The organism is Pseudomonas sp. RIT778 (assembly GCF_019718735.1).
GTDB lineage: Bacteria > Pseudomonadota > Gammaproteobacteria > Pseudomonadales > Pseudomonadaceae > Aquipseudomonas > Aquipseudomonas aphyarum.
In genome coordinates, this window is record NZ_JAIHBA010000014.1 from 96,276 (window position 1) to 153,431 (window position 57,156).

Genomic DNA, 57,156 nt, shown 5'->3' on the forward strand with positions numbered 1-57,156 from the left:
ACTTTCTGGTCAGCGCCCGTTGCGGCTGCTTCATGCAGGCCGCCCGCAGCCTCAACGTGCGCTCGACCCTGCTGCGCAAACAACTGGCGCAACTCGAACAACAACTGCAATGCGCGCTGTTCAGCTTTCAGGGCAGCGCCCTCAGCCTGACCCGCGAAGGCCAGCAATTGCAGGCGCAACTGATCGCCCTGGCTCACGAACGCAAACTTCCGGTGATCGAGCAACCGCTGATAAGGCTGGCCGTCGCCGAATCGATCCTGCACGACATCCTCGGCCGCGACCTCATCGCACTGCTGCGCCGCAACGCCAGCGTGCGGCTGGAGATCATCGCCCTCGACAGCGAACTGGCCCTGCGCGCCGTCAGCGCCGACATCGTACTGTGGCTCGCCCACGGCGACACCCCGCATCCGGGCCCGACCTTCGCCACCAGCGAACCGCAACGCCTCGCGCAACTGGAATACCAGCCGCACATTGCCAAACGCTACTCCCGCGTCACTGCACGCCCGGAAAGCCCGGACGACCTCGCCGATTTCATGTTGGTGCAATGGCAGCATGATCGGCAGATCGACAGCTTCCGGCCGTGGAATGAACTGGTCGAACAGCGGTTGGCCGGGGTGGTGCAGATGCAGTCCTATGAGCTGATGCTGGAGATGATTCGTTGCAGCGCGTGCATTGGCTTGCTGCCGATGTACATGAGCCGGTTTGATCGCGGATTGGTGGCGTTGCCGGGGTTGTTTGACGAGGCGATGCGGTTGCAGGCGTGGTTGGCGGTGAACAGTGAATCGCAGGCGGTCGGGGAGGTGCAGACCTTGGTGGAGTTGATTCAGCGTACGTTCAATGAGCGACAGGAGTGGTTTGAGTAACCACGTAGGTTTTTAGATCGTTCCCACGTCGAGGCGTCGAACCGTCCGCGTGGGAATGCCTCGAGGGACGCTCCGCGTTCCAGCTCCGAAAGGGACGCGGAGCGTCCCGGGCTGCATTCCCACGCAGAGCGTGGGAACAATCAGCCAATCAGGCTAAGGGGATGTATAGGCTTTAAACAGTCATGGCGAATCCGTGAAGAAGCGGTTTACAGTGACCGGCCACGCACTGATCCAGGAGGGATCTTTCATGCCTGAGCACAACCCCGCCATTCACCTCGAGCGCTACAACGAATCCCACGTCGAAGGCATCACCGCGCTCTATAACGACCCGGCCGTGACCCGGCAGGTGTTGCAAATGCCGTTTCAGACCACCGAGGTCTGGCGCAAACGCCTGGCGGCGGACAACGAGCGGGTGGTGCAACTGGTGGCGCTGCATCAGGGGGTGGTGATTGGCAATCTGGGGCTGGAGCAGTTCTCGCGGATTCGCCGCAGTCACGCCGGCAGTGTCGGCATGGCCGTAGCGGTGGCGTGGCAGGGCAAGGGTGTCGGTTCGAAGCTGTTGGCAGCGGCGCTGGACATCGCCGACAACTGGATGAACCTGCACCGGGTCGAGCTTTCGGTGTACGCCGACAACGAGGCGGCCATCGGGCTCTACCGCAAGTTCGGCTTCGAAACCGAGGGCCTGTTCCGCGACTACGCGGTGCGTGACGGGCAATGGGTCGACACCCTGAGCATGGCGCGCCTGCGCAAACGCTGACCTTTTGTCCGTCAATGGCCGACGAGGCGACCGTGCAGGCAAATGACTTGCACGGTCGTCATCGGCATCTGCCATGCTCGACGTCCGCAGCACCGCTCCTTGAAGGAACACCGCAATGGACGACGTACAGCAACTGGGCGAAATGCTTCGCCACTATGCCGACAGCGAAGCGCACAAGAAACAACTGTTCGAGACGCAATCGGCGACCTGGGCCACCCGGATCACCGAGTTGTTCGGGCGGATCCAGCAATGGCTGGAACCGGTGCAGGCGCCGGGGTTGCTGGAGGTCAGTCGCGAGGCTTATGTGGCGTTCGGGCCGAGCACACCGGTTGAGACCTCAACCTTCAAGACTGAAAAACTGAGCATCGTGATTGCCGGCAAACCGGTCGAGTTTGTGCCGGACGTGATGGGCAGCGGCGGGCAGATTTCGCTGGCGGTGATGGGGTTGACGGCGGCGCGGTATGGGAGTGTTTCGTTGGTGGGACTGCCGGGCGGGGAGTGGCAGTGGCGCAAGACCAATGGGTTGAAGGATCCGGATACCTTTGCCTTCGACGCGAATTTCCTCGCGCAGCAATTGCAGAGCCTGATTCCCCGAGACCGCACCTAAGATCAAAAGCCACTCCCTACCTGATCGTTCCCACGCTCTGCGTGGGAATGCCTCAAGGGACGCTCCGCGTTCCAGCTCTGGAAGGGACGCGGAGCGTCCCGGGCTGCATTCCCACGCGGACGGTTCGACGCCTTGACGTGGGAACGATCAACATCAACGGAAGTAGCTCACATTTCGAGGTTGACCCACCCCGGCTTCGCCACCTCCGGCGCCACCGCTTTCACGGTCTTACCGGTGGCCATCTCAACCCGCCGCGCCACCTCCGGATCATCCGCAAACGGCGTCAGACTCGCCTCATCCAGGCTCTCCGCCGTCTCATGCCGCAAGCAGTACTCCACCGCCAGCCACAAAAACAACACGCCCAACACATTCAGAAAAATATCGAACATGACCAGCTCCCTTGATCAGGCGATCTGCGCTTCACGATGGGCAATTGCAACATCCGCCACCCGTACCGTGCGCCACACGTTATAGGCCATCAGCAACATGCCGCTGAGGAAGAACACCCCGCCGGCAAACCGCACGACAAACCCCGGATGACTGGCCTGCAACGCCTCGACAAACGAATAGGTCAGCGTGCCGTCCTCGTTGATCGCCCGCCACATCAGGCCCTGGGTAATCCCGTTGACCCACATCGAAGCGATGTACAACACCGTGCCGATGGTCGCCAGCCAGAAGTGCAGGTTGATCAGCGGCGTGCTGTGCATGCGCTCGCGGCCAAAGACCTTGGGCACCATGTGATAGGTCGCGCCGAAGGTAATCATCGCCACCCAGCCCAGCGCCCCGGCGTGTACGTGACCGATGGTCCAGTCGGTGTAGTGGGAGAGGGCGTTGACGGTCTTGATCGCCATCATCGGGCCTTCGAAGGTCGACATGCCGTAGAACGCCAGCGACAAGACCAGGAAGCGCAGAATCGGGTCGGTGCGCAATTGATGCCAGGCGCCCGACAGGGTCATCATCCCGTTGATCATCCCGCCCCAGCTCGGTGCCAGCAGGATCAGCGACATCGCCATGCCCAGCGACTGCGCCCAGTCCGGCAGCGCGGTGTAGTGCAAATGGTGCGGGCCGGCCCAGATGTACAGGGTGATCAGCGCCCAGAAATGCACGATCGACAACCGGTACGAATACACCGGCCGATTCACCTGCTTGGGCACGAAGTAATACATCATCCCGAGGAACCCGGTGGTCAAAAAGAACCCCACCGCGTTGTGCCCGTACCACCACTGCACCATGGCGTCGGTGGCGCCGGAGTACACCGGATAAGACTTGAACCAGTCCACCGGAATCGACAGGTGATTGACCACGTGCAGCATGGCGATCACCAGGATGAACGCGCCGAAGAACCAGTTGCCGACGTAGATGTGCTTGGTCTTGCGCTGCACCACGGTGGTGAAAAACACCACGGCGTACGCGACCCAGACCACCGCCATCCACACGGCGCCGGAGAATTCGATCTCGGCGTATTCCTTGGTGGTGGTGTAGCCCATCGGCAGGGTGACCAGCATGATCACGATCACCGATTGCCAGCCCCAGAAGGTGAACGCGGCAAGCTTGTCCGAGTACAGCCGCACCTGGCAGGTACGCTGCACGGCGTAGTAACTGGCGGCGAATTGCGCGCTGCCGGCGAAACCGAAAATCACCAGGCTGGTGTGCAACGGTCGCAAGCGGCCGAAGGTGGTCCACGGCAAGTCCAGATTCATGTCCGGCCACACCAGTTGCGAGGCGATCCATACCCCCATCGCCATGCCCACGACACCCCAGAAAACAGTCGCGATGACGAATTGGCGGACGACCTTGTAGTTATAAGCCTGTCCGATTGTTGCTGTGCTCATGGTCAGTTCATCCACGGTTGCAAAGTCTTGCCAGGCCACCCGGTCTGGCACGAGCTGCACTGTAGAAACCCCACCGGAAACAAAACAGGCTCAGGAATTGTTCATTTATGCGGATCAGATCAAAGCGCTGCCTGCGGCCATCTGCCGCGCCCTGATACGGTTTTTATGCGTTCAGGTGAATCTGTTGTGCACTGCGCCGTTCGTCCATAGTCAGGGAAAATACTGTGGGAACGGGCGAACCCGAGATAGCGCCAGACGCGAACTGGCGCTATCTCGGGTTCGCCCGTTCCCACAGGAATCTGTGCATTCCTGATGAGGTAGCCGATGTATCAATACGATGATTACGACCGGGCGCTGGTGTTCGAGCGCGTTGCGCAGTTTCGCGATCAGGTCGAGCGCTTCATGGCCGGGGAGTTGAGCGAAGAAGAGTTCCTGCCGCTGCGCCTGCAAAACGGCCTGTACATGCAAAAGCACGCCTACATGCTGCGGGTGGCCATTCCTTACGGCACGCTGAGTGCCGAACAGATGCGCACCCTGGCGAGCATCGCCCGGGATTACGACCGTGGCTACGGCCACTTCACCACCCGGCAGAACATGCAGTTCAACTGGATCGAGCTGCACGAGGTGCCGGACATTCTCGAACGTCTGGCGCAGGTCAACATGCATGCGATCCAGACCTCGGGCAACTGCGTGCGCAACATCACCACCGAAGCCTTCGCCGGGGTCGCGGCGGACGAGCTGATCGACCCGCGCCCGCTGGCCGAGATCCTGCGGCAATGGTCGACGATCAACCCGGAATTCCTGTTCCTTCCGCGCAAGTTCAAGATCGCCATCTGCTCGGCGAAGCAGGATCGCGCGGCAATCATGATGCACGACATCGGCCTCTACCTTTACCCCGGCCGTGACGGCCAGATGCTGCTGCGAGTGATCGTCGGCGGCGGTCTGGGACGCACGCCGATTCTCGGTCTGCAGATTCGCGACGATCTACCGTGGCAGCACTTGCTGTCCTACGTCGAGGCGGTGTTGCGGGTCTACAACCGTCACGGCCGGCGCGACAACAAGTACAAGGCGCGGATCAAGATTCTGGTCAAGGCGCTGGGCATCGAGGCGTTCGCCAAAGAGGTCGAGGAGGAATGGCAACACCTCAAGGACGGCCCCGCGCAGTTGACCGAAGATGAATACCAGCGGGTGGCCAGTGCCTTTGTGCCGCCGAGCTACCGCACGCTGGCGGGCACCGATCTGGATTTCGGCACGCACCTGGCCGACAACCCGGCGTTCGCCCGTTGGGTCGCGCGCAACGTGCAACCGCACAAAGAGCCGGGCTATACCAGCGTGGTGCTTTCGACCAAACCGGGTCTGGCCTCGCCGCCGGGGGACGTCACCGATGCGCAGATGCAGGCCGTGGCTGACTGGTCCGAGCGCTTCGGTTTCGGCGAAATCCGCATCGCCCACGAGCAGAACATCGTCCTGCCGGACGTGCCCAAGTCCGAGCTGTTCGCGCTGTGGCAACTGGCGAAAGAGCAGGGGCTGGGCGCCGCCAACGTGGGGCTGCTGACCGACATCATTGCCTGCCCCGGCGGCGACTTCTGTGCGCTGGCCAATGCCAAGTCGATCCCGATTGCCCAGGCGATTCAGGCGCGTTTCGACAACCTCGATTACCTGCACGATCTGGGCGACATCAGCCTGAACATCTCCGGCTGCATGAACGCCTGCGGCCATCACCACATCGGCAACATCGGGATTCTCGGCGTCGATAAGAACGGCAGCGAGTGGTACCAGATCACCCTCGGTGGCGCGCAGGGCAAGAACAGCGCACTGGGCAAAGTCATCGGCCCGTCGTTCAGCGCCGCCGAAGTGCCGCAGGTGATCGAGCGGATCATCGGCACCTTCGTCCGTTATCGCGAAGCTGAAGAATTGTTCGTCGATACCGTGGCGCGCATCGGCCTGGAGCCGTTCAAGGAGCGGGTCTACCCGAAAGCGCTGGAGGTGCCGGCATGAACAATTTGCTGAGAATGGAGGAGAGCGGGGCGCAGATCGTGCTGGATGATCCGTGGACGTTGATTCGCTCGCCAGAAACGGCTGACAGCACTGAAATGCTGATTCTGCCGCTGGCCCACTGGCTCGAATCACCCTCGACCCATGCGGTCTGGCTCGGCCCGGACGACGGCGTCGAAAGCCTGTTGCCATGGCTGACCTCACTGCCACTGATCGCCCTTGACTTCCCGAGCTTTCGCGACGGCCGCGCCTACAGCCAGGCCTATCTGCTGCGCAGCCGTTTCGGCTGGAAAGGCGAGTTGCGCGCCATCGGCGATGTATTGCGCGATCAACTGAGCCACATGCGTCAGTGCGGTTTCGACAGCTTCGCGGTGCGTGAGGACAAATCCGCCGAGGATGCGCTCAAGGGGCTGGCCGGGATGAGCGTGTTGTACGGGCGCTCGGTGATCGAGCCGCGACCGTTGTTCCGGCGCAGGTGATGCAGGGGAAACCCTTAGAACCCTGATGAATCGGGGATTTTTCCTTGGGTCGATGGTGGCCTTTTGGTAGAGTCCCCGTCGCCAGCGGGTTTTCGGCTGGACGACGGAACGAAGAAGGGAGTCTGATCAGTGAGTCCGGGCAAAAAAATTCTGGGCATCACCGCGTTGCTGTTGATGGTGACGCTGTGGGCCGGTTACATCTATGTGTTCAACGAAAACCGTGGCGGCCAGCTCGGCGGCGTCGGCGAAAGCACCGCGTGGTGCGGCACGCCGCCGAACACCGAAGCGGCGCTGCTGGGCAAGGATCAGTTGACCCTGCGCATCACCAACAACCTGCGCGGCGAGTTCATGCTCAGCGGCGCGGTGGTGGTCTCCGAGCGCACCTTCAACCGCTATGACCTGGGCCGCAACGAACTGCGTCTGCGCCTGGAGCCGTTGCAGTGGTCGTTTGGCGTGACGCCGATCTTCCTCGAACAGGTGAAAGTCCTGCCCCTGAGCCGCAACCTCGCCTCGACCGACAAGAGCGCCTTCGCCGAACTCGAATCGCGGCCGATCAGCGTGCAGGGCCGGGTCACCGAATTTCCTTTCGACACCTATCGCTACGGCTACAAACCGGTGCTGTATTACCTCAAGGGCAGCGAGCGCATCGACCTGCGCTTCAAGAACATCACCACGCTGATGGAGATGTCCAACACCTTCACGCCGATCCAGAAGTACAACCGCGCCGACTACATCAACGAGAAAAACTCGATGATCCGCGACGAGGACTACAAGGCCTACGGCCCCCACGAATGCGCGTTCAGCGTCGAGCGCAAAGGCTCGTTCAAGGTTGTGGTGCTGTTGATGCTGCTGGTGCTGTGCCTGCCGTTGCTGCTGGTGTTCTACCGCGATGAGCCGGGGATCGACTTTCTTGCCACGCTGGTGGGGATTGGCGTGGTGCGCACGGTGCTGGTGGGGCCGGTGCAGGATTTCCAGCTGTACAACATTGATTTTCTGTTCGGTGCGGCGATTTTGCTGGTGGGGACCGTGTCGCTGATCAAGGCGATGCGGGCCAACAGCCGGCGGGAGATGGCGTTGAGGAGTGGGGAGACTTCGAGCTGGTAGAAGAAAGCCTTGAGCACCTGTGATGGTCCGGACCTTTCAAAGGTCCGGACCCGACGTTGTGCAATGTTGGGGTTTCTGATCGCAAACGGCGCGAATTTAGCTATACCTGTAACTCCCCCGACGCAATAAATTCGGCCTTCCGACAGGAGTTACAGCATGAAGCTAGCCGTAATGATGAGCACCCTGTGCATTGCCACGCTGGGCGTGGTGGGTTGCTCCAGCAAAACCGTCGCACCCGACGAGTACTCAGGCTTCCTCAAGGACTACAGCCAGCTGAGGGAGGCCAAATCCCCGTCGGGGGCCGAAGTGATGCGCTGGATCGACCCGAAAGTCGACATCGGCAAATTCACCAGCTTCTACGTCGAACCGACCCAGCTCTATCCCAAACCGCAACCCACCGTGAAGATTCCGCAGCAGACCCTCAACGGCATCACCAGCTACTACGATCAGGCGCTCAAGCGTGAACTGGGCAAATCCCTGCCGCTGGCCTCGGGTCCCGGGCCGGGTGTGATCGTGGTGCGCGCGGCCATCACTGCCGTCAGCAGCAAGACCGAAGGCCTGCATGCCTATGAGGTGATTCCGGTGGCGTTGGTAGCGGCAGCGGTCAGCACCGCCAGCGGCATTCGCGATCAGGAAACCACGCTGGCGACCGAAGCGGTGTTCCTCGATGGCGGCACAAACAAAGTGGCGGCGCAGGTGGTGCGCAAGGGCACCGGCAAACCGCTGGAAAACGATTCGCAGGTGATGAAGGCCGATGACGTGAAAAGCGTGATCGATGGCTGGGCCTCGGATCTGCATCAGTCCTACCTCAAGCTCAAGGCCAAGTAAGACCGGCACGCCGGGTCGCCCCTGAGGGCGATCCGGCGTGTGCACTGCGTCAGAAACTGGCGCGCGCCAGTCGGTTGTAATGGCTGAGCAAGCCGTCGTAACTGCGGGTCACGGCGTAGTAGTCCTCGCTCAAACGCTGAGGCTCTGAGTGGTTCTGCCAGTCGGTGTGCAGCGTGTTCAACGCTTCGAGATAGCTTTGCCCCGGCTCGCCGATGCGCAGCCACAGATCCCGTGCGGCATCGGTCTTGTTCTGGAATCCTCCCGTGCGCGGTGCGAGCCAGGGTTCGCGACGGTTCCACGCCTGTTGCAACTTCGCGGTGGTGTCGGCCAGCAATTTTGGGGTCAGAGTGCGGTTTTTCATCGCTTCGTCGAGCACGTCGACAGTCTCCCGCGCCTGAATCATGTACGCCAGCAAGTCCCAATGAATGTCCCTGCCCAGACGCGCCTCGATCAGCTTGAGCTGTTCGGGACGCTGCGCGGCGTCGAGCGGCAGCAGGCTTTGCCGCAGAGCCGTCGAGGCGCCGATGTACTCCTGTGAAACGCGCTCGATCGCCGCCAGTTCTCCAGGGGAGGGCTGTTGCGACCCCGAAGTGAAGCTCGCTTCTCGGTAAAACCGCGTGGGTGCAATGGTGGTCGTGACGTGATTCAGCGCCCGGACGTACTCGTTCGCCTGTCGCGCCAGTTCAGGCTGCCACGCCAGAAGATCGAGTTTTTCCGTGAGGCCCTGACCGCAGACATCGCGCTGAATGTCTCGCACATTGAACGCGTCACTGTCGTCGAAATCATTGAGGCTCTTCAACCAGCGCTGGTCGCGGGGCAAGGGCGGTTGAGGGTTCTTGTAACGGTCGTAGGCCACTCGCCATTGCACGTCGATCCGGTTGACGCAGGCGATCACCGGGCTCAGGGCATTGGCCTGGGCGGTGACCGGCGCATCGCGTCCGTCCAGCCAGAGATCGAGTTGCAGGAAAGGGCGGGTCGCACTGGTCAGCGCCATCACCACCAGCGCGAAGAAAATACCGACGCAAAACATCACTCTCGTGCTCATGGGCGCGCCTCCTTGCCGTACCACTGTTCAACGGTGGCCGGTGCGCTGCATTCGGCGGTAGTCGCCGGCAAGCGGCTGCACAGGCGTTCGGTCCAGGGTTGCAGCCCCTGATTGCGATTGAGCGTGCCTTGGCTGGCGACCACTTTGAATACGCCGAGCACGAGGGCCAGCACCACAATGCCGAGGATCGTCACGCCGACTTTCACGGCTGTTCGGCTCTCTTCCCAGGATACCCGTGGCCTGGACTGCCAGCGGCGAACCAGTCCGAAGGTCGTCAGGGTCGCGGCGTACACCCCGCCGGCAATCGGGCCGAAAAACCAGCCGAGCCCGGCCACCATCAACGCGCCGGGCACCAGGTCACGCAGCACGCCGAACGGCGGCGAGTCTTTGAAAACTCCGGGGCAAAGAGCAGCGCTGAGCCGGTCATCCAGCCGCCATACGCGATGGGCGAGGTTGTGCACCAGCCAATTGAGCCCGGCCACGATCACGCCGAACACCACAGTCGAAATCATGACGATGTTGATCAACCCGCTGAGCCGCACGCCCAGCGGAATGTAATGGGTGAACGCGCCGATCAGGCAGGCCAATACCACGCCCACGTAGGTCGGCCAGTCATTGAAGCTCAGCTCCCAGTCACGCCAGAAAAACGCCGTGCCGCCGGGCATCTGTACGCAGACCTTGGGGTGATTGGCGTACAGCTCGGAACTCAACTTGCGACACTGCGCCCAGTCGTCTTCGCTCAGGCGTCGGGCCAGTGCGCGGCGGGCGCTGAACGAGCCGGTGCCCAGCAGCAGGCGGGCGGCGCGGTGTTCGGGGGTGACCGGCGGTTCCAGGGCGAGCTGTTGCTGGTGAGCCAGGAAAAGCGGCGCATTCTGGCGAGCCAGCAGGCGTTGCCATTCGCCGTCAGGGCAGGGATTTCCGGTGCAGCCGTGCCAGCCCTGACCGGTGCGCACCCGTTCGAAAATCTCGGGAAACCAGACCGGGGCATCCAGCAGCAAATGGCTCAGGGCACGGTTGAACCATTCCTGATGTTGCTGAATCGCCAACCAGTTGAAATCCGCGCAGCGGGCATAGGCCTGGAGAAATCCGTCGACGTCTTCCCGTTCGAGGGCATCACGCATCGGTTGCGCAATGCGCGCGCGTTGTTGATCCAGCAACAGGTCGATCGATATTTCGTCCAGCTCGAGGCGTTGCCAGGCGCTGAACCAGAAGAAGGTCGGGATGGCCCAGTCCACCAGCGTCTGCGAAGTCTCAGGGTGTTCAATGCAATGATGCAGCACCGTGTCTTCGAAGAGATGTGCGCAACCCTGTTCGAGGGTGACGGCATGGCGATGATTCAGCTCTTCAACACTGAGCCCGTCCAGCGAACGGGTCGCCAGTTGCAGGGCATCGACCTCGACCACGGTGAGGCCGGTCAGGTCCCAGGATTCTTCAATACCCTGTTCCTGCTCTTCATCCTGATTCTGCTCGTGATACTGCTGCCATTCCTTGTACGCAAGGGCCTGCTCATAGGCATCGCGCAGCCGCTGGAAACCCTCGGGGTCGTCGTCGGGGCGGGTCTGTTTGAGCAGGACGGCATATTGGCGTTTGATCGTGCGCACATCGGCGTCGGCCGACAGGCCAAGGACGGTCCAGCAACTCATTGCGATGACAACTCCATAACAACCGCGACGCGATCCAGTGGTGGCATTGTGATGTTGCGCACCCTACCTGTTTCGCGTCGAAAAGTCCTCGTGTCTCGCTCAGTCGTCATCGGTCATGCAGAAAATGCTCACGCTCCCGATTCGGGGCCTCAGTGTTTTTTGGCTTGCTCGCGTATGCGTTCTTCTTGCTCACGCAGCTCCGGGGTGAACTCGGCGCCGAAGTCTTCCGGGCTGAACACCTGGCGAATCTCGATTTCCGATTCAGTGCCCGGCATGGGATTCGGGCAACGCTTGACCCATTCGATGGCTTCTTCTTTCGACTTGACGTCCCAGATCCAGTAACCGGCGATCAGCTCCTTGGTCTCGGCGAACGGGCCGTCAATCACGCTGCGGTTTTCGCCGCTGAAGCGCACACGGGCGCCTTTGCTGCTCGGGTGCAGGCCGTCGGCAGAAACCAGGATGCCGGCCTTGGCCAACTGTTCGTTGTAGTTGCCCATGTCGGTCAGCAATTGCTCGCTGGGCATCACGCCGGCTTCGGAGTCGTGGCTGGCTTTGACAATGATCATGAAGCGCATGGTGTTTCTCCGCAGATAGGTGAGGGATTCATGGCTTAGTCGAACGGCCGGGGTCTGAATCGACAGGTCGTTAAAGAAAAGATGCAGACTCGCGTTTTAACAAGCATCACCCTCTTTGAGAGCAGGAATGTGGGGAGACTGGTGAATGTGTATCCAGTTTCAGGCGCCAGCACATGACAATTTCGGTTCAGGCATAGGTCGTCGGACAATTTCGTGGTTAACTTCTGCCTCTTGCATGCTTTCCCAACAACGTTAAGAAGGACTCCGTTCATGGCTCAAGTCACGCTCAAAGGCAACCCGGTTCAAGTCAACGGCCAACTGCCACAAGCCGGTTCCAAGGCGCCAGCCTTTTCCCTGGTAGCCGGCAATCTGTCCGACGTCACCCTGAAAGACTTCGCCGGCAAGCGCAAAGTGCTGAACATCTTCCCAAGCGTCGACACCCCGACCTGCGCCACCTCCGTGCGCAAGTTCAACGCCCAGGCCAACGACATCAGCAACACTGTTGTGCTGTGCATCTCGGCTGACCTGCCGTTCGCCCAGGCTCGCTTCTGCGGCGCCGAAGGTCTGGAAAACGTACAAAACCTGTCGACCCTGCGCGGCACCGAGTTCCTCGAGAACTACGGCGTGGCCATCGCTGACGGCCCGCTGAAAGGCCTGACCGCCCGTGCGGTGGTTGTACTGGACGAAAACGACAACGTCCTGCACAGCGAACTGGTCAAGGAAATTGCCGAAGAGCCTAACTACGAAGCGGCGCTGTCCGTTCTCAAGTAAGCGCTTTTACAATTGTTAACGGCCTGGCCCTGTCCAGGCCGTTTTCATTTGTGTATCAGTGTTTTGCCTCACACCTTGAAACGTAAGTGGAAGGTAAATTGCCGGTAAAGCTGCTTTGCTAAATCCCGGCCAGTGCTTATCGTTCAGCCTCCCGTAAAAGAAGCCCACGCGCCCAATGGTTAATCACTCCATGCAATCGTCTTCCCGAAATTCCCGTCGCTGGCTGTTGAGCCTGCTTGTCCTGCTGGTCATTGCCGGTCTGTGCTGGAAATTCTGGCCCGCCGGTTCGACCCACAAGGAGGGCGGCGAGAAGGCGCAGGCCGGCCACACCGGCCGTTCGGGGATGATGCGTCCGGGCTTCGGCGGGGCGGGCGGGCCGATTCCGGTGCGCGTGGCGCCGGCAGTCACCGGGGACTTCCCGCTGTACTACAAGGCGCTGGGCACGGTGACGGCGCTCAACACCATCAATGTGCGCAGCCGGGTTGGCGGCGAGTTGGTAAAGATCTATTTCGAGGAAGGGCAGATGGTCAAGGCCGGAGACCTGCTGGCGGAGATCGACCCGCGCCCGTACCAGAACGCCTTGCTCCAGGCTGAAGGCACCTTGCTGCAGAATCAGGCGCAGTTGAAGAATGCCCAGGTCGATGTGGAGCGTTATCGCGGTCTTTACAAGGAAGACAGCATCGCCAAGCAGACGCTGGACACCGCTGAAGCGCTGGTCGGCCAATACCTCGGCACCGTGAAAACCAATCAGGCGGCGGTCAACGACGCCAAGCTCAATCTCGAATTCACCAAGATCCGCGCACCGATTGCCGGTCGCGTCGGCCTGCGTCAGCTCGACGTTGGCAACCTCGTAGCGGCCAACGACACCACGTTCCTCGCAGTCATCACCCAGACCCAGCCGATCAGCGTCGCCTTCACCTTGCCGGAAAACAGCCTGGAAACCGTACTCGCCCGCTACCGCAGCGGCGCCAAACTGCCGGCCGAGGCTTGGGATCGTGGCGACACCAAACTGCAAGCCACCGGTGTACTGCAAAGCCTCGACAACCAGATCGACGTGACCACCGGCACCCTGAAATTCAAGGCGCGCTACGAGAACCGCGATCAGTCGCTGTTCCCCAACCAGTTCGTCAACGTTCATTTGCTGGCTGACACCCTGAAAGGTGTGGTGCTGGCTCCGTCGGCCGCCATTCAGTTCGGCACCAACGGCACCTTTGTCTACGCGCTGGACGGCGACAAGAAAGTCACCATCCGCCAATTGAAAATCGGCGCCAGCGATGGCGAAAACACCGTGATCACCGAAGGTCTGGCCGCCGGCGATCGGGTGGTGCTGGAAGGCACCGACCGCCTGAAGGAAGGCAGCGAAGTGGAAGTGGTCAACGACAGCAAGGATGTGCCGACCACCCCGACCGAACACCTGCAAGGCAAGTCCGCCGCCACCGCGCCTGACGCCACCGTCACTGAAAAGGCCAAGAAGGGCGCATGAACATTTCGCGCCTGTTCATCCTCCGCCCGGTCGCCACCACGCTGAGCATGCTGGCCATCGTGCTGGCCGGTCTGATCGCTTATCGCCTGCTGCCGGTCTCGGCCTTGCCGCAGGTCGATTACCCGACCATCCGGGTCATGACCCTGTATCCGGGCGCCAGTCCGGACGTGATGACCAGCGCCGTCACCGCGCCGCTGGAACGTCAGTTCGGGCAGATGCCGGGCCTCACGCAAATGGCCTCGACCAGTTCCGGCGGCGCGTCGGTGCTGACCCTGCGTTTCAGCCTCGACATCAACATGGACGTCGCCGAACAGCAAGTGCAGGCCGCGATCAACGCCGCGACCAACCTGTTGCCGACCGACTTGCCGGCGCCGCCGGTGTACAACAAGGTCAACCCGGCGGACACCCCGGTGCTGACCCTGGCCATCACCTCGAAAACCATGCTGCTGCCCAAACTCAATGACCTGGTCGATACGCGCATGGCGCAGAAGATCGCCCAGATCAGCGGCGTCGGCATGGTCAGCATTGCCGGCGGTCAGCGTCAGGCGGTGCGGATCAAGGTCAACCCCGAGGCGCTCGCGGCCAACGGCCTGAACCTGTCGGACGTGCGCACGCTGATCAGTGCGTCCAACGTCAACCAGCCCAAGGGTAACTTTGACGGCCCGACCCGGGTGTCGATGCTCGACGCCAACGACCAGCTGACCTCGCCCAAGGATTACGCCAACCTGATCCTGGCCTACGCCAACGGCGCGCCGCTGCGGCTCAAGGATGTCGCACAGATCGTCGACGGCGCCGAGAACGAGCGTCTGGCGGCGTGGGCCAACCAGAATCAGGCCGTGCTGCTGAACATCCAGCGTCAGCCGGGCGCCAACGTGATCGAGGTGGTCGACCGGATCAAGGCACTGCTGCCGAGCATCACCGACAACCTGCCGGCCGGTCTCGATGTGGTCGTGCTGACCGACCGCACCCAGACCATCCGTGCCTCGGTCACCGACGTGCAACATGAACTGCTGATCGCCATCGCTCTGGTGGTGATGGTGACGTTCCTGTTCCTGCGGCGTGCCAGTGCGACGATCATTCCGTCGGTGGCTGTGCCGCTGTCGCTGATCGGTACGTTTGGCGTGATGTACCTCGCTGGCTTCTCGGTCAACAACCTGACCTTGATGGCGCTGACCATCGCCACCGGTTTCGTGGTCGACGATGCGATCGTGATGCTGGAAAACATCGCGCGTTTCATCGAGGAGGGCGACAGCCCGATGCAGGCGGCGCTCAAGGGCGCGAAACAGATCGGTTTCACCCTGATTTCGCTGACCCTTTCGCTGATCGCGGTACTGATTCCGCTGCTGTTCATGGCCGACGTGGTGGGGCGGTTGTTCCGCGAATTCGCCATCACCCTGGCAGTGGCGATCCTTATTTCCCTGGTGGTCTCGCTGACCCTGACACCGATGATGTGCGCGCGTCTGCTCAAGCGTGAGCCGGAAGCACATGAGCAGGGCCGTTTCTACCGTGCCAGCGGTGCGTTCATCGACTGGATGATCGCCGCTTACGGCCGCAAGTTGCAGTGGGTGCTCAAGCACCAGCCGCTGACCCTGCTGGTGGCCATCGGCACCTTGGCCCTGACCGTGTTCCTTTATATGGTGGTGCCCAAGGGCTTCTTCCCGGTGCAGGATACCGGGGTGATCCAAGGCATTTCCGAAGCGCCGCAGTCGATTTCCTTCGCCGCCATGGGCGAGCGTCAGCAGGCGCTGGCCAAGGTGATTCTCGAAGATCCGGCGGTGGAAAGCCTGTCGTCCTATATCGGTGTCGACGGTGACAACGCCACGCTCAACAGCGGCCGGCTGCTGATCAACCTCAAGCCCCATGGCCAGCGTGATCTGACGGCGACCGAAGTGATTGCCCGCCTGCAACCGCAACTGGACAAGCTTGTCGGCATCCGCCTGTTCATGCAGCCGGTGCAAGATTTGACCATCGAAGACCGCGTCAGCCGTACGCAGTACCAGTTCAGCATGTCGTCGCCGGATTCCGAATTGCTCAGCCTGTGGAGCGGCCGTCTGGTCGAGGCCCTGGCTCGGCGTCCGGAGCTGACCGACGTTGCCAGCGACTTGCAGGACAAGGGATTGCAGGTGTTCCTGGTGATCGACCGCGACGCCGCTTCACGGCTGGGTGTGTCGGTCTCGAACATCACCGATGCGCTGTACGACGCGTTCGGCCAACGGCAGATCTCGACCATCTACACCCAGGCCAGCCAGTACCGCGTGGTGCTGCAGGCTCAGGCCGGGGAGAAGATCGGTCCGCAGGCGCTGGATCAGATTCACGTCAAGACCACCGATGGCGGGCAGGTGCGGTTGTCGAGTCTGGCCCACGTCGAGGAACGTCAGGCGCAACTGGCGATCACCCACATCGGCCAGTTCCCGGCGGTGATGATGTCGTTCAACCTCGCACCCGGCGTGGCGCTGGGGCATGCGGTGGACATCATCGAGCAGGTGCAGAAGGACATCGGCATGCCGATCGGCGTGCAGACCCAGTTCCAGGGCGCGGCCGAAGCGTTCCAGGCGTCGCTGTCGAGTACCTTGCTGCTGATTCTGGCGGCGGTGGTGACCATGTACATCGTGCTCGGCGTGCTCTACGAGAGCTACATTCACCCGATCACCATCCTCTCGACCTTGCCGTCGGCCGCAGTCGGGGCCTTGCTGGCGTTGCTGCTCAGCGGCAATGACCTGGGGATGATCGCGATCATCGGCATCATTCTGCTGATCGGTATTGTTAAGAAAAACGCGATCATGATGATCGACTTCGCCCTCGACGCCGAACGCACTCAGGGTATGGCGCCGGAGCAGGCGATTTATCAGGCGGCGCTGTTGCGCTTCCGGCCGATTCTGATGACCACGCTGGCTGCGCTGTTCGGTGCGGTGCCGTTGATGCTCGCTACTGGTTCCGGTGCTGAATTGCGTCAACCACTGGGTCTGGTGATGGTCGGCGGGTTGCTGGTGAGTCAGGTGCTGACGCTGTTCACCACGCCGGTGATCTACCTGTACTTCGATCGTCTCGGCCGGCGCTGGGGCCGTGCTCCTTCGGCCGTGGAGCCGGTGGAACAGCCATGAACCTGTCCGGTCCTTTCATCAAGCGCCCGGTGGCGACCATGCTCCTGAGCCTGGCGATCATGCTGCTGGGCGGTGTGAGCTTCGGTCTGCTGCCGGTGTCGCCGCTGCCGCAAATGGACTTCCCGGTGATCGTGGTGCAGGCGAGCCTGCCCGGCGCCAGTCCGGAAGTCATGGCGTCCACCGTGGCCACGCCGCTGGAGCGCTCGTTCGGCGCCATCGCCGGCGTCAACACCATGAGCAGCCGTTCCAGCCAGGGCTCGACCCGGGTGATTCTGCAGTTCGACCTCGACCGCGACATCAACGGCGCGGCGCGGGAAGTGCAGGCGGCGATCAACGCCTCGCGCAACCTGCTGCCGAGCGGGATGCGCAGCATGCCGACCTACAAGAAGGTCAACCCGTCGCAGGCACCGATCATGGTGTTGTCGCTGACTTCGGACGTACTGGAAAAGGGTCAGCTCTATGACCTGGCGTCGACCATTCTGTCCCAGAGCCTGTCCCAGGTGCAGGGCGTCGGCGAAGTGCAGATCGGCGGCAGCTCGTTGCCAGCGGTGCGCATTGAACTCGAACCCCAGGCACTGAACCAGTACGGCGTGGCACTGGACGATGTGCGCAAGACCATTGCCGAAGCCAACGTGCGCCGGCCCAAGGGTTCGGTCGAGGACGACCAGCGTCTGTGGCAGATTCAGGCCAACGACCAGTTGGAGAAAGCCAAGGATTACGAATCGCTGATCATCCACTACAACGGCGGCGCGGCCCTGCGTCTGAAAGACGTGGCCAAGGTCAGCGATGGCGTGGAAGACCGCTACAACAGCGGTTTCTTCAACGATGACGCGGCGGTGCTGCTGGTGATCAACCGCCAGGCCGGCGCCAACATCATCGAGACGGTCAACGAGATCAAGGCGCAGTTGCCGGCGTTGCAGGCGGTGCTGCCGGCCAGCGTCAAACTGAACCTGGCGATGGACCGCTCACCGGTGATCAAGGCCACCCTGCACGAAGCGGAAATGACCCTGCTGATCGCCGTGGCGCTGGTGATCCTAGTGGTGTTCCTGTTCCTCGGCAATTTCCGCGCGTCCCTGATTCCGACGTTGGCGGTGCCGGTGTCGCTGGTCGGCACCTTTGCGGTGATGTACCTCTACGGATTCTCGCTGAACAACCTGTCGCTGATGGCGCTGATTCTCGCCACCGGGCTGGTGGTGGACGACGCCATCGTGGTGCTGGAGAACATTTCCCGGCACATCGACGAAGGCGTCAAACCGATGAAAGCCGCGTACCTCGGGGCCAAGGAAGTCGGGTTTACTTTGCTGTCGATGAACGTCTCGCTGGTGGCGGTGTTCCTGTCGATCCTGTTCATGGGCGGGATCATCGAAAGTCTGTTCCGCGAGTTTTCCATCACCCTGGCCGCGGCCATCGTGGTGTCGCTGGTGGTTTCCCTGACGCTGACCCCGATGCTCTGCGCCCGCTGGCTCAAACCCCATACGCCGGGCGAGGAAAACCGTCTGCAACGCTGGAGCCGCCGGACCAACGACTGGATGGTCGGCAAGTACGCCACCAGCCTCGACTGGGTGTTGCGTCACCGCCGCCTGACTCTGCTGAGCCTGATCATCACCGTCGGGGTCAACGTCGCTCTCTATGTGGTGGTGCCGAAAACCTTCATGCCGCAGCAGGACACCGGCCAGTTGATCGGCTTCGTGCGCGGTGACGACGGTCTGTCGTTCAGCGTGATGCAGCCGAAAATGGAAGTCTTCCGCCGTGCCGTGCTCAAGGACGAAGCGGTCGAGAGTGTGGCCGGGTTCATCGGTGGCACCAACGGCACCAACAACGCCTTCATGCTGGTACGCCTGAAACCGATCAAGGAACGCAACCTGTCGGCGCAGAAAGTCATCGAGCGCCTGCGCAAGGAAATGCCCAAGGTGGCCGGTGCGCAGTTGATGCTGATGGCCGACCAGGATCTGCAATTCGGTGGTGGTCGCGAGCAGACCACTTCGCAATACAGCTACATCCTGCAAAGTGGTGATCTGGGCGCTTTGCGCGAGTGGTACCCGAAAGTGGTCACCGCGCTGCGGGCCTTGCCCGAGCTGACCGCCATCGACGCCCGCGAAGGCGCGGGTGCGCAGCAGGTGACGTTGATCGTCGACCGCGATCAGGCCAAGCGCCTGGGCGTGGATATGGAAATGGTCACGGCGGTGCTCAACAACGCCTACAGCCAGCGGCAGATCTCCACGATCTACGACAGCCTCAACCAGTATCAGGTGGTGATGGAGGTCAATCCGAAATACGCTCAGGATCCGGTGACGCTCAAGCAGGTTCAGGTGATTACCGCCGACGGCGCGCGGATTCCGTTGTCGACCTTCGCTCATTATGAAAACAGCCTGGAAGATGACCGGGTCAGCCACGAAGGCCAGTTCGCCTCCGAGAGCATTTCCTTCGACATGGCCGAAGGTGTGACGGTGGAGCAGGGCAGCGCCGCCATCGAGCGGGCGATTGCCAGGCTCGGCCTGCCGGAAGACGTGATCGTGAAAATGGCCGGCACCGCCGATGCGTTCGCCGCCACCCAGAAGAGCCAGCCGTTCATGATTCTTGGTGCGCTGCTGGCGGTGTATCTGGTGCTGGGCGTGCTGTATGAAAGCTACATTCACCCGCTGACGATCCTGTCGACGCTGCCGTCGGCCGGGGTCGGCGCGTTGCTGTCGATCTACGTGCTGGGCGGCGAGTTCAGCCTGATCTCGCTGCTCGGGCTGTTCCTGCTGATTGGCGTGGTGAAGAAGAACGCGATCCTGATGATCGACCTGGCGCTGCAACTTGAACGTCATCAAGGCATGGCGCCGCTGGAATCGATCCGCAGCGCCTGTCTGCAACGCTTGCGGCCGATCCTGATGACCACGCTGGCGGCGATCCTTGGCGCCTTGCCGTTACTGCTGAGCCGGGCCGAAGGCGCGGAAATGCGCCAGCCGCTGGGCCTGACCATCATCGGCGGGCTGGTCTTCAGCCAGGTGCTGACCCTTTACACCACGCCTGTGGTTTACCTCTATCTCGACAAGCTGCGCCATCGTTTCAACAAATGGCGTGGCGTGCGCACCGATGCCGCTCTGGAAACTCCGCTATGACTGACCGTTCGCTTATCAATCTGGCTAGCGTTCGCGGCTCGCGTCTGCTGAGCCTGTCGCTGTGCGTGGCGATGCTCAGTGCCTGCGCCGTCGGCCCGGACTACCAGCGCCCGCAGACCGCCGAAATCGCCCAGTACAAGGAAGCCGAAGGCTGGCGTCAGGCCAACCCGAGCGATTCCCTGGCACGCGGCGCCTGGTGGGAACTGTATGGCGACCGTCAGCTCAACGAGCTGATTGAGAAACTCAACAGCTCCAACCAGACCGTCGCCCAGTCCGAAGCCCAGTACCGTCAGGCCCAGGCCTTGGTGCGCAGCGCGCGCGGGGCGTTTTATCCGAGCGTTGATCTAAGCGCTGGCAAGACCCGCTCCAGTCAGGGCACCGGCAGCAGCAGTTCAAGCCTGAGCAGTTCCTCCAGCGGTATTCGTGACACCTACAACGCGCAACTGGGCGTGAGTTGGGAAGCGGATGTCTGGGGCAAATTGCGCCGTGGCCTGGAAGCCAATGAAGCCAGCGCCCAGGCGAGCTACGCCGATCTGGCGGCGATGCGTCTGAGCCAGCAGTCCGAGCTGGTGCAGAACTACCTGCAATTGCGGGTCATCGATCAGCAGAAACGTTTGCTCGAATCGACAGTGGCGGCTTACGAGCGCTCGCTGAAAATGACCATGAACCAGTACAACGCCGGGGTTTCCGGGCGGGACGCGGTGGCGCAGGCGCAGACCCAGCTGAAAACCACTCAGGGCGATCTGGTGGACCTGATCTGGCAACGGGCGCAGTTTGAAAACGCCATCGCGGTACTGACCGGCCAGCCGCCCGCCGAATTCAACATTGCCGAAACCCAGGACATTCCCAAGCTGCCGCAGATCCCCCTGAGCCTGCCGTCGCAGTTGCTCGAGCGCCGCCCGGACATCGCCTCGGCCGAGCGTTCGGTGATCGCTGCCAACGCCAACATCGGCGTGGCCAAGGCCGCGTATTACCCGGACTTTAGCCTGAGCATGAGCGGCGGCTACAGCAGCAGTACCTCGCAGAACCTGATCAGCCTGCCGAACCGCTTCTGGTCGGTGGGGCCGAAAATGACCCTGCCGCTATTCGACGGCGGCATCCGCTCCGCTGAGGTCGATCGCACCGAAGCGGTGTACGACCAGACCGTGGCCAAATACCGCCAGACCGTGCTCGATGGCTTCCGCGAAGTGGAAAACTATCTGGTGCAGTTGAAGGTGTACGAAGACGAAGCGGCCGTGCGCCAGGAAGCCCTTGATGCAGCACGGGATTCGTTGCGCCTGACCGAAAACCAGTACAAGGCCGGAGTGATTGCTTATCTCGATGTGGTGGTGGTTCAGGCGACGGCGCTGAGCAATGAACGCACTGTCCTGAATATCCTGCAGAGCCGTTTGATCGCCAGTGTGCAGTTGATCGCGGCGTTGGGCGGTGGTTGGGACGGGCAGCTGGAAACCCCGGCGAATAGCGTGCAGTGATCTGACCTCCCTCAGGGCTGTTATCAGGATGTAGCAGGCACCCTGCCTTTTGCGGTAGACCATTGAAGATTGGTCTACCGCTGCTTGGGTTACTCCTCTGACCTTGAGGTTTACTCTGGCAAAGGTGCTTGAATAATCGACATGTCCTGATCTTGCTCCTCGATTCCCATCGCACCCATCGATCCCGTATCCGGTATCGCAGGCACTTTATAAAAACCCAGCCCATAGTCTTTGCTTGAGTTAATGTCCGCGGTATAAAAAGTTTTCGACGTGTCATTGTAAACTTCGCCCGCAGCGGCGCCTGTCCAGGCTTCGGGATGCTGAGGTTGATCCCATTTGATCCATGGGTATGAATAGCACCGTTGCAATACTGCACGTAAGTTGGCGGTCAGCCCAAAATGTCCATTCTGATTGATCCAAGCCGAATATTTCGGGTAAGTCCACGGGTATCCGCCATGGAAGACACGGAGTGCATGGATATTCTCAGCATGCGCGGAGTATCTGACTTCACTGCCAACCTTGTCACGTATGACGATCTCGCCTGTACCATTCCACACGGCAGTCACCTTGCCATCAGCCGCTGCTTGAAACGCATTGGAGGTTGATTCGAACGTGTACGGTTCAACACCACCAACCGGGAGTCGTGTTGCGGTGGTATCAATTGCGTCAACACCATTCGGTGTCCCTAGGTAAGAGCCTACGACCTTTAACCCCTTCAGCCGAAGTAGTGAAGTGTCAACGGACAGCGGTACAAAGGCTTCGACAATTGCCGATGCGATTCTGGAAGTCCCCTGCGAAACGTTATTTCTGAACAACTCGTAGGTCATCAGTGCAGTACTTTTGGGGATGACTTTCTCGTTTGGAATCTTGAGTACGCAGGCTTTTTTCTGCCCCAGTTCATCCTCTTCCACAACGCCAGTTGCATCGGTTATTTCATCCGGCACGCCATCTAATCGGGTGATGTATTTCGCTTTGATTGTGTCACCCGCCTCAAAACGTTGGTGTTGCGTCAAAATGATCAGAGATAGCGGGTTGGCTCCCAGTTTCTTCAAACTGATGGTGGTTTTGTCATCGCTCGTATCACTGGGGATTTCTCGAGGGATAGGCGCTGCCAGCAGTGTGCCCGCCTGATCTACAACTACTTTCTCGACGGCTGACCATGGTGCATCAGAATCCGGACCATTTTTGAGTTGATCATTTACCGTAAAGGAAAACATGAACTCAGGATCGTCTTTCAAATCGGCGCTGGTGACTTTGAAGCAGATCCGGGTGGGAGTGGCTGAACCATGAGCGGGTGGAGGCGGGGCCTGATTTTCAGTGACCGTGTGAAATACATCATGGCCATTACAATTGAGCCGAATACGGTCATGCGCACGGCACCATGCATATTCCACACACACGATGGCTCCGGTGAATCCCGGACCGACACCGTCCGTGATTTCTTTCGGCAGCAGCAGCTTCAAAGAAGAATTTGCACCGTCGCCGGGTGTGACGTCCTGTTTACCGGGTCCCTCCTTGTTATAAATGATTTCTACAGGTGGCTCAGAGGTTCCCTGGTTTGAACTGCCGCGCATCACGGTGTAGGTCAATCGATTGACGATGCCTGGAATTAGCAGGCCATGGAGAATGTAAAGCTTGACCGAATCACTGGTTCCCTGAGTCGTGGCACGGGCGATATTGGTCTGGCCGTTCAGGTTTAAACGAACTTCGTCACCTTGCTGTTGCCCCCAAAACGCGTCAACCACTACCTCACAGCCCTTGGGCATCAAATCGTAGATAGCCCGGAGTACACCGTAGTGAGCCCCGATTATGGGAGCGGTCGCAAGTGAAATACGTGCCGGATACAGTACCAACGTGGATTGCGAAGGGGGCGTTGAGCTAGGCATGGACTGATCCCTCTGTGGGCGAGTAATGGGCCGATGAGTTATCAGATATCCAGTGACGACCGCGCACAACTGTCAGAACTTACAGGTAGCAGGGCCATTCCGATAAACGGTCTTAACTTCGGAGGGCTTCCATCAGAATAAAAACGCACACGGCACGTACTTCCGAGCCTGCTCGGTGCTTTCCTTAAATGCTCGAGTTCTGCTGCTCACACCGGAAAGATGTTCAATCCCGATTGCCGTGCCAGAGCCTTGTAAGACGATCAAACAAGCGTTTCATCGGGTTGATGGCCATTTGATTACTTTGTCAGTGCGTTCTTCTGTGCAATCAGTACAATCGGCGCATTTGGCCCCGCTGAGAACGGACGCAGTACGGCGGGGTGGTCACGAGAATTCTCATGCTCATCGGTAGCTATTCCTTCACGCTGGTTTTCATTTCGCTGTGTGTGGCGATCCTCGCTTCCTACACCGCGCTCGATCTCACCGGGCGCATTGCCACTGCCAAGGGCCGCGCCGTGCATTTATGGACGGCCGGCGGGGCGTTTGCCATGGGCATCGGCGTCTGGTCGATGCACTTCATTGGCATGCTGGCGTTCAAGCTGCCGATCAGCCTCGGTTACGACATTTCAATCACGGCGCTTTCATTGCTGATCGCCGTGCTGTCCTGCGGTTTTGCCCTGTGGCTGGTCAGCCAGCCGAAACTGCCAGCCTGGCAGCTGGCCTTTGGCGCGTTGATCATGGGCGCCGGCATCAGCGCGATGCATTACACCGGCATGGCCGCGATGCGCATGCAGCCGGGCATCTACTACGATCCGACACTGTTCGGCGCCTCGCTGCTGATCGCCGTTGGCGCGTCGGCGGCAGCGTTGTGGATCGCCTTTCGTCTGCGTCAGCAGTCGCCTTACGTGCGGTTGTTCCGTGCCGGGGCGGCGATTGTCATGGGCGTGGCGATTGTCGGCATGCACTACACCGGCATGGCAGCGGCGCGGTTTCCTGATGGCAGTTTTTGCGGCGCGGCACTCAGCGGCCTGAACGGCAACGGCCTCGACAATCTGGTGCTGATCACCACGCTGGCGGTGCTGGCCATCGCGCTGCTGACCTCGATTCTCGACGCGCGCCTCGAAGCCCGCACGGCTGATCTGGCCCATTCGTTGACCGTGGCCAACCGCGAACTCACCCAACTGGCCCTGCACGACACCCTGACCGGCCTGCCGAACCGCATGCTGCTGGACGACCGGATCAATCAGGCGATGAAGAAGGTCAACGAGCAGGGCGGCTGTTTTGCGCTGATGTTCATCGATCTGGACGGCTTCAAACCGGTCAACGACGCTTTCGGTCACCACATGGGCGACCAGTTACTGCGCGAAGTGGGAATACGTCTGCGTGAAGATTTGCGCAGTCTCGACACGCTGGCGCGGATCGGCGGCGATGAGTTTGTCCTGCTGGTGCGCCTGACCGAGCCCAACGATGCATTGAGCCTGGCCGCGCGTCAGGTCGGCCTGATCGCGCAGTCGTTCCGGGTCGCCGAACATGAGCTGCAGATTTCCGCCAGCGTCGGCATCGCCCTGTACCCGGGCAACGGCCAGAGCGCCCAGGAACTGCTGATGAACGCCGACGCCGCGATGTATCACGCCAAGGGCGGCGGCAAGAACGGCTACAGCTTCTTCGACGCTTCGATGAACAGCAACGCGCGCAAGCAACTGCAATTACTGCAGGACTTGCGCGCAGCGCTGGAACACAGTGAGTTCAGCCTGCATTACCAACCCAAATTCCATGCGGCTGACGGTCGTCCGGTCGGTGCCGAGGCGCTGTTGCGCTGGGAACATCCGACCCACGGCATGCTGATGCCGGACAAGTTCATCGATCTGGCGGAGAAGACCGGGCTGATCATTCCGATTGGCGAGTGGGTGCTCAACGAAGCCTGCCGGCAGATGCGCGAGTGGTATGTGCTGGGCTACACCGACTGGCGGATCGCGGTGAACCTGTCGGCGTTGCAGTTCTGCCATACAGGGCTGGTGCGCAGCGTCGCCAAAGCCCTGGCGACTCACCATCTGCCGGCCAACAGCCTGACCCTGGAAATCACCGAAACTACCGCCATGAGCGACGCCGACGCGAGCATGACGGTGTTGCAGGAGCTGTCCGACATGGGCGTCGACCTGTCCATCGACGACTTCGGCACCGGTTATTCGAGCCTGATGTACCTCAAGCGTCTGCCGGCCAACGAGCTGAAGATCGATCGCGGTTTTGTCCGCGATCTGGAGCACGACAGCGATGACGCGGCCATCGTCTCGGCGATCGTCGCCCTCGGTCAGGCGCTGGGCCTGCGCATCGTGGCTGAAGGTGTGGAGACCGACTCGCAGCAGGATTTCCTCACGCAACTGGGCTGCGATTCGCTGCAAGGTTATCTGCTCGGTCACCCGATGCCGGCGGATCGCTTCCTGCAGAACATCGTGCGCGGCAAACCATTGGCGGTGAACTGAGTCACTAATCGCAGGTCATGCAAAACCCTGCAATGACGGTTATTCTTGCCCCGACTGTTACGTGTGCATCGGGGGAAAGGCCAGCATGGATAAAGTCATTGTGATCACCGGCGGCGGTCGTGGAATCGGCGCCGCCACTGCGTTGTTGGCTGCCGAGCAAGGCTACCGGATCTGCATCAATTACCAGACGGACGAACAGGCCGCTCACCACGTGCTCGATCAGGTGCGTGAACGCGGCGCCACGGCCATTGCGGTCCGTGCCGATGTCAGTATCGAAGACGAAGTGATCGCGCTGTTCAATCGGGTCGACAGCGAACTGGGCCGGGTCACCGCCCTGGTCAACAACGCCGGCACCGTGGGGCAAAAATCCCGGGTCGACGAAATGTCCGAATTCCGCATCCTCAAAATCATGAAAACCAACGTCCTGGCACCGATCCTCTGCGCCAAGCACGCGATCCTGCGCATGTCGCCAAAACATGGCGGGCAGGGCGGCAGCATCGTCAACGTCTCCTCGGTTGCTGCGCGGCTGGGCTCACCCAATGAGTACGTCGATTACGCAGCGTCCAAAGGCGCGCTGGATACGTTCACCATCGGTCTGTCCAAGGAAGTGGCGGGCGAGGGGATTCGGGTGAATGCGGTGCGTCCGGGTTACATCTATACCGATTTCCACGCGTTGAGCGGCGACCCGGATCGGGTCAGCAAGCTGGAGTCGGCGATTCCGATGGCCCGGGGCGGGCGGCCGGATGAAGTGGCGGAGGCGATTGTGTGGTTGCTGTCGGACAAGGCTTCGTATGCGACGGGGACTTTTGTCGATCTCGGCGGTGGGCGCTAAACCTCTATGATCGTTCCCACGCTCCGCGTGGGAATGCAGCCCGGGACGCTCCGCGTCCCTTCCAAAGCTGGAACGCGGAGCGTCCCTTGAGGCATTCCCACGCGGACGGTTCGACGCCTCGACGTGGGAACGATCAACACGGAAAGTGATTGTCAGAACGACCGCACAATCCGCCCCAACGTCTCCATTGCCTTCTCCGCATCCTCGGTCCACGGGCTGCCGTAGTTCAAACGAATGCAATTCCTGAATCTTTGGGTCGGCGAAAAAATCGGCCCCGGCGCAATGCTGATCCCCTGTGCCAACGCCATCTGAAACAACTTCAACGAATCCATCTGCGGTGGCAGTTCCAGCCACAGGAAGTAACCGCCGGCCGGTTGGCTCACACGCGTCTGTGCAGGGAAGTAGCGGGCGATGGCGGCGAGCATGGCGCTTTGCTGTTCTTCGAGGGCGTAGCGCAGTTTGCGCAGATGGCGGTCGTAGCCGCCGTGTTGCAGGTAGTCGGCGATGGCTGCTTGGGCCGGCATCGAAGCGCACAGCGAGGTCATCAGTTTCAACCGTTCGATTTTCTGCGCGTAGCGCCCGGCGGCGACCCAGCCGATACGGTAGCCGGGGGCCAGGCTTTTGGCGAACGAGCCGCAATGCATCACCAGACCTTCGGTGTCGAAGGCCTTGGCCGGTTTCGGTGCCTGCTGGCCGTAATAGAGTTCGGCGTAGACGTCGTCTTCGATCAGCGGCACCTGATGCTGTTTCAGCAGTTCCACCAGTTCCTGTTTCTTGGCCTCGGGCATGGTCGCGCCCATCGGGTTCTGGAAACTGGTCATGCACCAGCAGGCCTTGATCGGGTGCCGCTCGAGTGTCTGGGCGAGCACGCCGAGGTCGATGCCGTCGCGCGGGTGCACGGGGATTTCCACGGCTTTGAGCTTCAGGCGTTCGAGCACTTGCAGGCTGGCGTAAAACGCCGGGGCTTCGATGGCCACCAGATCGCCGGGTTCGGTGACCGCTTGCAGGCACAGGTTCAGGGCCTCGAGGGCGCCGTTGGTGATCAGCAGTTCTTCCATCGGCAGCATCAGGCCGCCGACCATGTAGCGCAGGGCGATCTGCCGCCGCAGTTGCGGGTTGCCCGGCGACATGTCGGTGACCACCATGCGCGGGTCCATTTCCCGGGCGGCGCTGGCCAGTGAGCGGGACAGGCGTTGCAGCGGGAACAGGGTCGGGCTGGGGAACGCTGAGCCGAACGGCACGGTGCTCGGGTCCTTGATCGACTCGAGCACAGAGAACACCAGTTCGCTGACGTCGACCTTGGTGGACTCGTTGACCTGGCTGCTGATGACTGGCTCCGAGAATGGGCTCGGGGCGTGGGTGTTGACGAAGTAGCCAGAGCGGGGCCGGGCGCGGATCAGGCCGCGACGTTCCAGCAGGTAGTAGGCCTGGAATACCGTGGACGGGCTGACGCCGTAAGTCTGGCTTGCGTAGCGCACCGACGGCACCCGCTGACCGGGGCCGAGGACGCCGGAGCGGATCAGTTCAGCGATGTCGTCGGCGAATTTTTCGTAGCGTTTCATCTTGGGTCCGGATTGATTTCATTCTGAAAGACCGTTTCGCCTTCATTCGCGAGCAAGCTCGCTCCCACAGTTGACCGCATACCCCTGTGGGAGTGAGCTTGCTCGCGAATGGCTGCGCCGCAGTCTAAGGGATCAGCGATTCATCGGAGCAACAAACCGGCTCTTCGCCACGCTATAAATCTCTGGCTCATCACTGTCGGCAATCTTGAAGCTCAAGGTCTGCGAACTGCTGGCCGCACGTTCGGTGGTCATCGCCACCGACACCGGCACATCGACAATTTCGCCCGGCGCCAGGCTCAGTTCGGTCTTGCCTTGCAGCTGGAAGCCTTCCCCGTCCACCAGCGTCAGGATGTAATCCTGGCGGTGCTGGGTCTTGTTGATGACCTTGAGGGTGTAGATGTTTTCGATCTGACCCTGACCATTCTCGCGGAACAGGCCACGGTCCTTGGTCACGTCCAGCGACACCATCGGCCGTTCGACCAACGCCAAAGCGAGGGCGCCAATCATCACCACCAGCACCGCGACGTAGCCGATCAGTCGCGGACGCAGCAAGTGCGTCTTGCCACCCTGCAACTCACGCTCGGAGGTATAGCGAATCAGGCCTCGGGCGTAATTCATCTTGTCCATGATCGAGTCGCAGGCGTCGATGCACGCTGCGCAGCCGATGCATTCCATTTGCAGGCCGTCGCGGATGTCGATGCCGGTCGGGCAGACCTGCACGCACAACTGGCAGTCGATGCAATCGCCGAGGCCAGCTTCGGCCGGTTTCACCTCGCGTTTGCGCGGGCCACGGTTTTCGCCACGGGCCACGTCGTAGGAAATCGCCAGCGTGTCCTTGTCGAACATCACGCTCTGGAACCGCGCATATGGACACATGTGCATGCACACCGCCTCACGCAGCCAGCCGGCATTGATGTAAGTGGCGGCGGTAAAGAACAGCACCCAGAACAGGCTGACACCGCCGATCTGCAAGGTCAGCAACTCTTCGGCCAGCGGCCGGATCGGGGTGAAGTAGCCAACGAAAGTCAGACCGGTCAGCACGCTGATCGCCAGCCACAGCGTGTGCTTGGCCGCGCGCCGGGCGAGTTTGTTCAGGCTCCAGGGCGCCGCTTGCAGCTTGATCCGCTGGTTGCGTTCGCCTTCGGTGATCTTCTCGCACCACATGAAGATCCACGTCCACGAACTCTGCGGGCAGGTGTAGCCACACCACACCCGGCCGGCGAACACGGTAATCGCGAACAGGCCGAACGCGGCGATGATCAGCAGCGCCGACAGCAGAATGAAATCCTGTGGCCAGAAGGTCGCGCCAAAGATGTGGAACTTGCTTTCGGAAAGGTCCCAGAGCACCGCCTGACGACCGCCCCAGTTCAGCCACACCGTGCCGAAAAACAACAGGAACAGGAAACCCGCGCCACTCATGCGCAAGGTGCGGAACAGGCCGGTGAAGCTGCGGGTGAAAATCTGGTTATCGCTGGTGGCGTGTTTCGCCTTCATTGGGCGCGCCGGTACTTTTTTTATCTGGGGAGATGCTTCTACGGTTCGGACGGGGATTCGTTCGCTCATGGTCGTTCGCTCATCAGCCTCCATCAGGCCAGGGAACTATGAGCGCCGATCTGTTTGCATAACAGACTCAGGTATTTCAATAAAAAGCGTATCAGATGGGTTTTGTGACAAAGCCTGCGACAACTTGAAGCAGCCCGCAGGCCAAGGCGCAGATGCCTATCCCAGGCGCCTGCGCCGGTTGTTGATCGAGGTCAGTCAAATCACCGAATCACTGTCGTCGGCCTTCAGGTGTTTGCGTCCATCCCGGGCGCCTGCGACGGTCAACGCATCAGCTTCCGCTTCGGTGACGTAGATGCGCCGTCCTTCCACTTCGACGAACGACATGGCTTTTTCGCTATCTGTCCTGACTTCCAGCGTGTCGCAGATCCGGATTTCCTCACCATTCTCAACGGTGAAAAAACAGACTTTGGAATCCGGATTGCTTTCATCGATACGAAGGGGCATTGGGCTGTCCTTTTTCACAGGGGATCTCAACAGTTAGGGTGCGCGATTTAGCAGATCGTTCTAGGCAACCGATTAATGGTCGCCGCTGTCCACCTTCTATAACCCCTTCACAAGGACTGCACGATGAACGCCTGGTGGCATGAAGTGTGGGAAACCCTGCAAGCCGAATTCGCCGACATCGGGGATGCATCGCAGCTGACGCGGATCACCGTGCGCCTGCTGATGGCGGCGATATTGGGCGGGATTCTCGGGTTCGAGCGTGAACACAAGGGCAAGGCCGCCGGGGTGCGAACGCACATGCTGGTGGCCCTCGGTGCGGCGCTGTTTGTGTTGGTGCCGCAATTGTCCGGTTCGCAGGCCGACGCGATGAGCCGGGTGGTGCAGGGGGTGATTGCCGGGATCGGCTTTCTCGGGGCCGGCACCATCCTGAAAAATCATGAAGGCGACGAAGGTCACGTCAAGGGCCTGACCACCGCCGCCGGTTTGTGGATGACTGCCGCCATCGGCGTCGCGGCCGGTCTGGGCCGCGAGGCGACGGCGGTGCTCAGTACGTTGCTGGCGTTGGGGATTTTCAGCGTGATGCCGAGGATCGTCAGAGTCTTCGAGAACGATCATCTGGATAAGGATCGCATCGAGAAGGACCACAACGACCCTCGCTGATCAGACAATCACCGGCGGCATGGTCGTCGGTGGTTCTTCCTTCGGTGGCGGCGTGGTGCCAGGCGGTTCCTGTTCGGGGATCGGCTGCGGTTCGGTCTCGGGCAGGACCGGTTTATCGATGTTCGGATCAGGTGTTTCGGCCGGAATCGGAATAGTCATCGGTTGAACCTCCGTGTGGCACTTGGCGTGGGAAGTGCTTAAGTGGGTTGACCACTTCACTGCGAAATCGATCCGATTTTGTGGCGGGGCAAATCCCTGTGAACTTTTCCCGGCAACGGTCGCTCGGAACCTGAGAGAGTTCATCGCCGGGCGCAGGCCCGGTCGTGACCGCCAAACAGGCAAACGAGCGTCCTTGGGGCGTTAAGGAGAGATGCTCAATGACTGCTGAAAAACCCTCCGAACTGAGCTACAACCCGCACATGCCGCTGTCGCAGGCCTTGCTGCTGCCGCGCATCGTCATCGAAAACACCGCACCGACCCTCGACGGCGGACAGTTTGCCGTCAAGGCAATTGCCGGCCGGGAAATCGTGGTCACCAGCAAGGTGTTCGCCGACGGTCACGACAAGCTGGCGGTGCGCATTCGCTGGCGCGAAGAGGGCGATGAGACCTGGCAGACCGAGGTCATGAGCGATCAGGGCAACAACGGCTGGCGCGGTGTGTTTCAACCGCAGCGCATGGGCCGCTATCTGTTCCTGATCGAAGCGTGGATCGACCAGTTCGCCAGTTTTCAGTACGAACTGGAGAAGAAGCACACCGCCGCCGTCCCGGTCAGCCTCGAGCTGCAAGAGGGGCGCACCATGGTGCAACAGGCCGCCGAGCGCAGCGAAGGTCAGCTCAGCGAACAACTGGCCGGCTTGCACCACGAATTGTCCGGCCTGCTCGAAACCGAGCAGGTCGCGTTGTTTCTGCACTCGCGCAGTGCGCAACTGATGGCCGAGGCCGATCACCGCGCCTACTTGAGCCTCAGCCCGGAATTCCCGGTGGACGTCGAGCGCGAACTGGCGGAATTCGCCAGTTGGTACGAACTGTTTCCCCGCTCGATCACCGACGATCCCGCCCGCCACGGCACTTTCAATGACGTGCACTCGCGCCTGCCGATGATTCAGGACATGGGCTTCGACGTGTTGTACTTCACGCCGATTCACCCGATTGGCCGCAGCCATCGCAAGGGTCGCAACAATTCCCTGACCGCCGGCCCGGACGACCCCGGCAGCCCATATGCGATCGGCAGCGAGGAGGGCGGCCACGAAGCGATTCACTCGCAACTCGGCACCCGCGATGACTTCCGCCGGCTGGTGGCTGCTGCCGCTGACCATGGTCTGGAAATCGCCCTAGACTTCGCGATCCAGTGTTCCCAGGATCACCCGTGGCTCAAGCAGCATCCGGGCTGGTTCAACTGGCGGCCGGACGGCACGATCAAATACGCCGAGAACCCGCCGAAGAAATACCAGGACATCGTCAACGTCGACTTCTATGCGCCGGAAGCGATTCCGAGCCTGTGGGTCGAGCTGCGCGACATCGTGGTCGGCTGGGTGCAGGAGGGCGTGAAGATCTTTCGCGTCGACAACCCGCACACCAAGCCGCTGCCGTTCTGGCAATGGCTGATCGCCGATGTGCGCACGCTGTACCCGGAAGTGATCTTCCTAGCCGAGGCCTTCACCACCCCGGCGATGATGGCGCGGCTGGGCAAGGTCGGTTACACCCAGAGCTACACCTATTTCACCTGGCGCAACACCAAGGCCGAACTGGCGACCTATTTCAGCGAACTCAATGAATCGCCGTGGCGCGAGTGCTACCGGCCGAATTTTTTCGTCAACACGCCGGACATCAACCCGACGTTCCTGCATGAATCGGGACGTTCCGGATTTCTGATTCGCGCGGCGCTGGCGACCATGGGCTCGGGCCTGTGGGGCATGTATTCGGGGTTTGAGCTGTGCGAATCGGCGCCGGTGCCGGGCAAGGAGGAATACCTCGATTCCGAGAAGTACGAGATCCGCGTCCGCGACTTCAACCAGCCCGGCAACATCATTGCCGAGATCGCCCAGCTCAACCGCATCCGCCGCCAGAACCCGGCGCTGCACAGCCACCTGGGCCTGAAGATCTACAACGCCTGGAACGACAACATTCTGTATTTCGGCAAGCGCAGCGCGGACGGCAGCAACTTCATTCTGGTGGCCGTCAGCCTCGATCCGCATAACGTGCAGGAGGCGAATTTCGAGCTGCCGCTGTGGGAAATGGGTCTGCCGGACGACGCCACCACCCACGGCGAAGACCTGATGAATGGCCATCGCTGGGACTGGCACGGCAAGTACCAGTTCATGCGGATCGACCCGGCTTATCAGCCGTTTGGAATCTGGCGCATTACTTCCCCTTGATCGTTCCCACGCTCTGCGTGGGAATGCCGCCATGGACGCTCTGCGTCCGCCTTTGGGACGCAGAGCGTCCCGGTATGCATTCCCACGCAGAGCGTGGGAACGATCAGTAGCAGGTTCGGCTTCAATGAATTGAACAGGAGTTTCACATGGCGAAGAAACCCAAGGCAGCCACCTTCATCAAGGATCCGCTCTGGTACAAGGACGCGGTTATCTATCAAGTTCACGTCAAATCCTTTTTCGACTCCAACAACGACGGGATCGGCGACTTTCCCGGCCTGATCGCCAAACTCGATTACATCGCCGAGCTCGGCGTCAACACCATCTGGCTGTTGCCGTTCTATCCCTCGCCACGCCGCGACGACGGTTACGACATCGCCGAATACCGTGGCGTGCACAGCGATTACGGGACGATGGCCGATGCCAAGCGGTTCATTGCCGAGGCGCATAAACGCGGGTTGCGGGTGATCACCGAGCTGGTCATCAACCATACTTCCGATCAGCACCCATGGTTCCAGCGTGCGCGCAAGGCCAAGCCCGGTTCGGCGGCGCGGGACTTCTACGTGTGGTCGGATGACGACCAGAAATACGACGGCACCCGGATCATTTTCCTCGACACCGAAAAGTCCAATTGGACCTGGGATCCGGTGGCCGGCCAATACTTCTGGCACCGCTTCTATTCGCACCAGCCGGACCTCAATTTCGACAACCCGCAGGTCATGAAAGCCGTGCTGTCGGTGATGCGTTACTGGCTGGACATGGGCATCGACGGCCTGCGGCTGGACGCGATTCCGTATCTGATCGAGCGCGACGGCACCAACAACGAAAACCTTCCGGAAACCCACGACGTCCTCAAGCAGATCCGCGCCGAAATCGATGCCAACTACCCGGATCGCATGTTGCTGGCCGAAGCCAACCAATGGCCGGAAGACACCCAGCTGTACTTCGGCGACACCGACTCCGAGGGCGTGAATGGCGATGAATGCCACATGGCGTTTCACTTCCCGCTGATGCCGCGCATGTACATGGCGCTGGCCCAGGAAGATCGCTTCCCGATCACCGACATCCTGCGCCAGACTCCGGAGATCCCGGCCAACTGCCAATGGGCGATCTTCCTGCGCAACCACGATGAACTGACGCTGGAGATGGTCACCGACAAGGAACGCGACTACCTGTGGAACTACTACGCCGCCGACCGTCGCGCGCGGATCAACCTGGGTATTCGCCGGCGTCTGGCACCGCTGATGGAGCGCGACCGCCGCCGCATCGAACTGCTCAACAGCCTGCTGCTGTCGATGCCCGGCACGCCGACCCTGTATTACGGCGATGAGATCGGCATGGGCGACAATATCTACCTCGGCGACCGCGACGGCGTGCGTACACCGATGCAATGGTCGATCGACCGCAACGGCGGATTTTCCCGCGCCGATCCGGCCAGTCTGGTGCTGCCGCCGATCATGGACCCGCAATACGGTTACCAGTCGGTCAACGTCGAAACCCAGGCCGGCGACCCGCATTCGTTGCTGAACTGGACCCGACGCCTGCTGACCGTGCGCAAGCAATCCAAGGCGTTCGGTCGCGGCACGCTGAAAATGCTTTCGCCGGCCAACCGTCGCGTGCTGGCCTACACCCGTGAATACACCGGGCCGGACGGCAAGCACGAAACCATTCTGTGCGTGGCCAACGTGTCGCGCAGCGCTCAGGCCGTGGAGCTCGACCTGTCGGCCTACGTCGGCATGGTGCCGGTGGAGATGCTCGGCGGTAACGCGTTCCCGCCCATCGGCCAGTTGAGTTTCCTGCTGACCCTGCCGCCCTACGGTTTCTATTGGTTCGGCCTCGCGGCGGAAAACCAGATGCCGAGCTGGCACGTCGAGCCGGCGCAAAGCCTGCCGGACTTCACCACGCTGGTGCTGAAAAAACGCATGGAAGAACTGCTCGAAGCACCGTCCCGCGCCACCCTCGAGCAGGCGATCCTGCCGAGCTGGCTGCAGAACCGCCGCTGGTTCGCCGGCAAGGACGCCGCCATCGACCAGGTCAAACTTGCCTACGGCGTGCGCTTCGGCGATGCCCAGCATCCGGTGCTGTTCAGCGAAATCGAAGTGCAGAGCGGTGGGCAGACCAGCCGTTATCAATTGCCGTTCGGCTTCATTGCCGAAGATCAGGTCGGGCCGGCGTTGCCGCAACAACTGGCCCTGGCGCGGGTACGTCGGGTTCGTCAGGTCGGGTTGATTACCGATGCCTTCAGTCTTGAAGCGTTTATTCGCGCGGTGTTGCAAGGCATGCAGAGCGGTACGGTGCTGGAATCCAGTGAGGGCGAGATCCGTTTCGAGGCAACGCCGCAACTGGAAAAACTCGGCCTTGGCGCGGAATCCGAAGTGCGCTATCTGTCCGCCGAGCAATCCAACAGTTCGGTGGTGATCGGCAACAGTCTGGTGCTCAAGCTGATCCGCAAAGTCGCTTCTGGCGTACACCCGGAACTGGAGATGAGCGCTTACCTGACCGCTGCCGGATTTGCCAATATCTCTCCACTGCTCGGTTCGGTGATTCGCCGCGACGGGAAGGGCGAAGACAACCTGCTGATGATTGCGCAGGGTTATCTGAGCAATCAGGGCGATGCCTGGGAATGGACGCAGAACAACCTCGAACGGGCGCTGCGCGATGAACTGGCCGATGCCGTGTCCGAACAGGCGCAGCACTACAACGCCTTGGGTGAACTGAAGGATTTCGCCGGGATGCTCGGCCAGCGTCTGGGGGAAATGCATCAGGTGCTGGCAGCGCCGAGCGACAACAAGGACTTCGCGCCGCAGGTCAGTTCGGCCAAGGATGCGCAGGCCAGCGGCAAGGATGTCGCGGCGCAGGTCGAGCATGCGCTGAAGCTGCTCAAACAGCATCAGGGCGAACTCGACGCGGCGGATCAGAAGCTTGTTGCTCGGTTGCTCGACAACAAGAAAACCATCCTCGCCCACGTTCAGGAACTGGCCAGGCAATCCGCTGGCGGCTTGCGGATCCGCGTCCACGGCGATCTGCATTTGGGACAAGTGCTGGTAATCAAGGGCGACGCCTACCTGATCGACTTCGAAGGCGAACCGGCGCGGCCACTGGCCGAACGCCGAGGCAAGCACAGTCCGTACAAGGACGTCAGCGGGGTGCTGCGTTCCTTCGACTATGCCGCCGCCATGGCCCTGAATGTGCACAACGTCGACAACAGCCCCGAGGCCGAAGCCGCGCGTCGGCGGGTCACGGAGCGTTACCTGCGTGAAGCCCGGGCAGCATTTCTCCAGGCATATCGCCAAGCGGCAGCTAGTCTTGATCATGCCTGGCAAGATCCTGAAGGTGCCGACGCCGCACTGGCGTTGTTCGGTCTGGAGAAAGCGGCCTACGAAGTGGCCTATGAAGCCGAAAATCGCCCCACCTGGCTGCCCGTGCCGCTGCACGGTCTGTATGGGTTATTGACGGGGCTCAAACCCTTTTCCGATCTTGGTGGAGAGTAGTCATGAGTTTCTCGAACAGGGAACAGGGTCACGCTAAAGAAAGATTGCTGCCCACTGCAAAAGACATTGATGCCTTGGTGCGCGCAGAACATCACGACCCGTTTTCCATTCTTGGCCCCCACGGCGATGGCGCCGGCGGGCAGTTTATCCGGGCGTATCTGCCCGGTGCGTTGAGTGTTGCTGTCGTCGATAAAAACAGTGGCGAAGAACTCGGTCCGCTGGAGGCTACCGAAACGCCGGGGCTGTTTGTCGGGCATTTCGAGGGCGCGCGGCCGTACCTGTTGCGCACCCGCTGGGCCGGTGGTGAACAGGTCGCGGAAGATCCCTACAGCTTTGGCCAGTTGCTCGGTGAAATGGACTTGTATCTGTTCGCCGAAGGCAATCACCGCGACCTCAGCAGTTGCCTCGGCGCGCAGCTGAAAACCGTCGATGGCGTCGACGGTGTGCGCTTTGCCGTGTGGGCGCCGAATGCCCGGCGGGTGTCGGTGGTCGGCGATTTCAACGTCTGGGACGGCCGGCGGCATCCGATGCGCCTGCGGCATCCATCTGGCGTGTGGGAATTGTTCATTCCGCGCCTTCAGGCGGGGGATCTGTACAAGTACGAAATCCTCGGCGCCCACGGCATCCTGCCGCTGAAGGCCGACCCGATGGCGCTGGCCACCAGCCTGCCGCCGGACACCGCGTCGAAAGTCGCCTCGCCGTTGCAGATCGACTGGCAGGATCAGGACTGGATGAGCAGCCGTCGCGAGCGCCAGCAACACAATGCGCCGCTGTCGATCTATGAATTGCACGCCGGGTCCTGGCAATGCGAACTCGACGATCTCGGCGAAGTGGCGCGTCAGTACACCTGGCCGGAGCTGGCCGAGCGCTTGATTCCGTATGTGAAGGAGCTGGGTTTCACCCACATCGAACTGATGCCGATCATGGAGCACCCGTTTGGCGGTTCCTGGGGTTATCAGTTGCTGTCGCAGTTCGCCCCGAGCGCCCGTTACGGCACGCCGGACGAGTTCGCGGCGTTCATCAACGCCTGCCATCAGGCCGATATCGGGGTGATTCTTGACTGGGTGCCGGCGCATTTCCCGACTGATACCCACGGTCTGGCGCAGTTCGACGGTACGGCGTTGTATGAGTACGGCAATCCGCTGGAAGGCTTCCATCAGGATTGGGACACGCTGATCTACAACCTCGGCCGCACCGAAGTGCACGGCTACATGCTGGCGTCGGCGCTGCACTGGCTGAAGCATTTCCACGTCGACGGGCTGCGAGTCGACGCGGTGGCGTCGATGCTCTATCGCGACTATTCGCGCAAGGCTGGCGAGTGGGTGCCGAACCGCCATGGCGGTCGCGAGAACCTGGAAGCCATCGACTTCCTGCGGCACTTGAACGACGTGGTGGCGCTGGAAGCGCCGGGTGCGCTGGTGATCGCCGAGGAATCCACGGCGTGGCCCGGTGTCAGCCAGAGCACTCAGCAGGGCGGTCTCGGTTTTGCCTACAAATGGAACATGGGCTGGATGCACGATTCGCTGCATTACATCCAGCAGGATCCGGTGTACCGCGCCCATCACCACAACGAGTTGAGTTTTGGCCTGGTGTACGCCTGGTCCGAGCGTTTCATCCTGCCGATTTCCCACGACGAGGTGGTGCACGGCAAGCATTCGCTGATCGACAAGATGCCCGGCGACCGTTGGCAGAAGTTCGCCAACCTGCGGGCCTATCTGAGTTTCATGTGGACCCATCCGGGCAAGAAGCTGCTGTTCATGGGCTGCGAGTTCGGCCAGTGGCGCGAGTGGAATCACGATCAGCAACTCGACTGGTATCTGCTGCAATACTCGGAGCACAAAGGCGTGCAGAAGCTGGTCGGCGACCTCAACCGGCTCTACCGCGAAGAGTCGGCGCTGCACGAGCAGGACGATGCGCCGCAAGGCTTCCAGTGGTTGATCGGTGACGATGCGATCAACAGCGTTTACGCATGGCTGCGCTGGAGCAAGGACGGAACGCCGGTGCTGGTGGTGGCCAACTTTACCCCGGTGCCACGCCAGTCGTATCGCGTCGGTGTGCCGTTCGCCGGGCGCTGGAAGGAATTGCTCAACAGTGACGCCGACACGTATGCGGGTTCCAATTATGGCAACGGCGGCGGGGCGTTTACCGAAGAGGTGGCGAGCCATGGGCAGTCGTTGTCGCTGGAACTGAATTTGCCGCCGTTGGCGGTGTTGATCCTTAAGCCTGAAGGCCCAAGTGCGTAACGGATCACCACGACGTAGATCGTTCCCACGCTCCGCGTGGGAATGCCTCAAGGGACGCTCCGCGTTCCAGCTCTGGAAGGGACGCGGAGCGTCCCGGGCTGCATTCCCACGCAGAGCGTGGGAACGATCATCAGGGATGGCTCGTTCTTACCAGCGCATCCGAATGCCGAGGCTCCCAATCAACCCGTTCAGATCGTTGTCATCCACGTCGCTGCTGTAATCGGCGCTGACGTACAGGCTTACCGTCGGCGTCATTCTCGCCACCAGCCCCAGTCCGACTTCAACGGTCGAGGATTTGCGGCTGCTGCTGATCTTGTCCACTTGATCCAGCGTTACCGTGTTGCCGGTGTACACCGTGTGCCACAAGTTCGTGCGCACGTAGGGTTCGACCGGCAGGCCGTTCAGATCGTAGCTCCCTTTCAAGCGTGCACCGACCCGGCCGCTCCACGATGAAATATCGCTGGAAGACGCATTGCCCGAGCCCGCATAGGGCGTGTCCAGTGTGATGCGCTGGTTGATCAATTGCGCCTGCGGTTCAACCACCCAGTTTTCCCCCAGACCGATCGGGAAGCCGCCTTCCACCGACAGCGTCATTGCGCTGCCCTCGGTGGCCAGGCGTGCGCCTTGCTCGTTACGGCTGAAACCGCTGACCCGGCCGCCACTGGCCGACAGGTCGACGTGCCAGCCCTGCGGGCCGATCAGGCTGTAGTAAGCGCCCAGGCTCTGGCCTTGCAGGTTGAGGGTGTCGGTGTTCGGGTCGGCGAGGGCGCGGCTGGTGATCAGGCCGTTGCTGTTGCCCTGAATCTGATTGACCCCGCCGATCAGGCCGACCTGCTGGGTGTGGCCGCTGCTGCTTTTCAGGGTCAGTACGGCGGGCCCCTTGAAGTCGCCGGTGCCGGGCGTGGCGAAGCCCGGGCTGAGGACGTCGGTTTGCGCCTGGCGGGACGTCGGCCCGTAAAGCTGCTCCCAGGCAGAGGGGGCGAGATCTTCGGTAATCAGGTTTGTCCCGCGCAGATCCGGCTGTGGGCTCAGCCGTTGCGGGCCCGGGGTCACGACCGTGGCGGGGAGGGTCATGACGGGAATGTCCTGGCGATACCAGGGCGTCGCCTCGTCCGCCACAGGACCCGCCTGCGCCTCCATGGACGAGCACAGCAAGATAGAACTTGAAACGGTGCAGAACGTGACTTTGATCTCTTGTGAGGTGAGTGAGGTTTTCATGGAGTTCTACCTTGCTAGCGCATGTGGTATCTCGCCTTGGCGTCTCTCCTACCCCGAACGAGGGGCGACCGAATGGAGCGTGGCGAGCCCGAGGCCGCCCGTTTTGACGAGTGACCTGGGGTTCGCCCCGAGTAGTATTTCCGGGGGTAGTAAGGTAGAGCTAAGAAGACCCGAGCCCTTGCGTCAAGAAATTGGACGATGAGCGGTCGGGTCAAAACAGGTGATGCAAGTTTCTGTTTTTGCGCATTTATCTAAGTGCTTGTTTGTAGGGCCAATGGCTGTGAAAGCCGCGAGGCAGAGACGTTTTATAGCCGACAGTCGGTCTGCGAAACCGAATGCGGCAATCGGTTTCGCAGCGCTTTGTGGGTGAAGACAGCTGTCAGTATCGCGCTACAAATGCACTTCAACCGCCAGCGGCAAATGATCCGAGAGATGCGTCCACGGTTTGTTGCCGAGGATCTGCGGGTCGTGGCTACTGGCATTGCGCAGATAAATCCGATCCAGTCGCAGCAACGGGAACCGCGCGGGGTAGGTCTTGGCCGGGCGGCCGTGATGACGTTCGAAGGCTTCGTGCAGGTAGTCGCGGCGGGCGAGGGCGACGTTGCCCTGCAACTGCCAGTCATTGAAGTCGCCGGCGATGATCACCGGCGCATCGTCGGGCAGCGATTCGAGCAACTGGCAGAGCAGCTGCAACTGCAATTGCCGATGGCTTTCGAGCAGGCTCAGGTGCACGCAGATGGCATGCACTTCGGCATGCCCCGGCACATCCAGTACGCAATGTAACAGCCCGCGCCGTTCAGGGCCGGTAATGGAGACGTCGAGGTTGCGGTATTCGCGGATCGGGTACTTCGACAGCAGGGCGTTGCCGTGATGGCCATCGGGATAGACCGCATTGCGGCCGTAGGCAAAATCGCTCCACATGCTGTCGGCAAGGAATTCGTACTGCGAGGTTTGGGGCCATTCGTTGTAGCGGCTGGAATGCCGCTCGTGTTCGCCCACCACTTCCTGCAGAAACACCAGATCGGCCGAGGTGCTGCGCACCGCTTCACGCAGTTCCGGAAGGATGAAACGTCGATTGAGCGCGGTGAAACCCTTGTGCGTATTGACCGTCAGCACCCGCAGGCGATGGATGGCGGACGGGGTCGAGGTCTGTGCGTCGACGGCATGACGCTTGGGATCGCTGGACACGTTCACTCCTCTGAATCATGACTGCCTGTTCATGCGACTGATCCGGGCGCGGGCAGTTCACTTTGAGTGGCTGCCCGCGCCCGACGGACCGTCAATCGACGAAGACGATCTCGTAGGGCAGGCGCATGCGCTCCAGAATCGACTTGGGCAGCAGCGGCGCGATACCGATCGCCGGTTCGCCATTGAGCTGGCTGGCGTAGGCGTGGGTGGCGTGGCTCTTGCGCGCGACGGTCCAGGTGTCGAGGCGCAGCTTGCGTGCGCGATGCCACGGGATCTGCGCCTGATCCCGTTCCGGCCAGTGCCAGGCCCAGACCGGCACATCGTGGTAGGTGGCGCCAACCTGTTGTGCCGCTTTGGCACTCGCCCGGCCGACCACTTCATGATCGGTGGTGCCGTCTTCGCGCCAGGTGCTGAACACCACGTCGCCGGGGCGCAGGTAGCGGGCAATGAAATCGGTCAGTTGGGTTTCCTGGTCGAGCAGGGCTTTGTCGGTGAAACCGCCGCGCACCCATTTCAGGCTGTGCATCGGCAAGCCCAGACGGCGCAGGGCTTCGACGCTTTCCTGCGGGCGGAACACGCTCAGGCGTTTTTCCGACCACTGACGCGAGCCTGGGTGGCTAGCGCTGCCATCGGTGATCGACAGCAGTTGCAAGGGATGACCGAGGCTGGAAAGCAGTTGCAGCAGGCCGCCGCAGGTCACCACTTCATCGCCGGGGTGCGGGGCGATGACCACTGCGCGGGCACCGGGCGGGACCAAAGTGTGGGTGTTGATGACGGGAATATTGTCGAGCTGCGGGGCGCTGTTCCAGATCTGCGCCGGCAGGCCGCTCTCGCTGAGGGATAACGGTTTCATGAGTGATACGTCCTTGTTGAGTCTCGCCCTCAGTCGCCCAAACGCTGGTGATACCAGGCGTGTGCGACCCGTGAAGGCTGGTGGATAGCCCTGCAGCGCTCCGAACCCTGGATTGCTGCGCAGCAGAGTATTGCTCAAGACGGGCGGTTCGTCGCGTCACAGATCAACCTGATCCGCTTTTTTTTATTCAGTCTGTGCCAGCTGTCGCAGATAGTCGCCAAAACCGCCGCGTGCGCGGCTGTCCAGACGGGCGCTGGTGATGACTTGCGGGCGATGGCTCCAGGCGATGCTGGCCCCTGAGCGCTCGAGTTGACGCACCAGCTGCACGTCCTCATCACAGGACAGCGGCTCGAAGCCGCCGGCGCGAACATAAGCTTGCGCGCTGACGCCCAGGTTGGCGCCATGGATGTGCCGGTGACCTTCGCAGGCCCGGTAATCGCGGTGATAGCGAATCTGCGCCGCTTCATCGAACCCGTCCTGCCAGCGGTCAACGGTCACCGTGCCGCACACGGCATCGGTGCCCAGCCCCAGTTGCGCCACCAGCCAATCCTCGGCGACCCGGCTGTCGGCGTCGGAGCAGGAAATCCAGCGCGCACCGCGTTCAAGCAATTGCTGCGCGCCGATGGCTCGCGCCTGGCCGACATTGCGCGCTTCGATGCTCAAAGCTTGCACCGGATACTGGCTGACGATGTGCGCCGAACGATCGGTGCAGCTGTCCAGCACCACCAGAATTTCCACCGGTTCACCCGCCAGCATGGGATGTCCGCCAGCGCGCAAAGCTGCGTGCAGACATTCATCGAGCCACTCTTCCTCGTTGTGCGCAGGAATCAGGATGCCAATCATCGCAACCCCTCCAGCGCGGCCACCGAACGGGGTTCGCGGCTCCAGACTTCCAGCAGGAAATCGGCTTCCTGATGCAGGACCAGGCGCGGCAGGTGCAACTGTTCGTGAATCAGGTCGTGAACCTGTCGCGCATTGAGCGGGCAATCTTCGATGGGCGGGCGCCAGTGACAGGCGAGCAATTGCCCGTCCGCCGTCAATGAATCGCTGATGCGCCGGATGACCTCTGTCAGATCCTGTCGATCGAGGTAGTAGCCGATTTCGCTGAAGACGATCAGGTCGAATTTTTCCTCAGGCCAGTCAATCGGCAAGCGCCCGTGACGCACCTCGGCGTGGTCGAACAGACTCAACCGTGTGCGCGCCAGATTGGCTGCGGCGGCGCTGGTGTCGCAGCACAACAAACGATCGCAGCGTTCGGCCAGTGCTGCACTCAGTTCACCGTTGGCGCACCCGGGCTCGAAGATGGCCCGGTAGTGCGGCCGGGGCAGGGCCGCCAGGGTCACGAGACGTTTGCGTTGTTCGTACCAGCGCTGGCGAAATCCCCACGGGTCGTTATTGCCCGCGAACAGGCCTTCGAAGTAGCGATCCTCGACACTCATAAGAAGACCACCTCGAACGGTTGCAGCAGTCGATCAATGACATAGGGTTTGAGCACCGGAGCCAGGCCGGCTTCGGGATCGCCCTCTAGCTGGCTGGCAAACGCATGCACCGCATGACGCTTGCGCGCAACCTGTGCCGGGCTGAGCAGGATTTTGCGCGCCCGTTCCCAGGGCACGATGGCGTCTTCGGGTGTTGCCCAGTGCCAGGTCCAGACCGGCAGTTCGTGGCAGATCGCACCTACGCGGCGCGCCGCTTCGACGCTGGCACGGCCCACGGCTTCGTGGTCGCTGTGACCGTCTTCGCGCCAGGTGGTGAAGATCACGTCGTCGGGTTGCAGGTAGCGGGTCAGGTATTCGCACAGCATCGATTCGAGCGCGGCGACCTGGGTGTCGGGGAAGCCACCTCGCAGCCACTGCAACTGGTGCATCGGCAAGCCGAGACGGCGCAGGGCTTCGGCGGATTCCTGCGGGCGCACCACGCTCAAGCGCTCCACCGGCCAGCGCTCCGAGCCCGGATGGCTGGCGCTGCCGTCGGTGACCGAAATCAGTTGCAGCGTGCGACCCGCGGCGGCGAGCTGTTGCAACAGCCCGCCGCAACCGAGCACTTCATCGTCGGGGTGCGGCGCAATCACCACCGCTCGCGATCCCGGCGGTACCAGATCAAGAGTGTCGATACTGTCTACCGCTGCCAGATGACGTGAGTTCTGCCATTCCTGCAGGGAGGTGCCTTCACCGACAATCGGATTGCGCTTCATAGGGCCCAACCCTCGCGTGGGTGCTGCGCAATCAATCGGCCCAGTGCTGCCAGATCGCGTTCAGCGTGGCTCTGGCGCAGATAAACCGGCAAGTCGGCCGCCAGGCGGGCAAAGTGCGGATCCTTGCAGAACGGCCCGGCACCGAGCGCCCGACCTGTCTCGCGAATGACCTGTTCGGCGGCATCTTCGACCACGGCGCGTACACGGCGGGCCAGCAACTCGGCGTTGGCGTGGGGATTGCTGTCGATGTCCAGCGCACTGACGCGCAGCGCTTGAGCTGCGGCGTGCAAGGCGCTGTCGACGGCGCCGAGACTGGCCAGCGAATGGGGTTCTTCACGTCGGGCACATTGCTGGCGCAGCTGTTCACCGATTTCCCTCGCGGCGCCGTACCAGCACGCGGCAATCCCGATCCCGCCATGCCAGAACCCCGGACGTTGCAGGTAGTCGCCAGGATCGCCGATCGCCTGCGCCTCGACTTCGTCGAACAGCACCTCGACGCTGCCGGTGGCCGCCATGCCGACCGCTTGCCAGCCTTGATCGGTGACGGTCACGCCCGGTTGGTCGAGGGCCACGGCCACCAGTTGCTGGCGATCGTCCTCATCCCACGCCGTGAGCAGGGCGTGGCTGAGCACCGCCGCCCCGGAACACCAGGCTTTGCGTCCGTTCAACCGCACCAGTTGCCCGGAACGGCTGACCCGAACCCGCGCCTGGGGTGGTTCGGCCGCCCACATGCCCCACGTGCTGCCGGGCGTCGGCGATCCGCCGAGTTGCTCGATGATCGCCAACGCATCGGTATGGCCTTCGTAGAGTTTGCACAGCCCCAGATCATGCCCGCCGACCTCGGACAGCCGTTGCCAGCGCTCCAGCGTACGACCGCTGCCGGGTAACGGCAGGCGGTCGAGGCCGGCCTCGACCAGTTGCCGCAGACACAGGCCGAGAGCGGCAGTGTCGCGGTAGTCCGGCGCGTGCCGTGAGAGATAGACGGGCAAGTCCATGTCAGTCCTCTTCTTCGCGTTGCAGTTCAAACAGCAGCAGCGAGCGTCCGGTGACCGAGTACTCATGACCGAATTCAAAACGCTCTTGGCCACGGATCGATGGCTGGTTGGTATCGATCATGCACGTCCAGAAACTGCCTTCAGGCACTTCCGGCAAGGTGAAGTTGACGATGTCGTGATGCGCGTTGACCACCAGCAGCAACGTGGCGTCGGCACCCTTGCGGCGGATCCCGGTTTCCTGGGCGCGACCGTCAAGCAACATGCCCATGCAGCGATTCTGCGCGTCATGCCAGTGTTCGGTGGTCATTTCCGTGGCGTCCGGCGCAAGCCAGGTCACGTCCTTGACGCCGATGTCCTCGTTGTATTCGCCAACCAGAAAGCGCCCCCGGCGCAGGATCGGGTAAGCCAGGCGCAATTTGATCAGGCGTTTGACGAATTTCAGCAGCGCCTTGCCGTCCTCGCTCAGATCCCAGTTGACCCAGCCGATCTCACTGTCCTGGCAGTAGGCGTTGTTGTTGCCGTCCTGGGTGCGGGCGAATTCGTCACCGGCGACCAGCATCGGCGTGCCTTGGGACAAGAGCAGGGTGGCGAAGAAATTGCGCATCTGCCGGTGGCGCAGCGCATTGATTTCCGGGTCGTCGGTAGGGCCTTCGACGCCGTGGTTCCAGGACAGGTTGTTGTTGCTGCCGTCCTGATTGTTTTCGTCGTTGGCCTCGTTGTGCTTGTCGTTGTAAGACACCAGATCGTTGAGGGTGAAGCCGTCGTGGGCGGTGACGAAATTCACCGACGAATAGGGTCGGCGGCCACGCTGGTTGAACATTTCCCCGGAGGCGGTCATACGGCTGGCGAAGTCGGCGAGCTGGCCGTCGTCGCCTTTCCAGAAGGCGCGCACGGTGTCGCGGAACTTGTCGTTCCACTCGACCCAGCCCGGCGGGAAGTTGCCGACCTGATAACCGCCGGGGCCGCAGTCCCAAGGCTCGGCGATCATTTTCACCTGACGCAGCACCGGGTCCTGGCGGCAGGCCACAAGGAAACTGTGACGTTCATCGAAGCCATCGTGATAGCGGCCGAGAATGGTTGCCAGATCGAAACGGAAGCCGTCGACGTGCATCTCGCTAGCCCAATAGCGCAGCGAGTCGGTGACCATTTGCAGCACACACGGGTGACTCAGGTCGAGGGTGTTGCCGGTGCCGGAATCGTTGATGTAGAAGCGCTTGTCGTCCGGCATCAAGCGGTAGTACGAGGCGTTGTCGATCCCGCGCATCGACAGGGTCGGGCCTTGCTCGTTGCCCTCGGCGGTATGGTTGTAGACCACGTCGAGAATCACCTCGAGATTGGCATCGTGCAGGTGCGCGACCATCTCCTTGAACTCGGCAATCTTGCCGCTGGCCAGGTAGCGCGGGTCCGGGGCGAAGAACGCGATGCTGTTGTAGCCCCAGTAATTGGTCATGCCTTTGTGCAGCAGGTGCTGGTCGTTGACGAAGGCGTGGATCGGCAGCAGCTCGACGGTCGACACGCCGAGTTTGCGGATGTGTTCCAGCACGTCGTCGACCATCAGCCCGGCAAACGTTCCGCGCACGTTCTCCGGCACGGAAGGGTGACGCATGCTGATGCCGCGCACGTGGGTCTCGTAAATGATGGTCTTGTCCCACGGCACGCTGACGCGATGGTCGTGGCCCCAGGTGTGCGCCGGGTCGATGACTTTGCACTTGGGGACGAAGGGCGCGCTGTCGCGCTCGTCGAAGCTGAGGTCGGCGTCCGGGTGGCCGATGGTGTAGCCGAACAGCGCCTCGGACCATTTCAACTGGCCGACCAGTTGTTTGGCGTACGGGTCGATCAGCAATTTGTTGTGGTTGAAGCGGTGGCCGTTGGCCGGGTCGTACGGGCCGTAGACCCGGTAGCCGTAAATCAGCCCCGGATGCGCATCGGGCAGGTAGCCGTGGTAGATCTCGTCGGTGTATTCCGGCAGCTCGATGCGCTCGAGTTCGACTTCGCCGGCATCGTCGAAAATGCACAGTTCAACGCGGGTGGCGTTGGCGGAAAACAGCGCGAAGTTCACCCCCAGACCATCCCAGGTCGCGCCGAGCGGGAAGGGCAGGCCTTCACGGATGCGCGAGGGTTCGGCGTGCGCGGCGGGCTCGGCTTTCTTTGGACGGGTCATAGGTGCTCCTGCAAATGGGGGTGGGCATCAATTCTTTGTGGGAGCGAGCTTGCTCGCGAATACGGTCTGTCATTCAAAGATGGAGGTGACTGATAGATCGCCTTCGCGAGCAAGCTCGCTCCCACAGAGGCTTCATGTTTCTTGAGGACGAGTGCGCCCTCGGTGGCGGGCGAACCCGCCACACGGTTATTCAAATCAATGGTTCGGGACGCGTCAGACCGCTGGCGGCTTGCGCGGCGCGCGGGGCTTTTTCTCGGCGGCTTTTTCGCCCGGGGGAATGACCTTGGCGGCACTGGCTGGCTTGGCCTTGGCCGTCGTGGCCTTGGGCTTGGCGGCGGGCGCCTTGCCATCGACGGCTTTGGCGGTGGCGGTCTTGCCAGCGGTTTTACTGCCGGCAGCCTTGGGCGATTTTTTCGGTGCCAGCGCCTCGGACTCAGCCAGTTTGCGCGCCATCTCCCAGTGGCGCGCTTCCTGGCCTTCGGGTTTACCTTCGGATTCCCAGATCTGATAGGCGAATTCGCGGATGCGTTTATCGTCGGTACTCATCGCAATGCTCCTGGACTGAACTCATGCTGCTAGACGTGTTGGATAAGCAGATTGACCGGGAAATCCCCCAGCGCGGCGCTGACGTGCAGCTCCCTGTTTTTTGTGACTGCGGTGCTCGAAAAAAGTCCCTTCGGATTTTCGTAAGAGGCGTCGAACGGTAAAACCACCCGTGTATCGCCCCAGCGCAGCGCATCGACCATGGGTAGGGCACTGTTTTCCAGCAGTGTTGCGCAACGGATCGGCACGATCACGATGACCCGTTGCTCCCCATGCTCGCGGGCAAACGCGAGCACGTTGTGCGCCTGGCTGCCCAGCACCTCGAGGGCCTGGTACGAACCGCGACGAAACAATTCGCTGTGTTCGGTGCGCAACTGCAGCACCTGGGCGATCAAGGCCTGCTTGATTCGCCCGTCACGCCAGCCCGACAACAGTTCCTCTGCAGGCGCCGCCGTCAGGGTCTGTTCGCGCAGGCCGTAGTCCACCGGCCGGCGGTTGTCCGGATCGACCAGACTGAAATCCCAATACTCGTTGCCCTGGTACAGATCCGGCACACCCGGCACGGTCATGCGCAGCAAGGTTTGCGCCAGACCGTTGAGGGCGCCGGCCGCCGCGATGCTGTTGACGGTCTTGGCCAGCGCCCCGCGCAGCAGTTCGCCTTCGGGGGCCAGCAGCAATTGTTCGGTGAACGCCTGAGCGGCGCTTTCGTACGCCTCGTTCGGCGCGCTCCAGCTGCTTTGCAGCTTGGCTTCGCGCAGGGCTTTCTGTTGCCACTGCCAGATGCGTTTGGCGTAGTCGGCGAAACCGGCCTGATCGTCGTCGCGCAGGTCCAGCGGCCAACTGCCGAGCAGCGCCTGATAGAGGATCAATTCGTCCGCCGACGACGGCAATTGATCGTCATGGCGCAGCGGGCGGGCGAGGGCACGCCACAGCTCGATCTGCTCGGCGTACCAGTGGCTGCGTTCGCTGAGCACGGCCAGCCGCGCGCGGGTGTCTTCGCCGCGTTTGTGGTCGTGGGTGGCGGTGGCCAGCAGGTTGTCCGGGAAGCTCGCCAGACGTTGCTGGTTCACCGCGTGAAAGTCGCTGACCGGGGCGCTGAACTGCTCGGTGTTGTAGCCGACGTCATTGCGCGACAGCAGCACCGCCGAGCGATACAGCGCGGTGTCTTCCACCGCTTTGGCGGCGGCCGGCGAAGTGAGTTGCTGAAAGCGCACGCAGGCATGCTTCAGGATTTTGCGCGAACGGCCACGGGGTTTGCGCCGCCACGGCTGGCCACCGAGCCAGCCGGCTACGGAGTCCAGCACTGGCCAATCGGCTTCGCTCAATGTCTGCCGCGCACCGTCCATGGCCTGCTGGAAAAACACTTCGTCCCGCGCCGAGCGGCCCATCGGGGTGATGTAGGTGCGATAGACCGGGAAATGCACGATCAGCGCCTGCAACACCCGGCGGATCGAGCCGAGCGTGAGGTCTCGGGTCATCAGGTCATCGCGCGCCACTTGCAGCAGGGCCTGGGCGACGCTTTCGCAATCGCTGGCCAGCGAGCCGTTGAGGATCTGCTGGCGCGCCAGTTGCGCTTCTTCGATGAACGCGGCGGGGCGTTCGGTGCGGCGTTTCCACAACTCGCCCAGCACATGTTCGCCGTCCGGGTCATGTTGCAACAGCGACAGCTGGTTCATGAATTCGTAACCGGTGCTGCCGTCCACGGACCAGTCGGTAGGCAGGGTTTCGCCGGCGCCGAGGATCTTCTCGACGTAGATCGGCAAGTGCCGGCCCGGCGCCAGATAGTCGAGGCGGCGGCGCAGTTTGCGGCAGTAGCTGCGCGGGTCGGCGAGGCCGTCGATGTGGTCGATGCGCAGGCCGTCGATCAGGCCTTCGCCGATCAACTGGAAAATCTTGCCGTGAGTGGCCTCGAACACCGCCGGGCGTTCGACGCGCAAACCGCCGAGTTCGTTGATGTCGAAGAAGCGCCGCCAGTTGATGTCATCCGCCGCCGTGCGCCAGCTCGCCAGGCGATAGCTTTGCCGCTCCAGCAATTGATGCAGGCGCTGAAAACCTTCTTCGGTCTTCGAGTCGTAACGGGTCAGGTTGCGCTGGATAGCCTCGAGGTTCTGCGGGTCGCTGGCCAGTTGCTGGAGTTCTTCCTTGAGCGGGATGGCCAGCGAGCGGGCGTCGGTCTGGTAACTGAGCGCGCTGAAGCGGTCGGCGAGGGCCTTGAGCGCTTCATTCGGGGCGTCATCGGATTTGAGCAGTTCACCGTAATCGCCGGGGCAGATCGGAAAGTAATGTTCGTAATGCTCGACATGAAAGGTGCCGCTCTCTGCGTTGAACACCAGCGGCAGGGTCGCGTCCTGTAGCGCGACGCCGTAATCGCTGCCGAGAAATGGCAGCAGCAACTGGCCTTCCATCAACGGGTCGGGCGAGTGCCACTGAATGTCGAAGAATTCGCCGTAGGGGCTGAGCCGTCCCCATTCCAGCAGGTCGAGCCACCACGGGTTGTCACCGCCACCGACCGCCATGTGATTGGAGACGATGTCGAGGATCAGCCCCATGCCGTGTTCGCGAAGGCTGGCGACCAGGCGGCGCAAGGCCGGCTCGCCGCCGAGTTCCGGATTGACCCGGGTCGGGTCGACCACATCGTAGCCATGCATCGAGCCCGCGCGGGCGGCGAGCAGCGGCGAGGCGTAAATGTGGCTGATGCCGAGTCGAGAGAAATACGGCACCAGCGGCACCGCTTGATCGAGGGTAAAACCGCGATGAAATTGCAGGCGGACCGTGGCGCGCAGTGTCTGGATAGGCAGTGCACTCATCGGTCACGCTCGGCTGCCTGAAGACGCGCGCAAGCCAGCAGTTCCAAGCGTCGTGCGGCGTCAACGCCGTCGAGCAGCGCTTCACTGGTGCCCGGCAAGCGGCGCGACCAGTTCGGGTGGGTGTCGATGGTGCCGGGCAGGTTGGCCTGTTCGTCGAGCCCCAGCGCATCTTCCAGTGGCAACAGCACCAGCGGCGCGCGGGTGTGGCCGAGGAAACGCACAGCAGCGTCGACCACCTGATCGGCCTCGTGGGATTCCTCGCGAAAGTTCTGCGGGTCCTGGCTCAGGGCGCCGCGCAGGCCTTCACGCTCGCGTTCGCGGTAACGGCGCCAGTCGATTTCGCCATTGGCGTCGATCAGCCCGAGCCGCGCGTTCCAGTCGATGTCGCGGCCATGCCACCAGCCGTTGAGGGTCGGCAGATCGTGGGTGCTGGTGGTGGCGAGGGCGTTGTCCGGCCAGTCGAGGATCGGTTTGAAATGGGTGTTGTCCTGCTCGAACAACAACACGCGCATGCCGAGCATGGCCCGGGCGATGAGTTTTTCCCGCAGACCATCGGGCACGGTGCCGAGGTCTTCGCCGAGCACGATCGCTTGATGGCGATGGGATTCGAGGGTCAGCAGACGCAGCAGGTCATCCACCGGGTAATACAGGTAGGCACCGTCTGCCGGGACCGCGCCGTTGGGGATCACCCACAACCGTTGCAGACCCATGACGTGGTCGATGCGCAGCCCGCCGGCGTGGGCGAAGTTGGCGCGCAGCATGTCGATGAACGCGCGGAAACCGTTGCGCACCAGGCCTTCAGGCGAGAACGCAGAAATGCCCCAGCCCTGGCCCGAGCGATTGAGGATGTCCGGCGGCGCGCCGACGGTCAGCGAGGCCAGCAGTTCGTCCTGAAAGCTCCAGGCCTGGCTGCCGGCACCGTCGGCACCCACCGCCAGATCGGCGATCAGGCCGATGCCCATGCCGGCGCTGCGGGCGGCGGTCTGGGCGCGTTCCAGGCAGCGGTGGATCAACCACTGGCAGAACGCGAAGTAGCTGATGCGATCGGCGTATTCCTCGGCAAACGCGCCGAGGGCGGCGCCGCGTGGGTCGTGCCAGTGCTCGGGCCACTGGCGCCAGTCGAGGTTTTCGCCACGGGCGGCGCGCATTTCCTGAATGGCTTCGAAGCGGCAGTGGTTTTCCAGCGCTTCTCCGCCGGCATCGCGGAAGCTGGAGAAGTCGGCGTGCAACGGGTGTTCGCCGCTGATGAAGCCGTCGTACAAGGCTTGCAGCAGTTTCAGTTTGGCTTCGGCGGCTTTCGGCCAGTCGATCAGTTTCAGGTTTTCCAGTTGCTCGAACTGATCGGTCAGGCCGGCCGCGTCAATCGCATCGCGCAGGGCGCGTTCGCCGAGGATCGCACCGGGTGCGGCGTACAACGAATTGAGAAATAGCCGACTGGACGGTGAGTAAGGGCTGTAGCGCCCGGTGTCGGCGCTGAACATCGCGTGCAGTGGGCTGATCGCCAGGGCATCGGCGCCGCGTTCGCCCGCCACCCGGGCCAGTTCTTCCAGGGCCTGGGTGTCGCCGAAACCGCCATCGCCGGGGCGGCGCAGGCCATAAAGCTGCACGCTCAGGCCCCACGCGCGAGGGATCGGGCTGTCCACCGCGTCACCCACGCTGAAGCAGCGTTCCGGTGCTACGGCCAGGGTGAATTGCTGGTCGGCGATGTGCACTTGCTGATAGCCGACCGGAATCTCGCCGGGCAACACGGCCTCGGCATCCAGCTTGAGGCTCAGGCGCGAGCCGTCTTCAAGGTGAATCTCGCAAGGGGTTTCGGGTTCGAAATAACGGGCCAGGTCCACGCCCACGCCAACATCGGCAGTGAGCAGTGGCGGCAGATGGCGATTTTCCTGTACTTGTTGCAGTTCAAGCAGGCTGGCGTCGATTTCCTGGGCCGTTCCGGCCGGGTGACCGAGGCCGGTCAGAACATTGCGCAGCACCGCCGGGGCGACTTTTTGCGGTCGGCCGTTGGCGTCAATCCAGTCGACGGCAAGGCCGGCTCGGCTGGCGAGAATTTCCAGTTGCGCATCGCTCATAGGCGCTCTCCATCCAGGGGTGGCAAAGGGGTTGCGGCCGTGAGGCTGACGAGCGCGCAATACGGGGGCAGTTGCCCCTCATCCGACAGGCCAGCGTCGGATGGCTGACGAAACAGCCACACCGAATCAGCCTGTGGAAGGTTGACCACTGGCGTATCGCTGAGGTTCAGGTCGATTCGCAGCTCGCTGCCATCGCCCAGCCGCCAGCGCGCGCTGACCGCCCCGGGCCCCAGCACCTGGGCGCCGAGTGCCTGCGTTCCGGACAGGTTGGGAATGATGTATTGATGGCGCAATTGCAGCAGTTGGCGGTACAGCGCCAACGTCTCCCGTTGCCGAGCTGTGCCGCTGCCGACCAGCCGCGGTTGTGAGGCGTGAAACGTTTGCTCGGCGTTCGGATCGGGAATCTGCTCGCGCTTGTGCGGATCGGAGAAAGCACTGAACGCCGCAAACTCGTTACGCCGACCTTCGCGCACCAGCTTCGCCAGTTCGCCATGGTGGCTGGTGAAAAACAGGAACGGTTGTTCGGCGGCGTATTCATCGCCCATGAACATCAAGGGAATCATCGGCGACAGCAACAACAGTGCTGTTGCAGCCTCCACCGCGCGCGGGTCGGCCAATTGATGCAGGCGCTCGCCAAAGGCGCGGTTGCCGATCTGGTCGTGGTTCTGCAGGAACAGCACGAACGCCGTGGAGGGCAAATGCTCACTCGGCTCGCCACGGGGTTCGCCGTGGCGGGTGATATGACCCTGAAACACAAAACCCTGGCTCAGGCAGCGGGCCAGTTGTTCTGTGGGTTGCAGCGCATAGTCCGCGTAATAAGCGTCAGTTTCACCGGTCAGCAACACGTGCAGGGCATTGTGGCCGTCGTCGTTCCACTGCGCGTCGTAGTTTTCCTCCAGCAGGCTCGACTGGTTGAGTTCATTTTCGATGGTCAGCCACACATGGCGGGCTGGGTCGATCTGCTGACGGATGCGATGTGCGAGTTCAGGCAGAAAATCGGGGCTTTGTATGGCATGCACCGCGTCCAGTCGCAGGCCGTCGAAACGGTATTCCAGCAGCCACATCAAGGCGTTTTCGACGAAGAAGTCCCGCACTTCGCGACGACGAAAGTCGATAGCCGCGCCCCACGGCGTGTGTTTGTCTTCGCGGAAAAAGCCTTTGGCGTAGCGATGCAGGTAATTGCCGTCGGGGCCGAAGTGGTTGTAGACCACGTCGAGAATCACTGCCAGGCCATAACCGTGGGCGCTGTCGATAAGGTGTTTGAGTTGTTCCGGCGTGCCGTAACTGGCCTGCGGCGCGTAATGCAGCACGCCGTCGTAGCCCCAGTTGCGATCGCCGGGAAACTGCGCGATCGGCATCAGTTCAATGGCGGTGATGCCCAGTCCGGCCAGACGCGCCAGATGCTGCTCGACTTCGGCAAACCCGCCGAGCGCGCCGACATGCAATTCGTAGATCACCGCTTCATTCCACGGCCGACCTTGCCAGGTGGTGTTGCGCCAGGAATAGAGGTGCGGATCGACCACCACACTGTGGCGGTCGAGGTCACCGTCCTGCGCTCTGGAGGCCGGGTCGGGCACCTCCAGTTCGCCGTCGATATTGAAACGGTAGCGGCTGCCGGCGGGGCAGCGGGTCTTGATGACAAACCAGCCATCGCCCTGGGGCAGCATGGGCAGGGACTGGCCGTTGCCCAGCTCGACGCTGACGTAAAACGCATCCGGCGCCCACAACGCGAATTGCGTGTGGTCGGCATCCAGCATGATCGCGCCGTGGGGCCAGCTTTCAGGTGTCCGTGACGGCATCGTTGAAAACCTCCCTGGTTATTTGTGGTGCGTTTTACCCAGCGCCTTGGCCACCAGTTGTTCGTAGAGTTCGGCGTAGGGTTCGACCGCCTTGCACCAATTGAACGGCGCGGCCATCGCCCGGCAACGCATGGCGTGCAGCAGGTCCGGGAACGCAAACACCTTGAATGCGCGGCTCAAGGCTTCGCGGTAGCTGTCCGCGGTCGATTCGTTGAACAGGAAACCGGTGACGCCGTTTTCAATGGTGTCGGCCAGTCCGCCGGTATTTCGTGCCACCGGCAGCGAGCCGAAACGCTGGGCGTACATCTGGCTAAGACCGCACGGTTCGTAACGCGATGGCATCAGCAGGAAATCGCTGCCGGCGAACATGCGTCGGGCGTCGGTTTCATTGAAGCCGATGCGCACGCCGATCTGGCCGGGGAAGCGCAGTGCCAGTTCGCGCATGGCCTGTTCTTCTTCCGGTTCGCCACGGCCGATGATTGCGATCTGGCCCCCGTTCTGGACGATGTATTCCGACACGGCTTCGGTAAGGTCGAGGCCTTTCTGATAGACCAGACGCGAGACCACGGCAAACAGCGGGCCTTCGGAGTCTTGCAGACCGAACAGTTCGCGCACATGGGCGGCGTTGACCGCTTTGCCTTCCCAGTCGCCGATGGCGAACGGTGCGAATAGATGCGGGTCGGTGGCGGCATCCCAGCTTTCATCGATGCCGTTGGGGATGCCGCTGAGCAAACCTTGCTGGGTCTTGGCAGCGAGAAAACCGTCGAGACCGCAGCCGAAATCCGGGGTGGTGATTTCCTGCGCGTACGTGGCGCTGACCGTGGTGATGTGGCTCGAATAAGCCATGCCGGCCTTGAGGAACGACATTTTGCCGTAGAACTCCATGCCTTCCTGTTGCAGGGCATGGGCGGGAATCCCGAGTTCCGGGCACGAGCCCAGGCTGGTCACGCCTTGATACGCGAGGTTGTGAATGGTGAAAAGGGTCGGCGTGCGTTGCCCGCGCCAGTGCATATAGGCAGGCGCGAGCCCGGCCGGCCAGTCGTGGGCGTGCACCAGATCCGGGCACCAGTGGATTTGTGCGAGGTTGGCGGCGATATCGGCAGCGGCCAGGCCCAGACGGGCGAAGCGGATGTGGTTGTCCGGCCAGTCGCGACCGTTGTTGGCGCCATAAGGGCCGCCGTCGCGAGCGTAGAGTTCAGGGCAGATCAGCACATAGATGACCAGACCGTCAGGCATGTCCATGCGCCCGATCTTGCAGGGCGGCAGCGCGGCGTGGCCGCCCAGTTCGCCGATGATGTGGATCGGATTCTCGCTGTTCATCACTTGCGGGTAGCCGGGGATCAACACCCGGACGTCATGCAGGTGCGCCATGGCGCGGGGCAGGGCGGCAGAAACGTCTCCCAGACCGCCGGTCTTCACCAGATCGGCGATTTCCGAGGTCACGAACAACACTTTTTTCTTGTTGGGGTTCTGACTGGCTACCGGCGTCAGCGTCTTGGTGCCCGGGACGTTGATCGACCGGCTGCCGGGAACGCTCACGGTGCTCGACTCGCCGACCGGCTGGTGAGCACGCTCTCCCTGAATATCCAATGCCGCACTGATCATATGAATCTCCCGTCTTTTTTGATCTGATTCTTGTGTTAAACAAGCGATGTCCATGGCCAAGTCCTGTGGCCGGGCGCAAACGCGCCACGCATCGGTGAGCAAACGCTACCCAACACGCGCAAGCAGAATGGGTGAGGGGACCATTGCAAGACTTGAACCAGTCGCTTTGGCCCTGCCTATCAGATGACACGTCGCGATCAGCAAAAGTTTCGACAAAATTTCCGCTTTGTGACCGGCCGGTTTTACCCCGCGAAAACCAGTCTAGGCCAGATCCTAGAGCGGGCCAGGCCAATCGGATGAATTGTTCGACAATCTGTTGCGGGCTCACGAAATCCGTGGCTTCGGGAGAGGGGGCGCCCCGACGAAGTGCATGTTTGGCGGGGTCGATGATGCAAAATGGTGACCGGCCGGTCACGATTTCGGGCGCCGGGAAAGTGCGGGCGCACTGTTGCGGTGCGGACAGTTGTGTTGGCGGGCGAACAGCGGGTGCTGCTTCGCGGGCAGGGATTGCCCGCGAAGGCGAGGAGTT

41 protein-coding genes are annotated in these 57,156 nt (G+C 61.8%); 18 read left to right on the forward strand and 23 right to left on the reverse strand.

Annotated elements, in window-relative coordinates:
- From K5E37_RS11105 to K5E37_RS11115, 3 genes are all read left to right on the forward strand, one after another.
- Positions 1-863, forward strand: an 863-nt coding sequence (locus tag K5E37_RS11105; RefSeq protein WP_221533821.1) for a LysR family transcriptional regulator, incomplete at its 5' end; no start/stop codon positions are given.
- A 247-nt stretch (positions 864-1,110) separates the two neighbouring features.
- Positions 1,111-1,620, forward strand: coding sequence for a GNAT family N-acetyltransferase (locus K5E37_RS11110; RefSeq protein WP_221533822.1), 510 nt, complete (start codon positions 1,111-1,113; stop codon positions 1,618-1,620).
- A 115-nt stretch (positions 1,621-1,735) separates the two neighbouring features.
- Positions 1,736-2,227 carry a hypothetical protein gene (locus K5E37_RS11115; protein ID WP_221533823.1) on the forward strand — a complete coding sequence of 164 codons (492 nt, stop codon included), beginning with the start codon at positions 1,736-1,738 and terminating at the stop codon, positions 2,225-2,227.
- A gap of 167 nt (positions 2,228-2,394) precedes the next feature.
- Here the strand turns inward: K5E37_RS11115 and K5E37_RS11120 are convergent, their stop codons facing one another.
- On the reverse strand, positions 2,395-2,616 hold the full coding sequence (locus K5E37_RS11120) for a cbb3-type cytochrome c oxidase subunit 3 (RefSeq protein ID WP_221533824.1): 222 nt from the start codon (positions 2,614-2,616) through the stop codon (positions 2,395-2,397).
- A 15-nt stretch (positions 2,617-2,631) separates the two neighbouring features.
- Entirely contained in the window at positions 2,632-4,059 is a 1,428-nt protein-coding gene (ccoN, locus tag K5E37_RS11125; RefSeq protein ID WP_007955093.1) for a cytochrome-c oxidase, cbb3-type subunit I, read from the reverse strand.
- Between the two features lie 324 nt (positions 4,060-4,383).
- Here ccoN and K5E37_RS11130 point away from each other — a divergent pair, with 324 nt between their 5' ends.
- The 4 genes from K5E37_RS11130 to K5E37_RS11145 all read left to right on the forward strand — a co-directional run bounded on the left by K5E37_RS11130 (position 4,384) and on the right by K5E37_RS11145 (position 8,465).
- Positions 4,384-6,057, forward strand: a complete 1,674-nt coding sequence (locus K5E37_RS11130; RefSeq protein WP_221533825.1) for a nitrite/sulfite reductase — start codon at positions 4,384-4,386, stop codon at positions 6,055-6,057.
- Complete coding sequence (locus tag K5E37_RS11135) at positions 6,054-6,533, forward strand: DUF934 domain-containing protein (RefSeq protein ID WP_221533826.1); 480 nt, start codon at positions 6,054-6,056, stop codon at positions 6,531-6,533. Before K5E37_RS11130 ends, K5E37_RS11135 begins: the two co-directional genes overlap by 4 nt.
- Before the next feature lie 129 nt (positions 6,534-6,662).
- Complete coding sequence (locus K5E37_RS11140) at positions 6,663-7,637, forward strand: hypothetical protein (protein ID WP_064381826.1); 975 nt, start codon at positions 6,663-6,665, stop codon at positions 7,635-7,637.
- Between the two features lie 156 nt (positions 7,638-7,793).
- The gene (locus K5E37_RS11145) at positions 7,794-8,465 is read left to right on the forward strand and encodes a DUF3313 domain-containing protein (RefSeq protein WP_011333935.1); all 672 of its coding nucleotides are present in this window, start codon (positions 7,794-7,796) and stop codon (positions 8,463-8,465) included.
- Positions 8,466-8,514: 49 nt separating this feature from the next.
- On the opposite strand, the gene K5E37_RS11150 is transcribed toward K5E37_RS11145, so the two are convergent.
- The 3 genes from K5E37_RS11150 to K5E37_RS11160 form a co-directional block, all read right to left on the reverse strand.
- The gene (locus K5E37_RS11150) at positions 8,515-9,510 is read right to left on the reverse strand and encodes a DUF3829 domain-containing protein (protein WP_221533827.1); all 996 of its coding nucleotides are present in this window, start codon (positions 9,508-9,510) and stop codon (positions 8,515-8,517) included.
- Complete coding sequence (locus K5E37_RS11155) at positions 9,507-11,153, reverse strand: J domain-containing protein (protein WP_221533828.1); 1,647 nt, start codon at positions 11,151-11,153, stop codon at positions 9,507-9,509. Before K5E37_RS11155 ends, K5E37_RS11150 begins: the two co-directional genes overlap by 4 nt.
- A 149-nt stretch (positions 11,154-11,302) precedes the next feature.
- Positions 11,303-11,728 carry a YciI family protein gene (locus tag K5E37_RS11160; RefSeq protein ID WP_085604104.1) on the reverse strand — a complete coding sequence of 142 codons (426 nt, stop codon included), beginning with the start codon at positions 11,726-11,728 and terminating at the stop codon, positions 11,303-11,305.
- A 270-nt stretch (positions 11,729-11,998) separates the two neighbouring features.
- Here K5E37_RS11160 and tpx point away from each other — a divergent pair, with 270 nt between their 5' ends.
- The 5 genes from tpx (at position 11,999) to K5E37_RS11185 (ending at position 21,659) form a co-directional block, all read left to right on the forward strand.
- Positions 11,999-12,499: a thiol peroxidase gene (gene tpx / locus K5E37_RS11165; RefSeq protein ID WP_011333939.1), complete on the forward strand. Its 501-nt coding sequence runs from the start codon at positions 11,999-12,001 to the stop codon at positions 12,497-12,499.
- A 175-nt stretch (positions 12,500-12,674) separates the two neighbouring features.
- Entirely contained in the window at positions 12,675-13,982 is a 1,308-nt protein-coding gene (locus tag K5E37_RS11170) for an MdtA/MuxA family multidrug efflux RND transporter periplasmic adaptor subunit (RefSeq protein ID WP_127797994.1), read from the forward strand.
- On the forward strand, positions 13,979-17,083 hold the full coding sequence (locus K5E37_RS11175; protein ID WP_221533829.1) for an MdtB/MuxB family multidrug efflux RND transporter permease subunit: 3,105 nt from the start codon (positions 13,979-13,981) through the stop codon (positions 17,081-17,083). Before K5E37_RS11170 ends, K5E37_RS11175 begins: the two co-directional genes overlap by 4 nt.
- Positions 17,080-20,187, forward strand: coding sequence for an efflux RND transporter permease subunit (locus K5E37_RS11180; RefSeq protein WP_007955052.1), 3,108 nt, complete (start codon positions 17,080-17,082; stop codon positions 20,185-20,187). Before K5E37_RS11175 ends, K5E37_RS11180 begins: the two co-directional genes overlap by 4 nt.
- Positions 20,184-21,659 carry an efflux transporter outer membrane subunit gene (locus tag K5E37_RS11185; protein WP_221533830.1) on the forward strand — a complete coding sequence of 492 codons (1,476 nt, stop codon included), beginning with the start codon at positions 20,184-20,186 and terminating at the stop codon, positions 21,657-21,659. The genes K5E37_RS11180 and K5E37_RS11185 overlap by 4 nt, the downstream gene beginning before the upstream one ends.
- Before the next feature lie 110 nt (positions 21,660-21,769).
- On the opposite strand, the gene K5E37_RS11190 is transcribed toward K5E37_RS11185, so the two are convergent.
- On the reverse strand, positions 21,770-23,545 hold the full coding sequence (locus K5E37_RS11190) for a hypothetical protein (protein ID WP_085604091.1): 1,776 nt from the start codon (positions 23,543-23,545) through the stop codon (positions 21,770-21,772).
- 395 nt (positions 23,546-23,940) lie between these two features.
- Between K5E37_RS11190 and K5E37_RS11195 the strand changes: the two genes are divergently transcribed.
- The gene (locus K5E37_RS11195) at positions 23,941-26,022 is read left to right on the forward strand and encodes a bifunctional diguanylate cyclase/phosphodiesterase (RefSeq protein ID WP_221533831.1); all 2,082 of its coding nucleotides are present in this window, start codon (positions 23,941-23,943) and stop codon (positions 26,020-26,022) included.
- A gap of 85 nt (positions 26,023-26,107) precedes the next feature.
- Positions 26,108-26,854, forward strand: a complete 747-nt coding sequence (locus K5E37_RS11200) for an SDR family oxidoreductase (RefSeq protein WP_007955033.1) — start codon at positions 26,108-26,110, stop codon at positions 26,852-26,854.
- Positions 26,855-27,006: 152 nt separating this feature from the next.
- Here K5E37_RS11200 and mapR read toward each other — a convergent pair whose 3' ends face one another.
- The 3 genes from mapR to K5E37_RS11215 form a co-directional block, all read right to left on the reverse strand.
- Entirely contained in the window at positions 27,007-28,416 is a 1,410-nt protein-coding gene (gene mapR / locus K5E37_RS11205) for a GntR family transcriptional regulator MpaR (RefSeq protein ID WP_039772397.1), read from the reverse strand.
- 132 nt (positions 28,417-28,548) lie between these two features.
- Positions 28,549-29,979, reverse strand: a complete 1,431-nt coding sequence (ccoG, locus tag K5E37_RS11210) for a cytochrome c oxidase accessory protein CcoG (RefSeq protein WP_221533832.1) — start codon at positions 29,977-29,979, stop codon at positions 28,549-28,551.
- Positions 29,980-30,174: 195 nt separating this feature from the next.
- Complete coding sequence (locus K5E37_RS11215; protein ID WP_011333950.1) at positions 30,175-30,423, reverse strand: DUF3203 family protein; 249 nt, start codon at positions 30,421-30,423, stop codon at positions 30,175-30,177.
- 123 nt (positions 30,424-30,546) lie between these two features.
- Between K5E37_RS11215 and K5E37_RS11220 the strand changes: the two genes are divergently transcribed.
- Positions 30,547-31,083, forward strand: coding sequence for an MgtC/SapB family protein (locus K5E37_RS11220; RefSeq protein ID WP_127798000.1), 537 nt, complete (start codon positions 30,547-30,549; stop codon positions 31,081-31,083).
- Here the strand turns inward: K5E37_RS11220 and K5E37_RS11225 are convergent, their stop codons facing one another.
- Positions 31,084-31,242 (reverse strand): hypothetical protein, encoded by a 159-nt coding sequence (locus K5E37_RS11225; protein ID WP_007952133.1) that lies wholly within the window; start codon positions 31,240-31,242, stop codon positions 31,084-31,086.
- Between the two features lie 218 nt (positions 31,243-31,460).
- On the opposite strand from K5E37_RS11225, the gene K5E37_RS11230 reads away from it, so the two are divergent.
- From K5E37_RS11230 to glgB, 3 genes are all read left to right on the forward strand, one after another.
- Positions 31,461-33,458, forward strand: a complete 1,998-nt coding sequence (locus tag K5E37_RS11230) for an alpha-1,4-glucan--maltose-1-phosphate maltosyltransferase (RefSeq protein WP_221533833.1) — start codon at positions 31,461-31,463, stop codon at positions 33,456-33,458.
- A 146-nt stretch (positions 33,459-33,604) separates the two neighbouring features.
- Complete coding sequence (gene treS, locus K5E37_RS11235) at positions 33,605-36,946, forward strand: maltose alpha-D-glucosyltransferase (protein ID WP_221533834.1); 3,342 nt, start codon at positions 33,605-33,607, stop codon at positions 36,944-36,946.
- Between the two features lie 2 nt (positions 36,947-36,948).
- Positions 36,949-39,189, forward strand: coding sequence for a 1,4-alpha-glucan branching protein GlgB (glgB, locus tag K5E37_RS11240; RefSeq protein ID WP_221533835.1), 2,241 nt, complete (start codon positions 36,949-36,951; stop codon positions 39,187-39,189).
- Positions 39,190-39,336: 147 nt separating this feature from the next.
- Here glgB and K5E37_RS11245 read toward each other — a convergent pair whose 3' ends face one another.
- From K5E37_RS11245 to glgA, 13 genes are all read right to left on the reverse strand, one after another.
- Entirely contained in the window at positions 39,337-40,407 is a 1,071-nt protein-coding gene (locus K5E37_RS11245; protein ID WP_221533836.1) for an autotransporter outer membrane beta-barrel domain-containing protein, read from the reverse strand.
- A gap of 390 nt (positions 40,408-40,797) precedes the next feature.
- Positions 40,798-41,595, reverse strand: coding sequence for an endonuclease/exonuclease/phosphatase family protein (locus K5E37_RS11250; RefSeq protein ID WP_221533837.1), 798 nt, complete (start codon positions 41,593-41,595; stop codon positions 40,798-40,800).
- Between the two features lie 91 nt (positions 41,596-41,686).
- Entirely contained in the window at positions 41,687-42,448 is a 762-nt protein-coding gene (locus K5E37_RS11255) for a PIG-L deacetylase family protein (protein ID WP_085604067.1), read from the reverse strand.
- Positions 42,449-42,631: 183 nt separating this feature from the next.
- Positions 42,632-43,291: a glycosyltransferase family 2 protein gene (locus K5E37_RS11260; RefSeq protein ID WP_085604064.1), complete on the reverse strand. Its 660-nt coding sequence runs from the start codon at positions 43,289-43,291 to the stop codon at positions 42,632-42,634.
- Positions 43,288-43,887: a class I SAM-dependent methyltransferase gene (locus tag K5E37_RS11265; protein WP_085604060.1), complete on the reverse strand. Its 600-nt coding sequence runs from the start codon at positions 43,885-43,887 to the stop codon at positions 43,288-43,290. The genes K5E37_RS11260 and K5E37_RS11265 overlap by 4 nt, the downstream gene beginning before the upstream one ends.
- Positions 43,884-44,642 (reverse strand): PIG-L deacetylase family protein, encoded by a 759-nt coding sequence (locus tag K5E37_RS11270; protein WP_221533838.1) that lies wholly within the window; start codon positions 44,640-44,642, stop codon positions 43,884-43,886. The genes K5E37_RS11265 and K5E37_RS11270 overlap by 4 nt, the downstream gene beginning before the upstream one ends.
- Positions 44,639-45,637, reverse strand: coding sequence for an acyl-CoA dehydrogenase family protein (locus K5E37_RS11275; RefSeq protein WP_221533839.1), 999 nt, complete (start codon positions 45,635-45,637; stop codon positions 44,639-44,641). Before K5E37_RS11275 ends, K5E37_RS11270 begins: the two co-directional genes overlap by 4 nt.
- Position 45,638: 1 nt before the next feature.
- Positions 45,639-47,798, reverse strand: a complete 2,160-nt coding sequence (gene glgX / locus K5E37_RS11280; RefSeq protein ID WP_221533840.1) for a glycogen debranching protein GlgX — start codon at positions 47,796-47,798, stop codon at positions 45,639-45,641.
- Between the two features lie 213 nt (positions 47,799-48,011).
- Complete coding sequence (locus K5E37_RS11285; protein ID WP_085604047.1) at positions 48,012-48,344, reverse strand: DUF2934 domain-containing protein; 333 nt, start codon at positions 48,342-48,344, stop codon at positions 48,012-48,014.
- A gap of 29 nt (positions 48,345-48,373) precedes the next feature.
- Positions 48,374-51,148 (reverse strand): malto-oligosyltrehalose synthase, encoded by a 2,775-nt coding sequence (locus tag K5E37_RS11290; protein WP_221533841.1) that lies wholly within the window; start codon positions 51,146-51,148, stop codon positions 48,374-48,376.
- The gene (gene malQ, locus K5E37_RS11295) at positions 51,145-53,223 is read right to left on the reverse strand and encodes a 4-alpha-glucanotransferase (protein WP_221533842.1); all 2,079 of its coding nucleotides are present in this window, start codon (positions 53,221-53,223) and stop codon (positions 51,145-51,147) included. Before malQ ends, K5E37_RS11290 begins: the two co-directional genes overlap by 4 nt.
- The gene (treZ, locus tag K5E37_RS11300) at positions 53,220-55,022 is read right to left on the reverse strand and encodes a malto-oligosyltrehalose trehalohydrolase (protein ID WP_221533843.1); all 1,803 of its coding nucleotides are present in this window, start codon (positions 55,020-55,022) and stop codon (positions 53,220-53,222) included. Before treZ ends, malQ begins: the two co-directional genes overlap by 4 nt.
- 18 nt (positions 55,023-55,040) lie before the next feature.
- The gene (gene glgA / locus K5E37_RS11305; protein WP_007957578.1) at positions 55,041-56,627 is read right to left on the reverse strand and encodes a glycogen synthase GlgA; all 1,587 of its coding nucleotides are present in this window, start codon (positions 56,625-56,627) and stop codon (positions 55,041-55,043) included.
- Positions 56,628-57,156: the final 529 nt, after the last annotated feature.

Bases quoted from the DNA above. Each gene is read 5' to 3' on its own strand.
- K5E37_RS11110 (WP_221533822.1), top strand. From the start codon at position 1,111: ATGCCTGAGCACAACCCCGCCATTCACCTCGAGCGCTACAACGAATCC.
- K5E37_RS11115 (WP_221533823.1), top strand. From the start codon at position 1,736: ATGGACGACGTACAGCAACTGGGCGAAATGCTTCGCCACTATGCCGAC.
- K5E37_RS11120 (WP_221533824.1), bottom strand. From the start codon at position 2,616: ATGTTCGATATTTTTCTGAATGTGTTGGGCGTGTTGTTTTTGTGGCTG.
- ccoN (WP_007955093.1), bottom strand. From the start codon at position 4,059: ATGAGCACAGCAACAATCGGACAGGCTTATAACTACAAGGTCGTCCGC.
- K5E37_RS11130 (WP_221533825.1), top strand. From the start codon at position 4,384: ATGTATCAATACGATGATTACGACCGGGCGCTGGTGTTCGAGCGCGTT.
- K5E37_RS11135 (WP_221533826.1), top strand. From the start codon at position 6,054: ATGAACAATTTGCTGAGAATGGAGGAGAGCGGGGCGCAGATCGTGCTG.
- K5E37_RS11145 (WP_011333935.1), top strand. From the start codon at position 7,794: ATGAAGCTAGCCGTAATGATGAGCACCCTGTGCATTGCCACGCTGGGC.
- K5E37_RS11150 (WP_221533827.1), bottom strand. From the start codon at position 9,510: ATGAGCACGAGAGTGATGTTTTGCGTCGGTATTTTCTTCGCGCTGGTG.
- K5E37_RS11155 (WP_221533828.1), bottom strand. From the start codon at position 11,153: ATGAGTTGCTGGACCGTCCTTGGCCTGTCGGCCGACGCCGATGTGCGC.
- K5E37_RS11160 (WP_085604104.1), bottom strand. From the start codon at position 11,728: ATGCGCTTCATGATCATTGTCAAAGCCAGCCACGACTCCGAAGCCGGC.
- tpx (WP_011333939.1), top strand. From the start codon at position 11,999: ATGGCTCAAGTCACGCTCAAAGGCAACCCGGTTCAAGTCAACGGCCAA.
- K5E37_RS11170 (WP_127797994.1), top strand. From the start codon at position 12,675: ATGGTTAATCACTCCATGCAATCGTCTTCCCGAAATTCCCGTCGCTGG.
- K5E37_RS11175 (WP_221533829.1), top strand. From the start codon at position 13,979: ATGAACATTTCGCGCCTGTTCATCCTCCGCCCGGTCGCCACCACGCTG.
- K5E37_RS11180 (WP_007955052.1), top strand. From the start codon at position 17,080: ATGAACCTGTCCGGTCCTTTCATCAAGCGCCCGGTGGCGACCATGCTC.
- K5E37_RS11185 (WP_221533830.1), top strand. From the start codon at position 20,184: ATGACTGACCGTTCGCTTATCAATCTGGCTAGCGTTCGCGGCTCGCGT.
- K5E37_RS11190 (WP_085604091.1), bottom strand. From the start codon at position 23,545: ATGCCTAGCTCAACGCCCCCTTCGCAATCCACGTTGGTACTGTATCCG.
- K5E37_RS11195 (WP_221533831.1), top strand. From the start codon at position 23,941: ATGCTCATCGGTAGCTATTCCTTCACGCTGGTTTTCATTTCGCTGTGT.
- K5E37_RS11200 (WP_007955033.1), top strand. From the start codon at position 26,108: ATGGATAAAGTCATTGTGATCACCGGCGGCGGTCGTGGAATCGGCGCC.
- mapR (WP_039772397.1), bottom strand. From the start codon at position 28,416: ATGAAACGCTACGAAAAATTCGCCGACGACATCGCTGAACTGATCCGC.
- ccoG (WP_221533832.1), bottom strand. From the start codon at position 29,979: ATGAGCGAACGAATCCCCGTCCGAACCGTAGAAGCATCTCCCCAGATA.
- K5E37_RS11215 (WP_011333950.1), bottom strand. From the start codon at position 30,423: ATGCCCCTTCGTATCGATGAAAGCAATCCGGATTCCAAAGTCTGTTTT.
- K5E37_RS11220 (WP_127798000.1), top strand. From the start codon at position 30,547: ATGAACGCCTGGTGGCATGAAGTGTGGGAAACCCTGCAAGCCGAATTC.
- K5E37_RS11225 (WP_007952133.1), bottom strand. From the start codon at position 31,242: ATGACTATTCCGATTCCGGCCGAAACACCTGATCCGAACATCGATAAA.
- K5E37_RS11230 (WP_221533833.1), top strand. From the start codon at position 31,461: ATGACTGCTGAAAAACCCTCCGAACTGAGCTACAACCCGCACATGCCG.
- treS (WP_221533834.1), top strand. From the start codon at position 33,605: ATGGCGAAGAAACCCAAGGCAGCCACCTTCATCAAGGATCCGCTCTGG.
- glgB (WP_221533835.1), top strand. From the start codon at position 36,949: ATGAGTTTCTCGAACAGGGAACAGGGTCACGCTAAAGAAAGATTGCTG.
- K5E37_RS11245 (WP_221533836.1), bottom strand. From the start codon at position 40,407: ATGAAAACCTCACTCACCTCACAAGAGATCAAAGTCACGTTCTGCACC.
- K5E37_RS11255 (WP_085604067.1), bottom strand. From the start codon at position 42,448: ATGAAACCGTTATCCCTCAGCGAGAGCGGCCTGCCGGCGCAGATCTGG.
- K5E37_RS11260 (WP_085604064.1), bottom strand. From the start codon at position 43,291: ATGATTGGCATCCTGATTCCTGCGCACAACGAGGAAGAGTGGCTCGAT.
- K5E37_RS11265 (WP_085604060.1), bottom strand. From the start codon at position 43,887: ATGAGTGTCGAGGATCGCTACTTCGAAGGCCTGTTCGCGGGCAATAAC.
- K5E37_RS11270 (WP_221533838.1), bottom strand. From the start codon at position 44,642: ATGAAGCGCAATCCGATTGTCGGTGAAGGCACCTCCCTGCAGGAATGG.
- K5E37_RS11275 (WP_221533839.1), bottom strand. From the start codon at position 45,637: ATGGACTTGCCCGTCTATCTCTCACGGCACGCGCCGGACTACCGCGAC.
- glgX (WP_221533840.1), bottom strand. From the start codon at position 47,798: ATGACCCGTCCAAAGAAAGCCGAGCCCGCCGCGCACGCCGAACCCTCG.
- K5E37_RS11285 (WP_085604047.1), bottom strand. From the start codon at position 48,344: ATGAGTACCGACGATAAACGCATCCGCGAATTCGCCTATCAGATCTGG.
- K5E37_RS11290 (WP_221533841.1), bottom strand. From the start codon at position 51,148: ATGAGTGCACTGCCTATCCAGACACTGCGCGCCACGGTCCGCCTGCAA.
- malQ (WP_221533842.1), bottom strand. From the start codon at position 53,223: ATGAGCGATGCGCAACTGGAAATTCTCGCCAGCCGAGCCGGCCTTGCC.
- treZ (WP_221533843.1), bottom strand. From the start codon at position 55,022: ATGCCGTCACGGACACCTGAAAGCTGGCCCCACGGCGCGATCATGCTG.
- glgA (WP_007957578.1), bottom strand. From the start codon at position 56,627: ATGATCAGTGCGGCATTGGATATTCAGGGAGAGCGTGCTCACCAGCCG.